Genomic DNA, 57,671 nt, shown 5'->3' on the forward strand with positions numbered 1-57,671 from the left:
GGCTCTTGTGGCTTGTATGCGCAAACTGCTGACCATCTTAAATGCGATGATTAGAAAAGATGAAGAATGGAATGATTCGTATCATCAGATAACGCCATAAAAATCGTGTTCAAGACAGTTGCTTCTGATAAGGTATATGAGTCCTTAGAGCGGAGCCAACTCCATGTATTGTACCAGTATATGGGTGTTTAACAGGGATTAAATTCCACCATTCATTTGTTCCACCATTTTTCAGTGGTATCACATGATGTGGAGTCGCACGTTTACCATTGGCTAATGTTGGCCAGCTATTTTCTGTTTGTTTTTCCCACTCTTTAATAAGAGATTTTTCATTATCGCTAAAGTGCTCCCTCATTTTTCTATTGTTGGATTTAATACATAACCGTACGGGTTTCCATCTCCTAATAAATCCAATGGAATCAAGTACAGGACAGGAATAAGCGAGAAATATCTGTACCGATTATAAACCAGTCCGTTTTTCTGATAGAGCCACTACCCAGAAAACCAGAATAAATGCCCGGTAACATAAATTACCGGACATTTAATTTTTTAATTCCAAGGTTGGTTAATAGTACGTTCTCTTGCTGACATCATATTTTTTAGCCTATCTATTGTGATCTCGTAATATATACCTTCGTTTACATATTTTTGCTCACCAACTAATTCATAAATAGAATAATTTACGTTTAATTGATCCAATTCCTTCATCATTAGCATTAATTTTTTTGGGAACTCTGGTTCATGTATATCATCAAATAATTCCTTGATAAAAACAGGTGTATTGTCACCTACTTTAGATAAGATTGAATTTATGCTTATATTCACACAGTTACGAATAGTGTTAACTAAACGTGATTTATTATCCCCATGATTTCTAATAATTAATGCAATTGCCATATTTTATTCCTCTAAAAAGAGTCTGGAATATTCGGATTCAAAGGAACACCATGTGAAGGTTTCCACCAAGCTCCGCCATGCCATTTGAAGAAATGTTCATAGAATGTGACAGGAGCTATATTATTTGGATCGTTAGCTAACTGAGGGTATTTCGATACACTATATTTGTGATGGGAGAATATTCCTTTAATTAACGGAGGCCGCAGGCCGACCTGCCTACAGGGTTGTTTGCCTCAGCAAGGCAAGGCGGCTAAAGCAGAACACGGATTGCCGGGGACTGGCTGAGAAGCTGACAGCAGAAGGCGCAGCCTTGTGCGCCACACCCTGCGATGCTGACCAGCGGGGGCGCCAGACATAATGTTAATTAGGCGATGTGAGCCGCTGCACGATGTTTAGGTGGATTGCGTGGCCGGACGGCGAATTTCGCCTAATTCCCTCGCATTATGTTGAATAGGCGTTGGGCGGCCTGCACCGGCTTAACGGGGACCCCCTGGTTCAGGCCGCCCATGGCCTATTTACCCCCGCTATCACCGACGCCGACGGGCAGTCCGGCCACGGTCTGCCCCCGCACCGCCCCCGGCGAACTTAACCGGGATGATCGGGCTGTCCCGTGCGGTCGCCGTCACTGCCTGGCGCGGCCGTCTCCGCCTGCGCTGTGCCGCTTTCTGTCTTATCCGCCCGCTCGGCCGGATGGGTCTGCTGGTGCACTTTCTTTAAGTGCCCGATAGCCACCTGTGTGTAAATTTGCGTGGTACTCAGTTGTTCGTGCCCCAGCATCGACTGGATATGCCGGATATCCGCCCCGTTATCCAGCATTTGGGTCGCCATGGAATGCCGGAACACATGACAGGCCCCCGGTTTATCCAGCCCCGCCCGTTCGCGGAGGGCGCTGCCCGCTATCTCGGTCAGCCGCGCCAGACTCAGGGGCTGCCCCTGTTGCGTGACAAACAGGTAGCCACTGTCGTGCTGACGCAGCAGGTGTGGGCGTACCGTCTGCTGGTAGCGTGCCAGCCAGTCCAGCGCCCGCTTACCGATGGGCACCACCCGGTCTTTGCGTCCCTTGCCCTGCCGGACAGCCAGCGTGCCGCGTTCCCGGTCAATATCACCGGGACGCAGGTTGCGCAGCTCACTGCGCCGGATACCGGTACTCCACAGCACTTCCAGCATCACCCGGTTGCGGAAGTCGGTCGGCGTGCCGCTATCCAGGCTCGCCAGTACCTGCGCGGTTTCGTGTTCATTAAGCAGCTGCACGGGCAGGCGCTTTGCTGTCCGGGGCAGTATCAGGGCTTCCGCCGGATTGTAGAGAATATGATGGCGGCTTAATAACCAGATAAACCAGCGTTTTAAGGTACCCAGCCGCTGGATTTGCCCGTTGTGGCTGTAAGGCTGGCCATCCGCCCGGCGGCAGGTACGCAGGTCACGTTGCCAGCTTTCCAGCAACGCCAGCGAGACCTGCGGGGCATGGGTCACGCCCCGCTGTTCGCACCAGTCAATAAACGGCCGCAACTGGCCGCGGGTATTGCTGAGGGTGTGCAGGGTGTATCCCCGCGCCCGCAGCGTATCCAGATAACCGGCCAGCTGCTGGCGTAAGGTATCCGGGGCGAAGTGAGTGGACAGTCTCATCGGGATGCTCCTGGTGTCTGGCATGAAAAAAGGGACGGTATGTGGCAGGACGGTATGATTTTCTTAAGGCCTGCCGGAACAGTGATGTTTGCGTTTCTCCCGCTTGCGGGGGGTAAACCCTTATCAATACTGGCTGGGGGGCGGTTTTGGCGACCCCAACTTAGCCCCAACTTGACCCCAACTTAGGGGCAACTTGCGCTCAGTTCAGTCCAACTTGCGCTTTTCGTAGGGGCAGATGATGGACGTGTCTGCGGTGTCTTTCGGGTCAATCAGCCCGCACAGGTGCGCAGGGTCAGCCGCGTCACCGTCCCATAACAGCTCGTATTGCAACAGATGCCCGCGACTGCCGCCGTGGACAAGCAGGTATTCCATCTCGGCCAGCCGCTGGCAGTGCACCTTAAGTTGGTTATCGCTCCACTGGGTGAAGTCACGGATATCCCGCCGGGTAAAGCGGGCTTCGCGTAACGTTTGCTGGCCTGCGGCGCACATGCCTTGCGCCATCTGCTGTATCAGCAACAACAGCTTGCGCGTCTGTGGCGGCATCTCGTCCAGCGTGCGGCCTAAAATCTCGTGGGCGAGCCGGTTCGCCAGCCGGATATCGTCTTGCGTCACTTCAATGTATTCAAGCGGCTGCCCGCGATGCTCAACCCCCTTCACTTCCCGTTGGTGTTGGTGCAGCAGCGCGATGCTCTGGATTAAGGTCAGGTATTTCATGTGGTCACGGCGGGTGCGGGTTTTGTCTGACATAAAGGTCAGCTGGCTGGCATAAGGATTGACCACATTGAGCGGCCTTAACAGGCGCTGGGCATTCTGGTGCAGCGCCGTCAGGTATTCCCGCTCGTTCTCAGCCAGCAAGCCTTCGAGCGTCTGCTTATGGCGCTGCACCGCATGGATAGCTTCGGTCTGTTCGCGGGATTCATTCACCGTCAGCACCAGACAGCGATTCAATAACTCTTCATCGACATCGATCGCCGTGGTCGTCAGCATCAGCATGACCGGGCCTTTCACCGTGTAGCTTTTGGTCACCAGATTGCCCGTGGTTTCGTCCTTGCCCGTGCTCGCCATGGTCAGCTCGCCGTCACTCTGCAACAGCTTGAGCGCATAGGCCGCCTGCCGTACCCCTTCTTCTTCGGCGATAGCCAGTATCTTGTGCTGGAGATTGGTTTCACCGAGGTAGAACAGGCTTTGCCCGGTCATGGCGCTGTACTGGATGCGTTCTTCTTCGGGGATCAGGTTAAGCACCGCCTCCATCAGCGAGGATTTGCCCGCCGCGCTGCTGCTTTGGATCAGGACGGCTAACGGTTTGGGCAGTTTGCGGCTCACGGCCGCCAGATAGCCCGCTAACAAGTTAGTTGACTCGCCGACCACACCACAGGCGGCTAAGTCCGCGGTGATACGCGCCGTCAGGGTCGGATCTTGCAGTAACGCCAGTGCCGCTGCCCGTTCGGCTTCGTTCAGTTCAGGCGATACCGCCGTGGTGCTTTCTCCCTGCTGTTGCCACTGTTCGACCGCCAGTAACACTTGCCCCAGCGCCCGACGGAGTTCCCCTTCAGCCAGCCCCAGCTCAGCGGCGGCCAGCCGCGCATAGCCCTGACGGCTGCGGGCGCTCAGCAAGTCCAGACTGTCAACGAACATCACCCCGCTTTGCGTCTCAGTAACCTGTGCATTGAGCTTCAGGGCCACCGCACCCGCTTTCACGCCCGACAGTCCCCGGAGGCACCAGCGCAGCGAACCCAGCGAGATAAGCAGCTCCCCGGCAGCGCGGGTTTCCCATACCACACCGGGCACGGGCGGCGGCAGTGCGGCCACCTCAGCGGCTAAGGCAGAAAGCGGCACAGGCGCTGGGGCAACCGCCAATGACCGGCTTGCAGTCACGTCTGCCACGTCAACCTCGCGGGCCGCCTGCATCGGCACGGCGCCTTCAATCAGCAACGAGAAGGCGGTTTCCGGTTCGGCCAGCTGGCACAGGTACGCGTTCGCATCTTTCTCCGGCGGGAACACCACACGCAGCGGGGTAATGCCTTTGACAAGCAGCGCCGCCGCCAGTTTGACCGCCGCGTCATTGCCGGCGGGGTCATTGTCGAAGGCAATCAGGATTTGCCTGATGCCGTGCTGTTCAAAGGCCCGCCAGTGATCCGCGGTGACCCCGTTCACGCCATAGGCGGCGGTGACATTGCGGTGCCCGGCGACCCAGAACGACAGGGCATCAATGAGCGATTCACACAGGATCAGGGATTTTGACGCCTTCAGGGCGGCGGCATTCCACACCCCGCCATGCTGGCCCCGCAGGTAGAGATGGCGCGGCGTCCCGGCCCGCAGGCGGTCGGTGATTTTGCGGCCATACAGGGCCTGTACCTGCCCGTGACCATCCAGCACCGGCACAACCAGCGACCCGCGCAGATGTTCCCCCCCGTTTTCCCGCAGTACCCCGGCCGCCTGCAACCGGCGGCGGATCTCCGCCCCCGCTTTCAGCTTTTTCGACGGCAGGCGGTACCCCAGCGTGCGGTTGGCAAAGCCCAGCTTAAACTGCGCCACTAACTCCGGATGGTTAAGCCGCCGCTTCGCCAGATAAGCCTGTGCTTCCGGCGCATGGAGCAGGGTCTGGTGATAGAACTCAACCACCCGTGACAGCAGCGCCTGCCTGCCCGCCTCGTTCTCAGCCAGCACTTCCGGCTCGGTGGGGGCAACCAGCGGTTCAACGGCCGGACGGCCGCCCAGCTCCCCGCGCAGCCGCTCAACCGCATGGCGCAGGCTCAAGCCCTCCGTTTTCATCACCCAGTCCAGCACCGACCCGCCGGCATTGCAGCCAAAGCAGTGATAGAGGTTTTTGGATGGTGTAATGACCATCGAGGGGGTTTTCTCCTGATGGAACGGGCACAGCACAGTCATGTCCTTGCCGCGCTTAAATAACTGCCGCCCCTGTTGCTCGATAACCGCAACTAAGGAGACGGCGGTTTTCAGGTGCTGTAATTCTGCGTCGGGAATGCGAGCCATATCATAATCCTTTAAAATCACGTCAAGGTCACTATTGACCTATATAATACAGGTCAATATAATACTTTCAAGACTTAGATTAAAAAAGGACACCTATCATGATGAACAAACACATTAACTGGCTTTGTTCATTTATGACTGATTTTGGTAAACGGCTTGCTGGATTACGCAAGGAAAGACAGCTTACACAACTGGAACTGGCTAATTTGCTGGATATTCAGCCCCGGATGGTTGGACGCTGGGAGCAAGGACAGGTTAAGCCACAGTTTGACTACATTATTAAATTGGCACAGTTACTTGAAGTCAGTATTGACCATTTGCTATTAGGCGACGAAGGCACAACCGCACCTGTTTTTGATATTAAAAACAAGCGGCTAAAAGAGTTGTGCAGACAGGTTGACGCGTTAGCCGTAGAAGATCAGGACGTCATTTGTCATTTTCTGGATATGGCTATCACGCAAGAGAAGATTAAACAGGCAATTAATATCACACGCTAAGAGTTAACGCGTTCTGATTGTGTTGGAGCACAACCAGAACGCTCACCACAACCAACTACGTAGGAGTTGAATGATGGCTAAGGCGCATTCTAAGCAAAACCGTGCTCAAAATAAAGCAGCTAAAACAGAACGTTATTACACCGTGGGATACGTCCCGCAAAACGATAAGGCCAAAGCACCGCCCGCAATTCACCTGAAAGGGCAGTGGCTTAAACAGGCAGGCTTTGAGATTGGCGGCTCGGTGACGGTGAAGATCATGGACGGCTGTCTGGTGCTGATCCCCGACAGTGACGAGACCCACAGCCTCAAGCAGCAATACCAGCGCCAGCGCGAGCAAATCAGTGAAATTAAGCTGCGGATGCGCGAGCTGATTGGTGACTACAAAAGCCGCTAAGGGCAGGGAGTGAGCGGCTCTAAAAAAAGAACAAAGCCGGAAGATCACAAGGATCTTTCCGGCTTATTTTTTAAATGCTGTTAAATTCTATACTATTCGGTGGAAAACCATCAGGAAATGACATGCTATTGATCTTTCTAGATAAAACACCTTCTAAAAAATCAGTGAAGTTTTCTTGTCTATATTCAACTTCTGGTGCCCTCGCAGCAATAATTGCTACCTTCCATAATTCACAGTCATCTGATGATGCAACCCAAAAGATATAGTCACCGTTATCAGTAACACCTATAGGAAGCAATCCATCTTTTTTAGGATAAAGAATAAACGGATAGTAATCCGGATCAGATTCAACAAGAGAATTAAAATCCTCAATAATCCATTCTTTCTGCCTAAAAAAATTCAGATCATCATCTTCGCTAAATGGGTTAAATATAGTGATAAAATCGGCAATTCTGCCTGTGCCATATTGAGTGATAAAATCAATATAATCTTTAGGAAAAGCGTGCCGCTCATCTATCAACGGCCATTTTCTGTTCTGACCATTTTCATTTGGATGTATAGGTAAGGGCAATATATTATTTAAACTCTCGATACTCATTATTTACATTCCTAGAGGGTTAAGAACAGTTACATACTCATAGAATCCGCCCGAACCTTCAGCTTTCATTGTAATACCAGCCGGTATTCTGGAAGGTCCCTTATAAATAGGAACAGAACTCATTTCGACAACTTGTCCTTGTTCTAAGACTTTTCTTATTCTACCCTCGATTCCACTCATGAAAGGAGTATTAGCAGGTCGTTGTTGAAGGGTGACTAAGTTCCTAACATCATCACCAGAACCACCTAATTGTCGTCCAAGTAAGTGCCCCCTAGCTCGATTAGAACCTTTCCCTGTAATAAATCCCGGAGGCTGTATGTTCGGGTTAGCATGTGTACCAGTATTAATATGGCCTTTATCTAAAGTAGCATGAACTCCGGTTGGTCGACCTAACTCATCTAATTCGCCATATTTAATATTATTCGGACAGCCCGTTAACCCTAGTGGGTCAACCCAATTTGACGGATTATGCACATAGCCATACGGATTAAACCCGCCTGCCAAGTTCAGGGGATCGGGCGAGATATATTGCGCGGTCTCCGGCGAGTAATACCGAAACCGGTTATAATACAACCCGCTCTCTTCATCCGCATACTGCCCTGCAAACCTGAAATTACAGTCCACATGGTAATCCGGATTGTTGGAAGCGATGACCTGCGATTTCTCGGCTTTACCCCATGTCGTCAGCCGCTGCGCCCAGACCAGCACCCCTTCCTCGGACAACATTTCCCGCGGCGTCCCCTGATGGTCACTGACAATATAGTGTAGCTTGCCTTTTTCAACGCGGGCTGACGGTGTTAATGAACCGGGTTCATATAACCAACGGATACGTTGACCTTCCACCGGCGTACCATCGGCGTAAACCGGTGTTTCCTCAATCAGCTGGTCGCCGCTCCACAGGTAATCCTGCCCCATGATGGCATCTGATCTCGGCGCTAAATCCGGTTTCCCGGCCAGCCATAACTGTAAATTAGCCGCGGCCAGTTTACCATCGTGAACCTTCAGTTTACGGACTCGTCGCCCAAAAGCATCGTAGCGATAATGCCAGCGCGAGCCATCCGGGGTTTCACAGTGGGTCAGCTGGTTTTGGGTATCCCAGCGGTAGCGCCAGATTTGCGGGCGGAAGCCATCACAGTGTTCGGTTTTTTCCACCAGACGGCCATTATCATCATAGCGATACTGGCTATCCCCCTGCTGCACCACCCGCCCGGCTTTCTGCCGCTGCGTCACTTGTTCCACCGCGCCCCGTGCATCGGTCGGCAGATGCTGGTTCAGGTTGCCGTTAGCATCATAGCTGAATTGTTCTTCATGTGGACGCGCACCCTCGAACAGGGTATGCAGAATCTGGTCGTTGGTATTGTAACGGTAGCGGGTTTGCCCCCAGCGGTTGTCATCAATCACGCGCACATTATGAGCACGGTCATATTGCCAGCTCCGGTTGACGGCAGAGGCTTGCGGTGGAAAATGTGGGTCATTTTGTGCCAGCGTTTCCCTGAAAAACTGGGTGGCCTGCCCTGCCGACTGATGTGCCAGCAAGCCAGTCGCGGTGTAGCGGCTGGCAAGAATAAACCCGTTGGCACTTTCTCGCACCGTTTCCCGCCCCAGAGCATCATGCTGGAAGGTCAGTGGCGCATGCTGGTTGAGCTGAAAGTGATTCAGACTCCCCGACAGGTTGTAACCGAAGTGCAGGGTATTGCCATCGACATTTTCGCTGACCGGACGTCCGGTCAGGTCATCCCATTTTCGCGTGATTTCACGCCCGTTAATGCGTTCACAGATGGGCAGCCCTGTGGTTTTGTCATACTCATACTCGACGATGGCATCGGCATTAGTGGCTTTCACTAATTGATACCGTTTATTGTATTCGTAAGTGGTGGTGTTTTTTAGCACCCATTGATTTTCTTCCGGCTGCCAGCTTTCCTGTTTGACCAACAACCCCGCAGCGGAATAGTGCCAGCGAAGTTGCTGACCATCAGGGTATTGAGTCAGTATCCGGCGTCCCAGTTTATCGTACTGATAGGTCAGCGTTCGCCCAGTAAAATCGGTTTCCCGAATGATTTGCCCCGCAGCATCCCGCTCATAACGGTAGGTTTCGCCAGTGGAAGCGGTGACCGAATTCAGTCGAGTCAGACGGTCGTAGCCAAAGTGTAGCGTCGTGCCATCCGGGCGGGTCATTTGGGTCAGCAGGTCAAACGCGCCATAGGTGTAACGGGTGGTGCGACCTTCACCATCGGTGACTGCCGCCACGCGGTGCTCGCTGTCATATTCCAGCTTTTGGGTGACGCCATCGGCGAGGGTGATTTCACTCAGGCTACCATTATTGAGGCTGGCATGGTCGGGGCTGTACTGATAACGGGTTTCCTGTTTCAGCGCGTCGGTCAGGCGGATCAAGCGACCCAGCGCATCCAGCTCCAGCCCGGTGGTTTCGCCGTCCGGTGTCATCACGGCGGCAAGGCGCTGGTGCTCGTCATAGGCATAGTGCCATGTTCTGCCGTCCGGCAGCAGACGCTCGCGTAATTCACCGTGGAGACCGTACTGGTATTCTTCTTTGTGCCCCAACGGATTGGTCAGTGCGATCAGATTGCCCTGTTCGTCATAATGCCATTGCCAGTGTTCGCCGGTCGGCAAGATACTTTCGATAAGCTGACCATGCTCGTCATAATCGTAAGAAAAGGTATCGCCCGTCGGCAGTTTCACTTCGGTCAGCGCCCCGTCAGGGTTGTAATCGAAGGTGGTCATCTGGCTCGCGGGATCGCTTTCCCAGACTATTTGGCTGTGATGCCACTGGCGGCGGGTAATGCGGCCCAGTGGGTCCACTTCCCGTATCACCAGCCCGTTCGAGTCATAATGGTAGTGGCTTTCACTGCCTTCACCGTCCAGATAGGTGGTGATGCGGGCGTTGTCATCATAGCGGAAGCGGTCATGCCAGTAACCACTAGGGGAATAAGTGCTGATGACACGCCCTCGTTCATCATAAGTGAGGTGAAAATCCGTCTGGTCAGTATCATGCCAGCGGGTCATCCGCCCCAGGGGATCGTACTCATGCCACAAATGGTTATGTTGGAAAACCTCACATTCGTTCAGGTAGCCGTGCGCGTCATAGCGGCACGACACCAGCCGCTGGGTCGTCTGCCCTTCCAGCAAATCCACCGTCCGCAGTTGGTTATTCTGATAACTGAGTGCCAGCCGTACGCCATCATTGCGGCTGACCTCAACCAATCGAGCGTGTTTGTCGTAAATAAAATCAATCCGGTTCTGGTGGCGATCTGTGATGGCAGATAACTTACGGCAGGTCTCCATTGTTTGATTGAAATGGTAGGTTAACTGGGATTGGCGGTCGGTCAGGCGCAGTTCTCCGTTGAGTTCACCGGTTAGTATGTAATGAGGAATGTGTTTATTGCGGGCCTGCACCGGATTGTCAGGGGTGGCGAAATCGTAAACTACGCCATCGACATCAGTAAACAGGACTTCATGGTTACCGATGACCAGTTGTCTCGACCAATCATCGGCCCATTTCGATCCAAACAGACCGTTGTATTTAGCGGTGGAGCGATAGGAACGGGTTAGGGTCATGGGCAACAGGCCGGGAATGGCGATAACGGGCCATTCCTGCAAAAAATCACCGGTCGCTACATCAACGGGCTCACTTTTCTTGGTACAGGTCCCATTGCAATTGCCGTCTTTGTTATTGGATGGGGTGGCATCATCCTTCGGTTGCTCTTTTTGGAGTTTTACTTCCTGGGTATCTTTCGGTTGGGTTTTGATTTTACCGCCCACTGGGGGTTTGGCGTTTTTAACCACCGTTTTCGCGCCTTGTTTGATTACGCCTCCTATTCCAGTGACCCAACTAACACCATCAGCGAACAATGCCCCACCTTGTTCCGCCTTATCCTTAATGTCGAACCGGATGGCATCCACATGGCTCAGCTCCACAGCCTTATCGATGGCCTTATGTATTCCATCAGCAGTGGCAAGGGCGGTATCGCCTATCGTGTCAGCCCCCACGTATTTTAATACTGTACCCGATGCGGACATCATGCCAGCGGGCATCCCAGCGACTCCTCGAAAGATGAATTCTCCCACATCAGGCACGGTATTCCACACCCCTTTTGCGGCCCCTATGGTGGCCTTGCCCGGATTATCCCAGGCGGCACTCAGTTTTTCGCCGGCTTCTTCCCCCCATTTTGTTACATCTTTTTTGGTCTCATCCCACCAGTCCTCGGCCTTGTCCAAAAATCCCTTTTCTTGCTCGGTTTCTGGTGTGACGGCAGCATTCGCTTCATGTGGCGGTATCGCCCCCTGTGATGCCTGTCCGACGATTTTACCGCGCGTGTTGCCCGTCCCGCTCGGGCTGTCATCGCGCGCTTTGGTTGGCAGCGCGTCATTGGGTTTGGGATGCGTATCTTCTTCTTTTTCCTCGTCCCACTCTTTCTTGGGAAACTCACCGCTTTTGAATTTTTCAACGGTATTTTGAGCTGTTTGCTTAAACTCCTGCGCGGCGAAGTCCGCATCCAATTGATTGTAGTAAACGTCTAATTCGGGGTCGGCACCGGAATCCCCGTAAAAACGCGAGCTTTGCCGGTATAACGTATCCACATTGTTGAGTGCTTTCTCCGCCTCAGCCTGTGTGCGGAGGTTAAATTCCTTACAATATTTTTCGGCTCTCACATCCGTGTTATCCGGGGTGACTATCATCTTGCTTGACATCCGTATCCCTCCTTATGCTCCGTTCATCCAGAATTCATCCCCGTGGCGCAGCACCAGCTTGTTACCGGCCCGGACAGTTTTTGTATGGGCTTTGGGATGGCACTTCGCACCCACGGTGCCACTTTTCACCCCGTTGGCCACGCCGGGTTCATCCCCGAGGGTTTGCGGCACAAAACTTTGGGCGAAGACTACCACCGGCTGACCATTGGCACGTACGGAAGGAATGGGGGCGTCACTGTCTGCCAGTTTCGCAATGACCGGATACGGGATCGGGGGGGTTGATGGACCCATCGGGGTTTTGCACACGTCCGGCAATATGCCGATGATCAGCCATTCACCCGCGGTGCGGGCAATGTAGTTATCAGCCATCCTTTTTCTCCTCTTCCAGTGGAGCCAGTTTGAGCAACGGGGCATCGGGGTCGGTTTCAAACCGCGCTTCGGCAACTCGTACAGGCAAGTCGGTTTTAAAATTCAGTCGGCAGGTGATATGCAGCGTCATGGCCTCGCTATCAAGGATCAGCGTATCGAGGCGCATTGGCACGGGGAGCAACGCCCCTGCCTCCATCCGCAGCAGAATAAACGGGCGGTGCCCCGGCAAGGTGACATGCAGGTGACCACTGGGGGTCATTCCCTGCAGGGTCAGCGAAATGTCGGGATCAGGCCAGTCTATCTGTTGGTCAGCGGGGGCACCGTTCCAATACCTGAAATCAAAGTCTTTGGGCAGGTAAGGGTGACGGTGGGTGAGCCAGTCATCATCGTACGTGCCGGCAAGCTGGCGGCGGGGCAGCCACGGTCGGCCGATAAAGCCCATGCTCTGCGGTTGGCAGGCGGGGGTATCGGGCGGCAAGGTGCCGTTTAGTTGCGCGGCAAAATGCTCAACGGTAAACGGTGCATCCAGTCGGGTGATACGCGGTGCCGGGTAGCGGGTGAGTTGTTTGGCCTCGGCATACCACGGCGTGATAAATCCACTACCGAGAGGATTGCTTTCACAAGTGGCGTGAGCGATCGGTGCTTTTTCTCCGTCAGGATGCTGCTGGTGTTGTTCGGGCGTGAGCCGGTCACTGTCTTTAAGACGCTGGCTCGCTTTATCCTCTGCCTGAATTTTGCATTCCCCCCCAAAGGCGTAGCGATAATCCAGTGGCAACATTGCAAACGGTTTAGGGTCGGTCAGTTGCCACTCGCCGGTGGCGGCACGAATAAACTCGCGCTCGCCGGTCACGGTCAGGGTTTTATCGAACAGGGTCTGCCCCTGCTTGCTCTTGACCTGCAACCGGACCGGAAACTCAGTACAGGGCTGGTTATCCGGTGCATACGCCGTGCCGTTGACAATCACATCACAGCGCGGTTTGAAAGGGGCGAGGTCGCTCTCCTGCAACACTTGAGAGGAATTCATCTGCCCGCGGTATTCATCCTGCACACACAAGGGAGGCGCGGGCAGCAATTCGGCGATGCAGTTTCCGGTACGTTCAGGCAGCAGCTGGTAGCCGATTTTCATCACAGCCACATGGTGCTCGACATCGTCCACATCGAGCATCGAGTAATTCATCACCGCAAACGGGGTGAGGTTACGAAATTCCATCGAAGTCACTCCTTAGTTCAGGTCAATGTCCTTGCCGGTGATTTGCACCGGGCCGCTGGCTTCGAACTTGAACTCCGTGCCCTGAATCGTGATTTTGCCGCTGCTGTCCATGCGCAGGGTGCTGGCACCGCATTGCAGCTCAATCACATCTCCGGCCTTGATGGACAGGGTGTTGCCGACTATTACAGACTTGTGGACTCCCACCTGTTCGCTCTGGCTGAGAGCCACTGCGGTATTCATCGCTGCCCCGACCGTCAGGGCGTAGCCGAGGCCGACGGTATCGGTGCGGGTGAGATTCACCGTGGCCATCTGATGCTCCTTGATATGAAGAGTCTGGTTTTTGTCCACGGTCTCCGTATGATTAGCCAGTACCTTAGTATCCCGGTTATTGAGTACCTTGGTGTTCATGTCTTTTTGTGCATGCAGGGATAACTGCTCACTCCCCTTGGCATCCTCAAACAGCAGTTCGTTGTAGCCCTGTCCCTTGTGGGTTTTGGAGCGGAACGCCATCTGGGTTTTGCTGCCCGGCAGGGCACCCGGCGGGATGTTGCTGGCATGGTAAGTCCGCCCGGTCACTATCGGCTGATCGGGGTCACCGTGCAGGAAATCCACCACTACTTCCTGTCCGATGCGTGGGATGGCGAGCATTCCCCAGCCCTGACCCGCCCACGGCTGGCTGACCCGTATCCAGCAGGAACTCTGGTCGTTGGATTTACCGTAGCGATCCCACGGGAATTGCAGACGCACGCGCCCGTACTGGTCACAGAAGATTTCTTCGCCGGCCGGGCCGACCACCTTAGCGATTTGTGGGCCATCCATCACCGGTTTGGGCAGTGGTGCCGGGCGCCAGTTCTGGTTCTGGCGGATAAAGTAGAAGTGGCTGTGCAGCGTGGTGCCGCTGTCGCCGGTTGTCGTCTCAAGGGCACCCGGCTGGCTGCCGCTGTGGCTGGTGGAAACGGTCTGCCATGACTGGTTCAGGTCTGCCCGTGGATGGTTATTGAGGATGAACAGTTTGCCCGGTTGCAGGGCTATCGCATTGCCGCTGCCCTGTCCGGTTACGGCGTCGCTGCGCAGCGCCTCCAGCCGGTAGCGGGTAAAATCCTTGCCATGCGCCTCGTCCTTGAAGCGGCCGGGGTAGTCGTAGTGCTCATAGTACAGCTGTTGCAGATTTTCATCCCGCATCTGCTGGTGAAATTCCGCCGGCCACGCCGGGTTCTTGAAGGTGTAATCCTTAAGCTGTACCTGAGCCGGTCGTATCTGTGCGCTGTAGGTCAGGCTGCTGATGGCAGGTTCACCCAATGCGCTGGCTTCACCGGTCTGATAAGGGATCATCATGCCCGGCGGCACAGAACCGCAGTCGTCGGCAAAGACCAGCGTGTTGCGCCCGTTGCTGCATTCAAAGAAGTAGAAAATGCCTTCTTCCGCCGTTAACCGTTGCAGGAAGGCAAAGTCACTTTCCTGATACTGCACGCAGAATTCGCGCGCCGGATGAGGATGGCGCAGACTGAAGATCACATCGCGGATGTTGTGTTCTTTCAGGATAGTCGTGATGATGGTGGCGATATCCTGCTGCTGGAAAATGCGCGAGTTCTGCCGCAGGGTCGTGCGCCACAGGTCAGGCCGGATAGTCATCTGGTAAGTGGTCTGGTGCAATCCGGTGTTACCCTGCTCAAAGCGGGCAACGATCCCCGTGATGCTGCGTTGTTCGAGACCGTTTTGCAGAATGGTCAGTGTGGCGGTGCGATCCAGTACGGCCGGAAAGTCGATAGCCGGATCGGCACTCGCCAGTCCCACACTCAGACTGAACGGCTGGGAAAAACTTTCGTTCAGGGTGAAATCGGTCACGACAAACGTCTGCGGCAGTAAGCCACCTGCGGTCAGGGTAAATTGCAGGCCACTCGGGTCACGCCCGCCCATCAGCATCTGCCCGACTTTTTCCAGCGCTTTGACGGCGGCATTCTGCCCCCCGGCTGAGCGTTCTGCCAGCCCCTTTCCACCGGTAAAACCGCCACCGTGGATTAAGCCTGTTGTGCCTGACATGCCGCTGCCTGAATTGCTGCCTATCCCGCCGGCATAACCTCCACCCGGAATTAAACCTGCTGCGCCTGACATTCCGCCGCCCAATTTACCTGCAACCTGTTTTACTTTCTGAACAGTTTCTTTCCCTTGCTTCAATTTATTGATGTTCTTCTTTATTGACATAGTGTGTCTCCCTGAGGTGATGGGACGTTATGTCATAGGCATCCCACCTGATAGCAACGCAGGCCATAACATTCGGGTACAAGATTTAAATCTAACTCACATGGTCTCCGACAAATTGGTTAATTCAGAACGCAATACGTTGTTTTTCGATAATTTGCTGGGACTCTGTGTCCGAATATATCGGCGGATTCGTGATAAATAAAATGGGGGCAATAATAAATAACACAGCAGTAAAGGCCAAATTAAATCAAGTGAAATAAAAAACGGCATTCGACAATGGCAGCGTAAAAAATTAAAATTATTGCCGTTTCAGAATAATATTCTTAGATAGAACATATAATTAGTGCATAAAACCGATTAATGTTTATCCATAAAAGGTGTTTTTTTGTAATATCATGAAATAAAAATAAAAAAATGGGTAACGGCTTTGGAAAAATCATGATCATTTTGATTTTATGCGCTCGATCACAAAAAAGACTATTTTCAGCAATGAGTTTTTTTATTTTCTGTCTTTTTGTTTAATAAAAAAGCGTAACAATGAATGATATATTCGCATTTAGTATATAAATGCCAGTTATTCCTTCAAATGAAAATAAATATTGCGATGTTCTAAACTCTAAATGGAAACAGACAAATTAATATTTGGCATATTCAGCAGTGAGTAAATGACCTTCTTTGAGTATTTCCGGGAAACAGGAATTCTGAGTCGGGATATTGTTTGGCTTGGTGCTCTAAGATTTCGGTGGCGGACTTACATAACGGGATCACGTGATAGTCACTATTTTTTGAAATATGAGATGGCTCTGTCTGTGTGTTATTCTTTTTATCTCAGTTATCTCTTGTATTGGTCATTATTTCCCAAGGACGCTGACCACCCGTGAAGATACAGAGTAATCGTAATCGAGCGTAATCTGGATGGATTGGAAATACTCCCGACGAAATACGAAACAGCTTTAGAATTGATTTCATCCCACGACAGGAATCGGTCCAGTGCGTTATCTACACCCTCTTGACGCGGAACGACAGTTACAGGGTTTTAATCAAGCCCATAAACAACCTTTTTAATTTTCTGAATAATTGCGATTTTACCATATACCATAAGCTGATACTTCAGCTGTTATGTGATTCAATGAAATTAATTTGTAGTTTAGAATAATCCTTTCATGCGGCATGGCATCGAAATTATTTATAGGAGGAAGAGATTTTATTAATTTCCATTCAGTCATTTTATGTCATGCTTAAATTCGTGAGAGAATCATCTATATATCTATCATTAAATTTCGGCATAAAGTGTAGGAAAATAATTTCTATAAGGTGAAGAAATCTATCTATTTTCACTTTTTATCTTAGGAGATGACATGTGTACTCGTATAGTTTATTTAGGTAAAGATGAACAAACCATCACAACAAGAACGATGGATTGGAAATTAGAAATAGAAACAAATTTATGGGTATTTCCACGAGGCATAAACAGGGATGGTATTGCAGGCCCTAATTCTATTAAATGGAAATCTAAATATGGTAGCGTGATTGCATCTGGCTACGATATTTCAACCACAGATGGTATTAACGAAAAAGGTCTTATGGCTAATTTATTATGGTTAGCTGAATCTAAATATCCACAACAAAGTGATAAGCGGCCTGCATTATCAATTTCATTGTGGGCGCAGTATATGCTAGATAATTACGCGACAGTAGCTGAAGCCGTTGAATCACTGGAAAAGTCACCTTTCGTAGTGATGACGGATAACGTGCCGGGTCAAGACCGTTTAGCGACGTTGCATTTATCATTATCAGATGCGAGTGGTGATAGTGCAATTATTGAATATATTGACGGTGAACAAGTGATTCATCATAGCCGTGAATATCAGGTGATGACGAATTCACCAATATATGAAGAGCAATTGGAATGGTACCCGACCCCAGAGGATCTTCCAGGCTTAGAGGATCTTCCAGGCTCCAATAGTTCTAAGGACAGATCTGTTCGCGCTCGAGTCTATATTAATGCTATCAAAAAACAAGAGAACCCCAATAAAGCCGTTGCTGGTGTGTTCAGTGTAATTCGTAACGTTTCGGTTCCTTACGGGTTACAGATAGGCGATTCTCCAGAAATTTCATCAACACGTTGGCGGACATTGGTTGATCATAAACGCCAACTCTATTTCTTTGAGTCTGTACTAACACCGAATATTTTCTGGACAGATCTAAAGAAAATCGATTTCTCAGCCGAAACCGGTAAAGTGAAGAAACTGGAATTAGGTGAGGAGCAAAGCAATATTTTCTCAGGTGATGCTACTAAAGATTATGTTGATAGCGAACCTTTTGAGTTTAGAGGGCTATCTGATGAGCAACTCGATCATTAAATTTTATGGGTACCTGTAGAAGAGCATAAATGCCCCACGGTCTTTAATGCTCTCGGAGTAAAGGCCAAATTAAATCAAGTGAAATAAAAAACGGCATCCGACAGTGGCAGCGTAAAAAGTCAAAATGATTGCTATTGCAGAATAATGCTCTGAGATAACATATATTATTAGTGTACAGAACCACTTAATGTTTATTCGTAAAAGTCCCCTTTCATAGAAGGGGGCATTGATTTCGCCCCAAAGAGGCGCTATGAGTTCAGACTCTGAGTACCTTCACTTCACATCCCTTCCAGCGATAATTGATTGTCCTCTTCTTTCTCAAATAGGGAAATTTATTAAATAGCCGAATAGCTGTTCTACCTTTTATCTTGCTATCGGTAAGGAGTAATCCAGCCATAATTACGGGTGATCTAATGGGTGTCTTAGTGGTGAAGTAGTATGATAGAGAATGAAACCATTTAATATGTAAAATTTATTTAAAATCAAAAAGATGAAATGTAATGAAATCGATAGAAATCACCTAAAATTACCCTTCTAAACCGTAAGTCACAGGTTCAAATTCCGTAGGGTTTTTTCATTAAGCGGTGCTCATTGCGCGGTATCGATGCTATTATGGGCATAATTCAGTCCGATGGGGAATTTTTTTGGTTTGGCGATTAATCAGATTGCTCAATTCGGATTGAGTTCCCTGCCCGTCATCTATTATTTGGAACAGCTATTTAGTATTTTATTTCTAACTATTCGAAATATTTTTAATCACTTTAAAACCATATAAAGGGAATTTATGAAAAGACATATTTTAACACTCACTACAGTTGCCGCTGCCTTGGTTTCTGCTTCAGCTAGCGCGGAATACCAAAGGGGGTTTGCCAATGCCAGCATGAACTACCTTGATTGGAACAACCACACTACACAAAAAACTGGGCAAACCTCCCATAAAGATGACTTTGCCTATTTGGAACTGGAAGGCGGTGCTGATTTCAGCTGGGGAGAGCTATATGGTTTCGCTGATTTAGAAAATCCATTTAACAGTAAAACTGCACAACCGGGTGATAACCAACGTTACACCTTTAAAACAACAAGCCGTTTCTATCTGGGTGATACTGGTTTCAACCTCTATGGTCATGTCTATGGAACCTATTCATTACCAGGCAAAGCAAACGGCGGAAACTTCCATGAAGTCAATACACTCTATGGATTGGGCTATAATACAACGCTTGCAGATTTATGGCTCAAACCGTTTGTCGCCCTGCACTATGTTGACCAAACTTTCTACTCAGGAAATAACGGGTATGTCGTAGGTTGGGTAGCAGGATACGATTTCAACCTGTGGGAACAAAAATTCAGTGTCACAAACTGGAATGAAATTGAGTTGAACCGCAATAAACGTTACGGTAACGGCGGACGCGAAGGCGTGAATGGTGCTATTGCATTATGGTGGACTCCACATTCCTCTTTCACAACCGGCATTCAATACCGCTATGCAGATAATAAATTGGGAGAAGATTTCTGGCAAGATGGCATTGTTTACAGTGTGAAATATAATTTCTAATAACTAATTTTTCACTGGGCAGCTTCTGGCTGCTCATTGTTCCCAAGAAATAATAGTTATCTTATCATTTACGACGCGTATGAAAGTTATTTTTTCTTTTATTTTAATAAAAATTACACTTTAAAAAATAGATAGTTAGACTTCAAAAAATGTCTATTTTGATTTTTTTGATTAGATAACCACTCAAAATTAACCTTTTATTAAATTTAGTATTACATGTGATCCCCCTAGCATAAAAAGCCTACAAGCTAACCTGCTTCCATTACAATTGTTTACACTCCGGTAACCTTACCGTAGAATGCCCCCACTGATGAAACGACAATAAAGCTTTTGTTATCTGGGGTCGCTCAATGAGACTTATGAAATACAAAAAAACTATTGGGTTATCGTCACTATTCGCAGCCATTTTAATGCTAAGTGGTTGCGATATGGTATTGATGAATCCCAAGGGGGCGATCGGCGTTGAGCAAAAAACGCTGATACTAACAGCGTTTGGCCTGATGCTGATCGTTGTTATTCCGGCAATTGTAATGGCAATCATTTTTGCCCTACGTTACCGGGAAGCCAACAAATCTGCCACTTATCGTCCAAACTGGGCACACTCAAATAAAATTGAGTTGGTTGTCTGGACTGTGCCTATTCTGATTATCATCACTTTGGCAACGATTACATGGAAAACGACTCATGAGCTCGATCCATATAAGCCATTGGACAGTGATGTGAAACCGGTAACGATTGAAGTTATTTCGCTTGACTGGAAATGGCTGTTTATCTATCCGGAGCAGGGTATTGCAACTGTAAATGAAATTGTATTCCCTAAAGACGTGCCAATTAACTTCAAAATCACTTCTGACTCTGTGATGAACTCTTTTTTCATCCCACAGTTAGGTGGGCAGATTTATGCAATGGCAGGTATGCAGACCAAACTGCACTTAATTGCTAACTCTGCAGGTAAATACGATGGTTTCTCAGCCAGTTACAGTGGTCATGGTTTCTCCGGCATGAAATTCACTGCAACGGCAGCTGAGGATCGTGCAGGTTTTGAAGAGTGGGTGCAAAAAGTTAAAGCCTCTCCTAAAACCCTGGATACCGTGCAAGCATTCAATGAGTTAGCTAAACCTAGCCAAAACAATCCAGTTGAATACTTCTCAAACGTGAAACCAAAACTGTTCCAAGAAACTATCGCCAAATTTATGGGTGATATGGGTCATACTGGTATGTTTGGTATGTCTGACCATGGTAAATCTGGTCACGAAAAAACAGAACATGGTGAAGCTGCGGGTCATAATATGAATATGAGTCAGCCGGCTCATGCAGGTGTTGAGGAATAAAGACATGTGGGGAAAATTAACACTGGATGCGATCCCATTACATGAACCCATTATTGTGGTGACATTGCTTGGGATCTTACTTGGGGGACTGGCAGTTGTTGGTACCTTAACTTATTTCCGTAAATGGAAATGGCTCTGGAGCGAATGGTTAACCAGCGTTGACCATAAAAAAATTGGTGTCATGTACATCGTCGTTGCCATGGTAATGATGGTTCGTGGTTTCGCTGACGCCATCATGATGCGCGGACAGCAAGCCCTCGCTTCCGCAGGCGAAGCAGGTTTTCTGCCCCCGCACCATTATGACCAGATCTTTACCGCTCACGGCGTTATCATGATCTTCTTTATGGCGATGCCTTTCGTTGTCGGCCTGATGAACATTGTTGTTCCTCTGCAAATCGGCGCACGTGACGTTGCATTCCCATTCTTGAACTCTTTGAGCTTCTGGTTGTTTGTTGTTGGTGTCGCACTCATCAACATCTCTCTGGGGATAGGTGAGTTCGCACAAACTGGTTGGCTGGCATACCCGCCTCTATCCGGTCTGGAATATAATCCTGGAGTTGGGGTTGATTACTGGATATGGAGTCTTCAGCTTTCCGGTGTGGGTACATTATTGACAGGTGTTAACTTCTTCGTGACCATCCTGCGCATGCGTGCCCCAGGTATGTCCATGATGAAACTCCCTGTATTTACCTGGGCTTCATTGTGCACCAACGTACTGATCATTGCTGCGTTCCCAATCCTGACAGTCACTATTGCGTTGTTAACTCTGGATCGTTATCTGGGCACCCATTTCTTTACCAATGATATGGGTGGCAACATGATGATGTACATCAACCTGATTTGGGCTTGGGGTCATCCTGAAGTTTACATTCTGGTTCTGCCAGTATTTGGTATCTTCTCTGAAGTTACTGCAACCTTCTCGAAAAAACGCCTGTTTGGTTACACCTCACTGGTATGGGCGACAATCGTTATTACCATCCTGTCGTTCATTGTATGGTTGCACCACTTCTTTACCATGGGTTCTGGCGCGAACGTTAACGCCTTCTTTGGTATCGCCACAATGATTATCTCGATCCCAACCGGGGTTAAGATCTTCAACTGGCTGTTCACCATGTACCGTGGTCGTATCGAATTCAAAACCCCAATGCTGTGGACTGTCGGCTTCTTGGTCACTTTCTCCATTGGTGGTATGACCGGCGTTCTGCTGGCAGTACCTGGTGCAAACTTCGTTCTGCACAACAGTTTGTTCCTGATTGCTCACTTCCATAACGTAATCATCGGTGGTGTTGTATTCGGTTGCTTCGCAGGTACTACTTACTGGTTCCCGAAAGCGTTTGGTTTCACACTGAATGAGAAATGGGGCGTCCGTGCATTCTGGTTCTGGATCTCTGGCTTCTTCGTTGCCTTCATGCCTCTGTACGCACTGGGCTTCATGGGTATGACCCGTCGTCTGAGCCAAGATATCAATCCAGAATTCCACTCTATGCTGGTTGTTGCAGCTGGCGGTGTAGTCTTAATCGCCTTGGGTATCCTGTGTCAGATTATCCAGTTCTATGTCAGTATCCGTGACCGTGATCAAAACCGCGATCTGACTGGTGACCCATGGGGTGCCCGTACTCTGGAATGGTCAACTTCATCCCCACCTCCGTTCTATAACTTTGCTGAAGTTCCACATATCCAGACTCGTGATGCATGGTGGGATATGAAAGAAAAAGGCACTGAATATAAGCGCCCTGCTAAATATGAAGAAATTCATATGCCTAAAAATACAGGCGCAGGTGTGATTATCAGTGGATTCTGTTTGGTATTAGGCTTTGCTTTGATCTGGCATATCTGGTGGATGGCTATCGCAAGTTTCGCTGGTATCATCATCAGTTGCATCGTGAAAAGCTTTGACGAAGACGTTGATTACTACGTCCCTGTAGCTGAAGTCGAGAAAGTTGAAAATCAGCGTTACGAAGAACTGAGAAAGGCAGGTGTGAAATAATGTCGACTCAAACCCTTAATAACACAGCCGCCCATGACGCTCATGGGCACCACGATACAGGAGCCAACAAAATATTTGGTTTCTGGGTCTACCTGATGAGTGACTTGGTTCTGTTTGCAAGTCTATTCGCTACCTATGCAGTGCTGGTTAATGGCACTGCTGGCGGCCCAACAGGTAAAGATATTTTTGAACTGGATTTTGTTCTAGTCGAGACCTTCTTACTGCTGTTCAGTAGCATCACCTATGGTTTTGCCATGCTGAGCATGAATAAAGGTAAAGTCGCTCAAGTTAACTTGTGGCTATTTGTTACCTTCCTGCTTGGCCTTGGCTTCGTTTCAATGGAAGTGTATGAATTCCATAAATTGATTACGGAAGGTGCTGGTCCTCAAACAAGTGCATTCTTATCCGCATTCTTTGCACTGGTTGCTACTCACGGTCTGCACGTCACTTTCGGCCTGATCTGGATTATCATCCTGATGATTCAAGTTTCACGCCGTGGCCTGACAGATGTGAACCGTATGCGCCTGAACTGCCTGAGCCTGTTCTGGCACTTCCTTGACGTTGTATGGATCTGTGTATTTACTGTCGTTTATCTGATGGGAGCTATGTAATGAGTCATCCAAATACTTCTCATTCCGGCGCCAGCCACGGTAGTTTCAAAACCTATATGATTGGTTTTGTACTGTCAGTCATACTGACCGTGATCCCATTTTGGATGGTGATGGAAGGCACAGCTTCCCACAGCTCAATCCTCGTGACAGTAGTTGCGATGGCTGTCATTCAGATTTTTGTTCATTTTATCTGCTTCCTGCATATGAATACATCGTCTGAAGAGCGTTGGAACCTCGTTGCTTTATCATTCACATTATTGGTCATCGCTATCGTTGTTGTTGGCTCTCTGTGGATTATGTACAACCTGAACATCAATATGATGGTTGATTAAGGGTTGATTTGAATGATTAAGCAATACCTGCAAGTGACCAAACCAGGAATTATTTTCGGGAATCTAATTTCTGTGATTGGTGGTTTTCTACTCGCTTCCAGGGGCGTCATAGATTACCCCTTATTCTTTGCAACGATGGTCGGGGTATCGCTGGTAGTTGCATCAGGTTGTGTATTCAACAACTATATCGACCGCGATATCGACCGTATAATGGAAAGAACAAAAGAAAGGGTCCTTGTGAAAGGGCTTATCGATCCGAAAATCAGCCTGATTTACGCCTCAGTGTTAGGTATTGCTGGCATGGTGCTGCTCTATGTAGCAGCCAATGCATTAGCAATGTGGTTAGCTTTTATCGGATTTGTCATTTATGTCGGGGTTTACAGCCTCTACATGAAACGGAAATCTGTTTATGGCACGCTGGTTGGTAGCTTATCAGGCGCAGCACCACCAGTGATCGGTTACTGTGCAGTAGCGGGTCATTTTGATACAGGCGCGCTGATCCTGTTGTTGATCTTCAGCTTGTGGCAGATGCCCCATTCTTATGCGATTGCTATTTTCAGATTCAAAGATTATCAAGCGGCTAACATTCCAGTATTACCTGTGATTAAAGGTATTTCCGTCGCGAAAAACCACATCACACTGTATATTCTGGCCTTTACCATTGCTACATTGATGCTGACCATTAGTGGCTATGCAGGTTATAAATACCTCATCGTTGCTACTGCGGTGAGCATCTGGTGGCTGGGGATGGCATTATCTGGTTATAAAACCTCTAATGACCGTCTTTGGGCCCGTAGGTTATTTATGTTTTCTATTATTGCTATCATGTCTTTAAGTGTCATGATGTCTGTAGACTCATCAGCATCTCCAGAAAACCTACTGACTTACGTCTGGTAATATCAAAGATGGCGGGCTGAAACCTGCCATCTTTTCCTTTCCTTTATCTCTATTCAATAACAACTGACAGTTACATACATATTTTTTTGTTTGTTGCCATCTAAGTTAAATGTCATATCAGATTTTTTGAGGTATCCATGAACGATAATAAAATGACTCCGCTTGAACTTCGAGCGACATGGGGCTTAGGTTCTGTTTTCTCTCTGCGCATGTTAGGCATGTTCATGGTCTTACCTGTTTTGACGACCTATGGCTTAGAATTACATGGTGCAACTGAAGCACTGATAGGCATTGCCATTGGTATCTACGGCCTGACACAGGCAATTTTTCAAATTCCATTTGGACTTCTTTCAGACAAAATTGGCCGTAAGCCTTTAATCATCGGTGGACTGCTCATTTTTGTATTAGGCAGTATTATTGCCGCATTAAGTGACTCTATCTGGGGTATTATCATCGGACGCGCCCTACAGGGCACAGGGGCAATATCTGCTGCAATCATGGCATTGCTTTCTGACTTAACCCGGGAACAAAACCGAACAAAAGCCATGGCATTTATCGGCATTAGCTTTGGCATAACATTTGCTTTTGCTATCGTTGTCGGCCCGATTATCACTCATCAAATCGGCTTAAATGGGCTGTTTAGTGCAATCGCCGTGCTTGCTGGCTGTGGAATATTTATCACACTATTTGCCGTTCCAAATACACATGAACACTCGCTAAATCGCGAATCAGGGATTGCCCGAGGTAGTTTTAAACGAGTACTCTCTGATCCTCAACTGTTAAAACTTAATTTTGGTATCCTTAGCTTACATACCTTATTGATGTCCAGCTTTGTTGCTCTGCCCCTCATCATGGGAAAAGCAGGTTTTCCAGCAGAACAACACTGGAAAGTGTATTTGGTCACTACGCTTATCTCCTTCGTTGCTGTTTTACCTTTCATTATCTATGCAGAAGTAAAACGCCGAATGAAGCAGGTATTTGTACTTTGCATTGGTATGTTGTTCATTGCTGAAGTTGTTTTATGGTCGCAGAGATCACATCTTTGGGGGATTTTTGTGGGTATTCAAATTTTCTTCCTTGCGTTTAATATTATGGAAGCCATATTACCTTCACTTATCAGCAAAGAAGCACCTGCCGGCTATAAAGGTACAGCAATGGGGGTTTATTCCACTAGCCAATTCCTTGGTGTCGCTTTGGGCGGCACTCTTGGTGGAATGTTGTATGAACTGCAAGGAGCGTCACTGGTATTTATGGGAGGCATTGCACTGACCGCATTTTGGTTCATTATCAGTCTCACATTGCGACAGCCTCCGTATGTCAGCAGCATCAGACTTATTTTACCCAATAAACTCAGCAACCCTGATATCTTAGAACAAAATATATTGGCACAGGCTGGTGTAAAAGATATTGTCATCGTTCCAGAAGAGCTTAGTGCTTATATCAAAGTCGATACAAAACTGACTAATCGAGAGCAATTAGAACAGCTTGTTTTGTCCCATAAATAATTAGCTGTGTTTGTAACGAAGCAAAATTTTCACTGAAAAGGTACGGTGTAGAATAAGCAGTATTAAACACCGTACTCTTCCAGCACTCGTGCGGTGCTTAGTCGCGGAAGTTAGTGAATTGGAAAGGTTGGCCTAATTCAGCACCACGAACCAATGCGATGACACCTTGCAGATCATCGCGAGCTTTACCTGTTACCCGAACTTGCTCGCCCTGAATCTGAGCCTGCACTTTCAGCTTACTGTCTTTAATCAGCTTCACAATCTTCTTCGCCAGCGGTGTATCAATGCCTTGCAACAAGGAGGCTTCTACACTGTATGTTTTGCCGCTGTGAACCATATTTTCAGGAATGTTGAGCACAGAACCATCAATTCCGCGCTTAGAAAATTTTTCACGCAGAATATCAATTAATTGATTCACCTGAAAATCAGATTCACTTGCAATTTTGACTGATTCGCTCTTTTCGTTTAATTCAAAACTCGCATTGATATTGCGGAAATCCCAACGATTGGTTAATTCCCTTTGTGCGTTCTCTACCGCGTTACGCACTTCCTGCATATCAACTTCTGAAACAATATCAAATGATGGCATTGCCCGTCACCTCCTGCTAATCAACAAATCGGCATGATAACTGCTTTCCATTATCGGCAAAAGCTCTATACTCGGGAGGCTTGCGATCTTTTAGAATTTATTCTGTTTTGGGGTCATTTAGCATGAAATTACGATTCGAGGCTTCCATAAAAGTGCTCCTCGAGGAAGAAATATGAAAATAACTGTTCTTGGCTGTGGTTCTATAGGCAAACTATGGCTTGCCGCTTTATCTGAGCAAAAACACGACGTACAAGCATGGCTAAGAGTTCCACAACCATTTATTTCCATTCAGATCGAAAACGCCAACGGGGAGATTTTTCATGAGAAATTTCCGGCCAATAACGAACGACATCTTGCTGAAAGTGAGTTACTCCTGGTTTGTTTAAAATCATGGCGAGTTTCTGACGCTATTAATAACCTTGCCAGCAAGCTTTCTCCTCATTGCCCAATCTTGTTATTACATAATGGAATGGGTTCACAAGAAGAACTTTTGCCTTTACCCAATCCTATTTTACTTGGCGTGACCACTCATGGAGCCTATCAGAAAAATGGCATTGTTTATCACAAATCACAAGGTATCACTCACATTGGTTCAATGACCAATAGTTCAAATAAACTCAGTGAGTTGGCTAATATCATGCATCACGCTCTACCCGATGTGGCCTGGCATAATGAAATATACACCATCTGTTGGATGAAACTTGCCATCAACTGTGTCATTAATCCACTCACAGTCATGTATGATTGCAGAAATGGTGAATTACAGTATCACCGAGCACAAATTCAGTTATTGTGTGATGAAATCCAACAAGTTATGGAGCACGATGATATCCATACGACTAAACAGACACTCATCGATCACGTCATGAATGTGATTGAACAAACATCAGAAAACTACTCATCCATGCTGCAAGATATACGATCACAGCGGCACACAGAAATAGACTACATTACCGGTTTTTTACTGCGTCGAGCACGTATACACGGCCTTCAAATTGCAGAAAATACAGCGATTTATCATTACATTAAGCGTAAGGAGGAAGAATATGAGCGTATCAGCACTCATTTGTCTGGCACACGGTAGTGAAGAAACTGAAGCAGTCACGACTATTGATTTACTTGTTCGAGCCGGAATTAATGTCACCGTCGCCAGTACCGAAACAGATGGTTCCCTCATATTAACCTGCTCACGCGGTGTCAAAATCATGGCTGATGTACCTTTGGTTAACGTGGTTGACGAAGATTTCGATGCCATTATCCTTCCCGGAGGGATAAAAGGTGCAGCATGTTTTCGTGACAGCTTATTAGTAGTAGAAAAAATTCGAATCGCACAAAGTCAGGGAAAAATCATTGCCGCAATCTGTGCATCTCCAGCCATTGTGCTAGAACATCATCAACTTTTCCCCGTCGGGAACATGACTGGCTATCCCGGTATGAAGGATAAAATTGCGCCCGAAAAGTGGATTGATAAACGGGTTTACTTCGATGAAAGAGTTAATTTGCTGACCAGCCAAGGGCCTGCGACTGCTTTTGACTTTGCCTTAAAGCTGATTGAATTATTGAAAGGAAAAGAGAAAGCTGCGGAAGTTGCAGCTCAACTCATATTGCCGCCTGGTGTTAATAATTACCAAAACCTTCAGTAATCATACCGGGTTACTTATATACCCAATAAGCAACCCGATATCTTTAACGACAAATTAAGGCCGATATACCTTCACATTTTCAAAACCTTGTTCACGCAGGTATAGTGCCTGTAAACGGCTCATCATACCTCGCTCGCAATAAAGCAAATACGTTTTCTCTTTTGGCAGATCACCAAACTGAGTGCTCAGTTTATAGAAAGGCAATGATTGGACTTCAATCCCTCCCATACTCAACGGGCGTTCATCCTGTTCATCAGGAGAACGAATATCCAGTAGCACATCATCAGTAGAAAATTCCGTTACCATTTCTACTTCAACAACCTGCTCGCTGCTCTGTTCCGCTATCTGACGAATATCCAGATTCTGAGCTTCACTTATCACCCGCTCTAAGATTTCTAAATCAAAATTATCTTCTTCCGCTTCAATTTTAGCCTTAACGGCTTTCACTGTCGGACTTTTTGAGATCACACCACAAAACTCCGGCATGGTACGAGCGAAATCTTCCGTGCCAATCTCACGAGCCAATTTAATAATGTGCTCTTTATCATGAGAAATCAGAGGACGAAGAATCAACGTATCTGAGGCATTATCAATCAGTCTTAAATTCGTCAAAGTCTGGCTGGAAACCTGCCCTAATGCCTCACCAGTGACAATTGCCTGCACACCGTAGCGCTCTGCAATTTTAGATGCCGCTCTGACCATCATTCTTTTCAGCACGACCCCCATTTGGCCGTCATCCACTTTTTCCAGAATTTCGGCCACAACCGGCTCAAAATTGACGGCAACAAAGCGGACTTTATGTGAACTACCAAAGCGGTTCCACAAATAATGGGCAACCTGTTTCACACCAATCTCATGGGCTGAGCCACCAAGATTGAAGAAACAATAGTGCACCCGGCAACCACGGCGCATCAGCATATAGCTGGAAACGCCGGAGTCAAAGCCACCAGAGATCAGAGACAGTACATCTTCCTGTGTACCAATTGGGAAACCGCCGATCCCTTCATGGCGAGCTTTAACCAGAATCAATGTGTCCTGATCAATCTCCAGATTCACAGTCACATCAGGGTGAGTCAGTTTCACCTTAGCAGATTCAATATGTTGATTCAGCCCGCCGCCGACATAACGTTCGACTTCATTAGAGGTAAAACTGTGTTTGCCACGACGCTTTGCGCGGACACAAAACGTTTTGCCGTGCAATAAATGGCCATATGTTTCATAAGCTTGTTCAAAGATATGATGCAAGTCACGAAAATTTCGTTCTTCCACTTGCAGGATATGGTGAATACCTGGAATACGTGTCAGTGCGTCACAAATTTCCGCACCGAGGTTATCATTTTTAACCCGAACTTCGATATTATCCCAATGGCGAACAACAGCAATGCCCTCTCCAAATGTTTTCAGCACATTACGGATATTGCTGGCAAGAATTTTAATAAAGCGTAACCGGACAGTTTGGCTTTTGATCGTAATTTCTGGGAATAATTTAATGATAAACTTCATAGTAAGATATAGTAGTCATTCAATGTTGAACTATCACAAACAATATCAATGATTGTTCTTAAGTGTTCAGTTAGATTGGGCGCAGAGTATAACATTATCTCACTACATAGCCTTAAGAAATATAGCTGTAAAAAAACAGCGGTAACGCATGATTTATTTTTCTTGGTGTAGTAGGGTACTCTACAATTCTGTAACGAACTTGCTTTGCTGTAATTCGTTAAATAACCATAAGTTAAGCCATTATGTCTAAAGCAAATCAAACATCAGAAACCGAACAGATTCCAACATTTGAAACCGCTCTGAAAGAGCTGGAAGAAATTGTTATTCGGCTGGAATCCGGGGAGCTTCCATTAGAAAATGCGTTAAATGAATTTGAACGCGGTATTCAACTTGCAAGACAAGGGCAGAAAACTCTCCAGCAGGCTGAGCAACGGGTGCAAATTTTATTGAATCATGATGCCCAATTGCCACTTGATGAATTTTCTTCCGATACTGAGTAAATTTATGTCCGTACAATATCAGATCCCTTTTGAAGAACAATTAAAAGATTGCCAGCAACACGTCAATGACAAGTTTCTGGCAATCTTTTCTTCATTACCTTTTTTGAACAGCCCATTAGGCATCGCTATGCAATATGGTGCTGTATTGGGTGGAAAACGACTGCGTCCATTCTTGGTTTACAGCGTGGGCGAGATGTTCGGATACGGCAAAAAGAGTCTTGATGCCGCTGCCCTCGCGATAGAATGTATCCATGCTTATTCTCTTATCCATGATGATTTACCCGCTATGGATAATGATGACTTACGGCGTGGTCAGCCTGCCTGTCATATCAAATTTGGTGAAAGTCAGGCTATTTTGGCAGGCGATGCATTACAGTCATTGGCCTTTGAAATTCTGTCCAAGCAAGAGATGCCAGATGTTGCCTTATCTGATCGTCTGGAAATGATCGCAGAACTGGCAAACGCCAGCGGTTTTGCCGGCATGTGCGGGGGGCAATCACTGGATCTGGAAGCTGAAGGTAAACAAATCGATTTAGCCTCACTGGAACAAATTCACAGACATAAAACGGGCGCATTAATACGCGCTGCTGTCCGGCTGGGAGCTTATAGCGCAGGACACCGTGGTCGTGAAGTACTGCCTTTGCTGGATCAATATGCCCAAGCTATTGGCCTGGCATTTCAGGTACACGATGATATTTTGGATGTCATTGGTAATACAGAGGTAATTGGCAAGCGTCAGGGTAATGACCAGCAACTCGATAAAAGCACCTATCCTGCCTTGTTGGGTCTGGAACAAGCCCAGCAAAAAGCCCGAGATCTGTATGAAGAAGCCATAGCCGCACTTGCTGAGCTGGAAAAACAGTCATATAACACCACAAGCTTAAAGAAACTGGCTAACTTTATCATTGAAAGAAATAACTAAGATATGGGTCATATTAATTACTCATTTAATATGACCCACAAATTATACATAAACATAATAATCACAAAAACGCCTTACGGGGTGAACCCAGCAATTACACACGGATAACATACCCAATGGATTTCAAGAAAGCTGTAATTTGAAGATGACGGGTGTAACAGGGTTCTTAATATTAAACTTCTAACGGGTATACCCAATAGATTCCAAGTTGAAGGGTATATAGCATTTTATACAGGCATAGCATGAGCATTGATATAGCGAAATATCCAACATTGGCTTTGGCTGAAACTCCAGAAGAGCTTCGCCTGCTACCCAAAGACACTTTGCCAAAGTTATGCGATGAACTGCGTCAATTTTTGCTAAATAGTGTCAGTCGTTCCAGTGGCCACTTTGCTTCCGGCCTTGGCTCTATAGAATTAACCGTCGCACTCCACTATGTTTATAAAACACCCTTTGACAATTTAGTTTGGGATGTTGGTCATCAGGCCTATCCACATAAAATTTTGACAGGGCGCCGTGATCGCATTGATACCATTCGCCAAAAAAATGGTCTGCATCCTTTTCCGTGGCGCGAGGAAAGCGAATATGACACTTTATGTGTCGGTCATTCATCCACCTCAATCAGCGCAGGTCTGGGTATGGCAATCGCGGCAAAACACGAAGACAAAGGACGCAAAACAGTTTGTGTTATTGGGGATGGTGCCATCACAGCCGGCATGGCGTTTGAAGCCATGAACCATGCGGGAGATATCGATCCTGATATGCTGGTTATTCTCAATGACAATGAAATGTCCATTTCTGAAAATGTCGGGGCATTGAACAACCATCTGGCACAACTGCTGTCAGGAAAACTGTATACAACCCTGCGTGAAAGTGGCAAAAAAGTCTTTTCCAATCTGCCTCCTATCAAAGAATTGCTGAAGAAAACCGAAGAACATCTCAAAGGCATGGTTGTACCGGGAACTCTGTTTGAAGAACTTGGCTTTAACTATATCGGGCCTGTTGATGGTCATGATGTACTCGCCCTGACCCAGACCCTGAAAAATATGCGTGATCTGAAAGGACCGCAATTCCTGCATATAATGACCAAAAAAGGTCGTGGTTATGCACCTGCGGAAAAAGATCCCATTAGTTGGCATGCAGTACCAAAATTCGATCCTGCTACTGGCTCCCTGCCTAAAAGCGCAGATACTCGCCCGACATTCTCCAAGATCTTCGGTGACTGGCTGTGTGAAGAAGCTGATCAGGATAAAAAACTGATGGCAATCACCCCAGCTATGCGAGAAGGTTCCGGCATGGTGCGTTTCTCCCGCGAATATCCTGAACAATATTTTGATGTTGCAATTGCTGAACAACATGCTGTTACCTTTGCTGCAGGTTTGGCTATCGGTGGTTACAAGCCGATTGTCGCCATCTATTCCACCTTCCTGCAACGTGCTTATGATCAGGTTATCCACGATATCGCCATCCAAAACCTGCCTGTATTGTTTGCCATTGACCGTGGCGGCATTGTTGGTGCAGATGGGCAGACCCACCAAGGCGCATTTGATCTCTCATTCCTGCGTTGTATCCCGAATATGGTGGTTATGGCTCCCAGCGATGAAAATGAATGTCGCCAAATGCTGCATACAGGGCATCACTATCAAGAAGGCCCAGCTGCCGTTCGTTATCCTCGCGGCACAGGAACAGGCGCTGAATTCCAGCCGTTGGAGGCATTACCCATTGGCAAAGGCATAATCCGCCGTCAGGGAGAGCGCATTGCAATCCTGAACTTTGGTACATTGCTACCCTATGCACTGCAAGCAGCCGAAAATCTGAATGCAACTGTTGTCGATATGCGTTTTGTTAAACCGCTGGATAAAGAACTGACGCTTGAGATGGCAGCCAGCCACAATTTACTGGTGACCCTGGAAGAAAACGCCATCATGGGCGGCGCGGGTAGTGGTGTTAACGAGCTTTTGATGCAGGAGAAACAGTCAGTTCCGGTATTAAATCTTGGTTTACCAGATTATTTTATCCCACAAGGAACACAACAAGAGCTGCACGCTGATTTAGGATTGGATGCAGCGGGCATTCAAAATAGCATCAAGAAGTATTTGGCTAAATAATCTCTAATATCGGATGAATGTTTCTATTAAATATTCATCCGTCTTTCTCCCCCATTTCAACATTTATCCCTGCCAAATTTTTCTATTCCAAATATCTTATTTGCCATATGTATCACGCTGGATACTTTCGAAAAAACAGTCATTAATATCAATATTTGATATATCAATTTCGTAAATACCCTCCGACCTCTCAAACTAAAAACATTAATTTGATTAAAAACAAATACGATGATAACCATAGCATTTAAATGGTTATTGGTTTATTTGGTTAAGCAATAAGAAACATTAAATAAAATTAATAAAAATTAAGGAACTATGATGAATAATATCAATGTCGTATCCCATTCTCAGGAACACCTTTCCAGATTTAATGGAAATTGGTCTGACTGGCGCTGGCAGCAAAAAAACGCATTACGTGATGAAAAGGCTTTACGTACCGCCTGTGGTGGATGGAATGATGAAGTAACTCAACGTATTCAGAAAAATTTGCAGGGTCAGAAAATGCAAATCACGCCCTACTATCTCAGCAGAATTCTAGCCACCAGCCAATCTGACGATATCACGATAAATCCACTCTGGCGGCAAGTGGTTCCATTCTGGAATGAAGAAAAACTCAATGGCTATGATGGTGAATCCGAGAACTGGGAACTCAATGAAGAGATGAAAACCCCCATCTGCCAGCATAAATATGACAATCGCGTAATTTTGCGAATGGTGAATGCCTGTAACTCTTACTGTCAATTCTGCTTTGAAGCATTACGGACATTAAAGGTCGATTCAGGTAAATCAAATGCAGGCCGTAGTTCCTTTCAACAATCCCTCGACTACATCAAAAATACACCTTCGGTGGAAGAAGTGATCTTAAGCGGCGGCGATCCCTTGATGCTGACAGATAACAAATTAGATGAATCGTTAGCCGCTATCAGGGAAATAAGGGAAGACTTGCTAATCCGCGTTCATTCCCGAGCACTGACATTTAATCCATACCGTATTACCGATGCCCTCATAGAGACATTAAAAAAGCATCACATCAATGCCTTTGGCGTCCATATCTGTCATCCACTTGAGCTAAGTGAAGAATTTCAAGCTGCCGTGCGCCGTATCCAAAGTGTCGTACCAATCGTATTTTCCAATATGCCCTTCCTGTGCGGTATCAATGATAGTGAAGAGACTCTCCATAAACTGTTTATCGATCTGTACCGTATGGGAGTGAAACCCTATTACCTCTACCATTTTATGCCTTTTTCTCCCGGTTCTTCAGAATATAAAGCCTCAATTAATGATGCCATCGCCATCATGAGCAAGCTCAAGCGTCGAGTTTCCAATATTGCCTTACCGGAATACGTCTTGCCACATATGAAAGGTAAATTCACCGTACCTTTATTCACGAATCCAGAAGAGATGCCTTATTTTGAAATCATCAATGACAAACGTTATTACCGCTTTACCAACTGGCGAAATGAACAATGCGAATGGCTGGATAACTAAGTTACCTATTAATTTTCAAATAATTATAAAACTTATTTATTTCAAGGAGTTCAAATGAAACCAAATGCAATTTTGTTTGTTGATATTGATGATGCCAAAATTCCTCACTATAACTATCGGGAAGCTCATTTTATCGCAGCAAAACAGATGGGAATGAAGTGCCTAACAGCAGCGCTCGAAAGCCGCCGACATACAGAGCGCCTTTTCGCTGACAGCGATGCTGTTTTCTATCTGGAATCGCTGACACAGGAAGCCTTACAAAGGCTAATCACCACATTACAACAAAGCTATACTCTGTCAGCTATTTTCTGCCATGCAGGTCATGCTTCCGCCAGTGGTCAAATTGGTTATACCGTCGCCAAAATATGCCAACAACTAAAATTACCTCACGCATCTCCAACTTCAGTTACAACCTGTAACAACAAATTCTTGATGCGTCAGGCTCTGCAAAAACATGGTATCAGATCAATACGTCATGCGCTGTGTCACACTAAAGAAGAGCTACGTTTACAAGCAGATAGAGTTGGCTATCCTCTGATTGCCAAACCACCGTTTGGGGCGGGTTCAGCCTTTATCAAAAAATGCCATGACTGGGCTGAACTTCAAACTCATTACGATACATTTACCGCTCACTATACCCACTCGATTTACATCGACTTTATGGGAGATACACAAGAATACACTACCTTAGAAGGTAAAAGGCATATTAGTATTCCAGGCCAAAGCCTGCTATTGGAAGAATATCTAGATGGCATTGAAGGCACTGTTGAATGTGTCATGAGCCAGCATAAAGTACATCCGGTATTGATTAATGAGAAACTGATTCTTACAGAGAAAGAAAACACCGTACTGGAAAACCTGCTGATTTGCCCGCCAGTCTCTTTTTCTCCTGCCGAGCAAGAACAAATCAGAGACTATGCCATAGCTTGTATAAAAGCGGTTGGTTTGAACAATGCGATTGCTCACCTTGAATTCCGTATGACCGGGGATGGCCCTATTGTCATTGAAATTAATCCACGCCTTGGTGGATTATTTGTCAATTCAGCCTTCCGTGATATTGCTAAGTTAGATCCATACCAGCTATATCTTTCTATCCTTTTACAAAAACAAGACATTGATACACAGATAAGCTTCGCTCAACAACAGGCTGCATCGATTAAACAACATTATTCAATGTTAGCTATATATCCGGAAAAAAGCGGGCATTTTCAAGGTATTGAAAATATCGAACACATGAAAAACCATCCTAATGTGATCGAATGCATTCCCCAACCCGCAGGCTACTACATCAATGCGAAAACCGAAGAACATTACCTGCTCAAATGCTGGGCAAAAGTCGACAATTCTTCGGGTGCTCATGCACTACACCAAGAAATGCTCGAGCACGTAAAACCCATTATCGTCCCTATTCCATAAGGTACCCAGAATATGCAAATTGCAGATATATCGGCACGTTTGATGAATGAGCATTATTGCCACATTCCTCATTTCAGCGAATTGATTTCCTTTGCTCCAAAGGCGATGAAAACGTTCAAAGATCATTGGAATAACCTGGCCTTAGACCAAAACTTTAAAGACTATACTCATAGGGAAAGGCGTATCCTGCGCTATTATTATCATCCTGCTCAAAAAAATCCGCTTCAACTCAATCTGGACACTGAATATCGCTCATCCATCACCTATGATATTCAATATAAACAAGGTGTTAATCAACTCAGTTATGCTGAAGAGGTATTCATCACTGATCCCATCATGCAGCACATACTTGCAACAGACATTACGATTTTAGGTGATCAATTAACGAGGGAAAACCTCTACGCAATTGATATTCACCAATTTCGCGTAAAAGCACAGGCCGGTAACGAAAGTCCGACAACCTCCGGTATTCACCAAGACGGTCAGGATTGGATCTTTATGCACTTTATCCAAAGCCACAATACCGAACCGGTGATTTCCGAAGTTCACGCAACAGAATATGAAGCTCCGCCCTTGTTACATTGCGCTATGGGACACTTTCTTGAAACACTCGCAATAAACGATAAACAACTTTATCATCAAGCAAGCAATGTTCGGCAAATATCTCCTACAAACGCGGCTTTTCGGGATCTATTGCTGGTGACTTTCCGGCAGCTTCCTGAACAACAAGAGAGCTAATAATAATGTCAAGCCAGGAAAATAGTTTGAATTTGCGTTGGTCTGGTCTTAATGCCTTATTTATCGTCAGTGCCCGATTCGTCTCCGATTTTGGCGCATTCCTGAATATGGTGGCGCTCTCCACCTATGTATATCTGCTCAGTAACAGCGTCATGCACGTCAGTATTTTTCTTGCCTGTCGCGTTGCGGGCGGCATTATTGCCAGCTTGATCGGAACCCCATTTTTCAGACGATTTGCGGGAAGATGGCCGCTGGTCTTTTTTGATCTCGTGCGCGTCATTTTACTATCCCTGTTATTGGTGATCCCTGTTTCGCAACAATTATCGATCTTACCAGTGATCGCCTTCGGGATTGGCTTAGGCAACTCCATGTTCGCTATCGGACTAAACAGCCAACTACCCTACTGGGTACATGCTTCCCAACGTATTTCAACAAACTCCTGGCTAACCTCCGTTGCTGCAACGGGGGCCGTATTTGGCAGTCTGGTTTCAGGGTTACTGGTCGCAAGCAGCGGTTATGAAATAGTATTTATCGTTAATATTATCACTTACCTGCTGGCTGCGATCCTGATAATGCCCCTGCGTTTCCTTTCCTTACCGGAGAAGAAAAACTCAAGAGAACTTGGTAATGAATGGAGAAATTTACGCCAAGGTTTACGTAGTGTGCCAATGCTGGCAGGAATGCTGTTCCTCAGTCTGGCTGACACACTGGGCAGCGCCGCCCATAACGTGGGTTTCCCCATTATCTCAAAACTCCTTACCCCCGATAACGCCAGTACCACAATGGGATTATTACTGGCGACATGGGCGATAGGGAAATTCAGTGGCGCGCGATTAGCGAGCTATTTACTGCGTAGCCGCGATCTACTAAAAATGGAGAAACTTTTCTTTATCGGCGTTGCCCTGATGTCGACAGGATTTATCCTTACCTTCCAGCAAAGCAGCATATTCTGGTTGCTACTATTTGCCATCTGGGCAGGAATTGGAGATGGAATTGCAGAGGTCAGCCTGATATCCCGAGCGCAAAGCGAACCGGAAAGTTTACGCCTGCCGATTTTTAGCTTGCTGACATTATTACAAATGACTGGCTTTGGAATAGGAATGCTACTGGTCGCACCATTCTACGTCTGGCTGCCACCTTCCATAGTAATCCTGATATTCCACGGCTTGCCACTGACAGTATTGGTACTGACTTTATTGTGGATGCGACGAGTTACTGCAAACAAAGTTTAAAGGTTGAAAGTTGAATAATCAGCACCAAAATCCTCTTTAACATATCTGGTTTCATCCTCAGGATATGTGACATTGACGATATATTAATAAATAATCATGGCTGAAATGTTTTGGTTTTCTAATAAATTGCTATACTCAGAAGATTACGTACAACTGAAACGGAGTTAATTATGTTAAGTAATAGAGCTGCAAGAAGGTTGTTGGGTTTGTCTTATAAAGTCAGTAACTCTAAATGCAGAGTAAAAATTTCTCTTCTTAATCCTGCTTCCAGTGATAGCACAGATCAACTACCTGAACATTTAATCAATTCTTCTTTTGTTGCCATGAAACGAGATAAAACGTCAGGGAAAACTACGTATCACACTGGAAGTGCTTTTTATCCTGCATATCTGAATGCTCATCGATAAATCTGCCTATTTTTATTCCGTCCACGTATTACAACTAAAAAAATCACTGTAAAAACGTAAACGCGATAAAAGCTGAACCGCCCATATTAAGGGCGGTTCGAGGGGTATTTCAAATTTCAGCTAAGTAAATAATCAGTCATTTGCGACGCCATGTTGTTCCCTGTGGGCCGTCTTCCAGTTCTATTCCCATTTCATTTAACTGGTCACGCGCCACATCTGCCAATGCCCACTCTTTATTTTTACGAGCATCATTACGCTGTTTGATCAGCGCTTCAATTTGAGCAATATCATCGTCCGCTTGTGCCCCGCCCTGCAAGAAGTGTTCTGGCTTTTGTTCCAAAAGGCCAAGAACTCCCGACAGCTTACGCAGTTCAGCCGCCAGACCATTTGCCGCAGCCATACTTTCTGTCTTCAAGCGGTTGATTTCACGAGCCATATCAAACAAGACTGAATATGCTTCCGGCGTGTTGAAATCATCATTCATTGCTTCAATGAAACGCGCTTCAAACGTTTCTCCACCAGCAGGCTGAACCGTTATATCTGTACCGCGCAGGGAGGTATAGAGACGCTCAAGGGCAGTACGTGCCTGTTTCAGGTTCTCTTCCGTGTAGTTCAACTGGCTGCGATAGTGACCGGACAGTAAGAAGTAACGCACCGTTTCAGCATCGTAATATTTCAGCACGTCACGGATAGTAAAAAAGTTATTCAGTGATTTGGACATTTTTTCTCTATCCACCATGACCATGCCAGAATGCATCCAGTAATTGACGTAAGGGCCGTCATAAGCACAAGTAGACTGCGCAATTTCATTTTCATGATGCGGGAACATCAAATCAGAACCACCACCGTGGATATCAAAATGGTGACCAAGCGCCTTACCGTTCATGGCAGAACATTCAATATGCCAACCCGGGCGGCCTGCACCCCACGGAGATTCCCAGCTAGGTTCACCCGGCTTGGACATTTTCCACAATACGAAATCCATTGGGTTACGTTTTACATCTGCGACTTCAACACGTGCCCCAGCTTGTAATTGTTCTAAATCCTGACGGGAAAGCAGGCCGTAAACAGGATTGGTATCAATGGAAAACATCACATCGCCATTAGTGGCAATATAAGCATGTCTGCGCTTAACCAGCTCTTCGGTGATTTCAATAATTTCGGATATATGATGTGTCGCACGAGGTTCTGAATCTGGGCGCAAGATATTCAGCGCATCAAAGTCACTGTGCATTTCTGCCAACATGCGTGTGGTCAAATCGTCGCAGCTTTCATTGTTTTCAATTGCACGCTTGATAATTTTGTCATCTACGTCAGTAACGTTACGAACATAGGTCAGATCGTACCCCAAGTAACGCAGATAACGGGTAATCACGTCAAATGCAACAAACGTTCTACCGTGACCAATATGACACAAGTCATAAATGGTGATGCCACACACGTACATGCCCACTTTTCCTTCATGGATCGGCTTAAATTCTTCTTTTTGGCGGCTGAGAGTATTGAAAATTTTTAGCATCAGTGGGTTTTCCGTAAAAATTGATGTACGTGTAATAAAATCAAATGAATTTGCTGATTATAGGCTTCTTTATCAGCGATATAAATTATACCCGTCGTCTTCGAGTTGCAGCTCTTTTGACCGCAATTTGAACCCCATGGGAGATAAACTAAGATATTAAAATCAGATAAGGTATTTCACCTTGATATGCAATACATTGCAAGTACCGTAAGCCAGCCCTTACCTGATACTGTTTCGAATACTGACTCACTATCTCAGATATGATATAACAACGTTTCTCCGAACCCCTAAAATACAGGGTCAACCAAAACTATTATCAGGATTTCTATTATGGTGATTTTCCACACCAATTTTGGCGATATTGCAATCAACACATTCGAAGAACAAGCACCTGTAACTGTTGAAAATTTCTTGAGTTATTGTTCCGAAGGTTTTTATGACAACACAATTTTCCACCGTATTATCAATGGATTCATGATTCAAGGCGGCGGCTTTGAGCCGGGCATGAAACAGAAAACAACTAACGCTCCTATCAAGAACGAAGCTAATAATGGTCTGAAAAACAATCGCGGCACTCTCGCAATGGCTCGTACTAATGATCCACACTCTGCAACTGCCCAATTCTTCATCAACGTCGTAGATAACGATTTTCTGAACTTCCGTTCAGAGCGTCCAGACGGCTGGGGTTACTGCGTATTTGCTGAAGTCGTTGAAGGCATGGATGTGGTTGATAAAATCAAAGCTGTTTCTACTGGTCGCAGCGGTATGCACCAAGATGTCCCACATGAAGATGTGATCATTGAACGTGTGACTGTCAGTGAATAACTGAGAGTTAATCGTTAGATGAGTACACTGTTTATTGCAGATTTGCATCTCAGTGAGCAAGAGCCGGCAATTACTGCCGGTTTTCTGCGTTTTTTACGTGAAGATGCGATTCAGGCTGAAAGTCTTTATATTCTCGGTGATTTTTTCGATTACTGGATTGGTGATGATGATCCCAACCCACTACACACCAAAATCGCGCAAGCACTCCATGAATTGAAGCTAAAAGGTATCTCCTGTTATTTTATTCATGGTAATCGAGACTTCCTGCTTGGGTCCCGCTTTGCCAGAGAAAGTGGTTTGATCTTGCTGCCACAGGAAAAAGTGCTCAAATTGTATGGCAAACGGGTTCTGATCCTGCATGGCGATACACTATGTACAGATGATATCGGTTATCAGCAGTATCGTAAACGGGTACATACTCCGTGGATTCAACGGTTGTTTTTACTACTGCCTTTATTTATCCGATTAAAAATCGCTGCCAAAATGCGTGCGGGTAGCCAATACGCCAATACCCGTAAATCCGAAGCCATTATGGATGTCAATCAACAAGCGGTTATCGAATACTTCAAACAATATCAAACAGATTGGATGATTCACGGGCATACCCATCGCGCGGCAATCCATGATATTAAAATGGGTGACAAAACCGTACATCGCGGTGTATTAGGCGCATGGCATGACCAAGGTTCAATGTTCAAGGTGACAGAAACTTCCATTGAATTGATATATTTTCCTTTTTAATCCCTGTTAATTTTTTGGAAAAAACTGATAAAGTAAACAACGCAAACGTTTTCCTTATGAAGTCAGCGTGATATGATCCCCCTTCTTAACCATCATCTTTGTTCTGGTAGACACCCAATACAGGAGCATCTGATTTATGACGACCGGCTCTGATCCCGCAAAAATGACTTCTACGGCTGTGATCTCTTTTACAACAATACCAACGCAGCCACACGCCAAAATCGCCATTGTCATGGGTTCAAAAAGTGACTGGGCGACAATGCAACACGCAGCCGATATTTTGACCGCCCTGACGATCCCTTTTCATGTTGAAATTGTTTCAGCACACCGGACACCTGATAAACTTTTTCATTTTGCTGAACAAGCTAAAGAAAACGGTTTTGAGGTGATTATCGCAGGTGCAGGTGGCGCAGCACATTTACCGGGCATGCTGGCTGCCAAAACTTTAGTGCCTGTGTTTGGTGTTCCAGTGCAAAGTGCCGCACTGAGTGGGGTTGATAGCCTATATTCGATTGTGCAAATGCCAAAGGGCATTCCGGTTGGTACGCTGGCTATCGGCAAGGCCGGCGCGGCAAATGCAGCACTGCTTGCAGCACAAGTGTTGGCTTTACATGATGATATGGTGTTTAAACGGCTCTCAGATTGGCGTCAGGCACAAACACAGGATGTTTTGGATAATCCCGATCCGCGGGAGGATGCATGAAACCTGTTTGTGTATTGGGAAGTGGTCAGTTAGGCCGAATGTTACGCCAGGCAGGTGAACCATTGGGGGTTACTGTGTATCCCGTTGGCTTGGACGCAGAACCGGAAGCCGTACCTTATCAGAGCAGCGTCATCACCGCAGAAATTGAACGTTGGCCGGAAACGCCGCTAACTCGTGAATTAGCGCACCACAAGGCTTTTATCAATCGCGATATTTTTCCACAGCTGGCAGATCGCCTGCCACAAAAACAGATTATGGATACTCTGGGCTTGGCGACAGCGCCGTGGAAACTTCTTTCCGACCCAAGCCAATGGCCACAACTGTTTGCTGCATTAGGTGACTTTATCATCGTTAAACGTCGGACGGGCGGTTATGATGGGCGTGGTCAATGGCGTATTCGACCGGGTGATGAATCGGAATTATCCCCTGAAATTTACGGTGAATGTATCGCAGAACAAGGGATTCCGTTTTCTGGGGAGGTGTCGCTGGTTGGAGCCCGTAATGCCCAAGGTAAATCTGTATTTTATACATTAACCCACAATCTGCATCAGGAAGGAATTCTGCGTACCAGTGTTGCCTTACCCAACACAGATCAAAAATTACAGCGGCGGGCAGAAAAAATGCTATCCGCTATCATGGATCATTTGAATTATGTCGGCGTTATGGCGATGGAGTGTTTTATTGTTGGCGATGACTTGTTGATCAACGAGCTGGCACCGCGGGTTCACAATAGCGGCCACTGGACACAGAACGGAGCTTCAATTAGTCAATTTGAACTTCATTTACGGGCTATTTTAGATCTGCCTATGCCTCAGCCAGAAATCTTTTTGCCATCCATTATGGTTAATCTGATTGGTACAGAGATAAATCCAGCATGGCTGAATTTGCCGCTGGTTCATTTACATTGGTATGAAAAGGAAGTTCGTCCTGTACGTAAGGTTGGGCATCTGAATCTGGTTCATTCCGACAGGGATGTATTGAAAACGACTTTGGAAAGTTTGATACCATTATTACCCGAAGAGTATCAAAGTGGGCTGAAATGGGCACAAAATAAATTAAGTTGAAGAAAACCGTAAGGAAGCGGTAACGCATTGAAATAGCTTACCGCTTACAACACTGAGTATATCAATAGTTTTTATTTTTTGATAATGCTCTGGAAAGAGTATCCACAATTGTTCTTGTTGTTTGATCTATTTCATAATTAAAAAAATCACCTACCGTGATTTTACTGAATAAGTTTCACCTGTTGTGGTGAAATTCACCACTTCATTAATACCTGCTACATGTCCATAGATAATTGATATGTAACATCATGCTAAAGTTAAAATATATAACCTCATCTTCTAAAAATTATGCATTTTATTTTTAATAAGACTCTTATATTAATATCAGCATCTTATTATATTATTTTTTAAATAATAAGAATCTATGGTATAAAATTGTTGAAGAAGATTGCAAAACTCCGGATAACCAAGTGCTGGTTTTAATACTGGTACTTTACTAAGTATAAAGTTAGTTTATGGGATAAAAGAGGGATTTACCTAAGTCCCTATAAAATAACGAGGAGAAACTCAGTGTCATTTCGAAGGAAGCAAGGAATAAACAATCTATTCACATCAATGACAACAATAAGTGCAATGTTACCTGTCGTTTCATTATGTTTTCTTTTTTCGTCACCGGTACAGGCCGATGATTTCGTTAATTTTCAATCAATCGATACCAGCCTTTACTTCCAATCCGGAAATAAAGTCGATCCTGAGAAAACGCTCTCCCCTATTGTCGAAGCCTTTGGTGATTATAAAATCGGCGATATGTATGTCTACAGTATTTGGCAAAATTCTCTGCAACATGACTATCAAGGCGATAAAAGCACTTATTACTATAAATTTGTGCCAAGACTCAGTGCCAGCAAAATCACGGGGTATGATTTTTCTTATGGCCCATTAAAAGATGTGCTGTTTTCCCAGTGGATTGCCAAAACCAAAAACGTAAAATATGACTATTTCCCCGGCATCAGCCTTGATTGGCAAGTGAATGGATTCAGTTGGTTACGTACCATTTTTTATTTTGAAAATAATTCAAAAGGAAGCTGGAACGATCAACGTATCCACATTGATTATGGCATTCCTTTCACTAATCGGTTAGGGGATTTCCGCATCGTAGGGACTTTCGACTATACATTGGGGCTACACGATAACCCTGAAATGATAGATTTCAAGCCTGAATTACATTATGACTTAGGGAAACAACTGGGATATCAAGCTGGTCATCTGTGGACTGGGGTTGTCGTAAATCCGGTCAAAAATAAGTACAAAATAAAAGATACGCCAAGCTTTCGCACGAATCAATTTAGCTATGGGGTGTTTATTCGATACAGCTTTTTCTAATAAGCACATAAAATAGTGCCGTTTTTAATGGTTTATATCCTTGATGGGGTCAAAATGTCCATTCAATACGACAAATTCGGACGTACTTATCAGTGGTTTTTGCTGATACTTTTAGGCATGGTCTATTTTTTATCCACCGCAACAACCTTTACGTCATTGGGTGTTGTCCTACCCAGCATGATTAATGAACTGGGGTGGAGCTGGACTAATGCCGGTTTGGGATTCACGCTGCTTGGCCTGACTTGCGGGCTATCCAGTTTTCTGCCAACTGTGTTCATTCGTAAGGTTGGTGTTCGTTTCACTCTGTCCATTGGGTTGCTGATTTTTCTGGTCGGTTTCTACAATCTTTACCACACATACGCTATTTCATCATATTTTATCGGTACTGCTTTAATTGGTGTCGGTTTTACCTTTTTGGCGACGGTTCCGGGCACTTATGTCATTTCACGCTTGTATGAAAAACAGTCCCTTGCTTTTGGCGTCTATTTCACGATCGGTGGATTAGGGGGCGTGATTGGCCCATGGATCTATTTTTTGGCAACCCGTGTCTGGGGAACCTGGCGGATGCACTGGATGATCTCCGCTATTGTGCTCACCATTTTCGTTATTCTGACCCTTATTACCCTTCAGGAAGGAAAACGGGAAATTGCCCATGCAAAGGCCGTGAACCAACAACATAACAATCAGGATACACTCAGCATTTATCGCACCAAGCAGCGCTGGACTGCGCACCAGGCACTGCGAACATGGCAATTCTATGCGATTGCAGCAACTTACACCGCATTTTTATGGTGTGGTATTACAGTCAATAGTTTTGCGGTTGCTCATATTATCGAAAATGGTTTCAGCGAAGCTATCGCAGTAGGGCTATTGAGCACGATGGCCTTTATCAATGCGTTTTCCAGATTGGCCGGAGGCGCAGCCGGGGAATGGGTTGATCCGAAAAAATTACTGATTGGCAGCCTGACTATTATCATTCTTGGCCTAATCGCGCTGAGTATCGCTTCTTCATGGCCATTCTTGATTGCGTTCTCACTATTTGTCGGCATGGGATATGGAATGACTTTCCTCGCATCCAGTGTGTTATTGGCTAACTATTTTGGCCGCAAACCTTATCTTGAGCTGTTTTCAATCATGAACCTGATTTCAACATTGGCTTCTCTGGCGCCTTTTTTTGCGGGTGCCATTAAAGATTACTCAGGTAGTTTTACTTTAGCGTTCCTGATTATTGCTATCCCCGTATTCATTGTTCTTGTCATAACATTAATGATGAAACCGCCTGCTCATAAAATGAGAAAGCATTCGGCAGAAAACACTCAATTTACTGAATAGGGCAAGAATGAGCTGAAATAACATACATACAAACAAGGAAAGAGTGATGTCAAAGAAAGAGTTTGGTGTATTTCTACCCATTGCCAAAGGTGGGTGGATCATCTCCAAAAACACGCCACCACTGGATGCGTCTTATAAACAAAACCGTGAGGCTGCTATTCTGGCTGACCAGATTGGCCTTGATTTCATTATGTCCATGGGTAAATGGCGCGGGTTTGGTGGCGAAACAGATCATTGGGGCTGCTCGCTCGAATCCGTCACGATGATGGCTGGTATTGCTGAAGTTACCCACCGCGCAAAATTAATCGCTACTGTTCACGCGGGGCTACATAATCCGGCTGTCACGGCTAAAATGATCGCTACTCTGGATCATATTAGTCAGGGGCGTGCTGGCCTGAATATTGTTTCCGGTTCATTCCGAGATGAGTTTGAACAAATGGGTGAATGGGATGGTAGTTTAGACCATGATCAGCGCTATGCCATGACCGAAGAGTGGACCCAGTTGATCAAACGACTTTGGCGTGAAAAACAGGTTGATTATGAAGGCACTTACTTTCATCTAAAACAGTGTGTTTCTGAGCCTAAACCTCTTTCACTGCCGCGCCCTTATCTGGTTTGTGCCGGTCAGTCCGAGCAAGGGCTGCGTTTTAGTGTACGTCATACCGATGTTTGTTTTATCGGTGGCAAGGATGAGGCTGAAACCCGCAACATCAGTTTAACCGCCAAACGTATTGCAGCTGAATACAATACAACAACGAAAACATTCTGCATGTGTACCGTCATATGCGCTGAAACAGATACCTATGCTGAAACCCTTGCCCAGTTCTACCGCCAAGGTTTGGATGTGGAAGCCGTCAAAAATATGATGCGTAGTTTCGGCGTCGATATGGATGGAAAAAGTAATGCGATGGTTGAACGCTCCCAAAATGCCTTTATGACCCATACCGCCATCGGTGCGCCAGATACCTGCTATAAGCAACTGGCAGATTTAATGCGCACCTGTGAATTGGATGGCGTGATGTTAATCTTCCCCGATTATATAAAGGGGTTAAAGGTTTTTGGGGATCAGATACTGCCCAGATTAAGAGAGGAATTTTCCTGATAAGATCAGATAATCACTTTAAAAATGGGGAGCGTTTTTTTCAAAACCTCCCCCTGTTTTATTCTACTTTTATTCTACTCTGGCAAGCGTCGATAATGCCCTTTGCCACGCAATAATCTAATCCCCAGCCAACTGCCACATAATGAAAGCAGTAAGCTGCTGATAATGGGAAGTAAAAACCACATCAGCCATTGTGGTTGCCACGGGAAATGAAAGACCTGAGTCTGCAATAACCATAGCGCAATTTCTGCGCCAAATGCAGCGGCTAATCCCGCCATAAATCCCAGTAATGCAAACTCACTCCACAATGTGCGACGCAGTAATTTCTTGCTCGCGCCCAATGTACGGTATACCACCAATTCAAGCTGACGCTGGCTCATACCGACCTGAATTTGTGCCAGTAAAAGCAAGGCACCGCAAATCATCACCAGAACAACCATAATTTCCAGTGCTTTACTGACTTGCTGCAAGATACCTTGTAACTGTTTAAGTATCGAGCCGATATCCAACATGCTGATAGTCGGGAAACGTCGGTTTATTTCCGTCAGCAACCGTCCATCGCCTTCATAATGGAAGCTGGTCAGCCACATTTTGGGCTGGTTTTCTAACGTTTCTTTAGTAAAGATAAAAAAGAAGTTTGGATTTACACTTTCCCAATCCACCTGACGAATACTGCTTACGGTGGCATGAAATGTTCGTGTATCACCCGTAAATGTAAGTTGATCGCCTAAATGAATTTGCAATCGCTCAGCAACACCTTGTTCCATGGATACTTCATTCGTTTTCGGCGGCCATGTTCCCTCTACAAGGGTATTAAAAGGGGGCAATTCTGATTTCCACGTTAAATTCAATTCACGGCGTACTGTTGTACTATTGGGGTGTTTTTCATCTGCCCATTCAACCGCCGATTGCCCGTTGATTTCTGTCAAGCGTGCCAGTATCACAGGATAAAAATCAGTCGGCTTTACCTGATATTTATCTAATAGTCCGTTAACTTGAGCAAGCTGCGGCTGAGTCATGTTGAGCAGGAAATAATTCGGACTATCAGGTGGCAATTGCTGTTGCCACTGATTTAATAAATCGCTCCTTGCCATGATCAACAGAGCCAACAACATGAATGACAGAGAAAATGCAGCCAATTGTGTCATGGTCTGGAATGGGCGACACAGTAGACGGTTGACAGCCAGACGCAGGCTCAACTGACGAAATGTCACTCGGCGCAACAGCCATAAACCACTCCATCCCAATAGCGCCAACAGCAGCGCAACCATCGGTACTCCTGCCAGCAACGACCATAACAACGGTTTGGTGCCTGCCAGCAAGACCAATCCTCCCGTGATAATCAATGCGACTGTCGGCAAATAATAACGTAATGGCCAGATAGCCGCAGTCATATCATTTCTTAATACCCGTGAAGGCTGGGTCGCCATTAATTGGCGATAAGGACGAACTCCCACCAGCACAGTAATACCCAATAAAGCACCAATCGACCATATCCACGGCCATATACCCGCCGCAGGTAGCATTTTAGGCAGCATTTCTGCCAGGATCCGAATCAATGCAGTTTCAAAAACTAAACCTAAAACAGACCCCACCACAATCGCGGCAAGCAATATGACTAACCACTGCCCAATTATCCACTGACGCAAAGCCCAACGCCCCGCCCCCAATGTTTTCAGAATGGCAATCAGATTATGCCGGCTGCGACAATAATGCGACATGGAAACCGCCATCGCAGCTACGGCAAGTAACAGTGTCAATAAAGCTGATAACAATAAAAATTGTTGTGCGCGTTCAATGGATTGTGCCAGTACACCGTTATCCTGTTTCAGTGTGAGCCAACGCTGGTCAGCTTTTAGTTGCGGATCAATCAGCTGCTGAAAAGACTGGAGTGCGGTTGGAGAGCCAGAGAACATATAACGATAAGTCAAACGGCTGCCCGGTTGAATAGCTCCTGTCGCTTCAGCATCATCAAGATTGATTAAAATCCGGGGGGAAATCTGGAATGGACTAAAGCCGCTATCAGGTTCTTGCAGCAATTCCCCACGAATTTTCAACCTTGTATCGCCAATCTCGATACTATCCCCAACCTTAACGCCCAATAATGCCAGCAACCGGGGAACCACCAACACAGACCCTTTTTCTGGTTTTAATCCTCTCGGTTTAGTTTCCAGCTCTCCGTACAGCGGATAACGATCATCTGCCGCTTTCACTTGGGCTAAATGCGGAATATCACCCGCATAAGTCATGGTCGAAAATGAGATCTGGCGGCTCAATGTCAACCCTTGCTTCTGAGCCTGTTTTAACCAAGCTTCATCAACGGGATACGAGGCCCTTAAGACAAGATCGCCAGCCAGAAAATCGCGGCTTTGATAATGCACACTTTGATCAATGCGATCACTAATACGCCCTAATGCCAAGACGCAAGCAACTGCCAATGTCAAAGATAACCAGACAATCAGGAGGGATGGTGTACGCCATTCACGCCAAAACCAGCGCCAGATCATGCTTCCTCCTGCAATTTTCCATCGACCAGACGTAAACGGCGTTGGCATCGGGAAGCCAACTGGCTGTCATGAGTGACTAAAATTAAGGTGGTGGCGTAATCGTGATTGAGGGAAAACAGCAAATCAGCAATGCGATCACCTGTTTGGCGATCAAGATTACCTGTAGGTTCATCTGCAAACAAGATTTTTGGGCGGGTACAAAACGCCCGGGCCAGAGCAACTCGCTGTTGTTCCCCACCAGAAAGTTGAGCTGGCATATGTTTCAAACGTTTTCCCAACCCTAGCTGTTCAAGTAATTCAATGGCCTGCTGGCGGCTTTGGTTTTCCGATTCGCCACGCAATAACGCCGGAAGCTGGACATTTTCCAATGCATTCAAGGTTGGAATCAACATAAACGACTGGAAAACAAACCCCACATTTTCTGCCCGTAACTGCGCCCTCTGTTCCTCATTCATACGACTGAGATTCTGCCCCAACAAATGAACATCTCCACTGCTGCCATCGTCCAAACCTGCAATAATGCCAAGAAGCGTTGACTTCCCTGATCCCGACTCACCAACCAATGCAATTGTCTGTGCTGACTCGACAACCAACCCAACACCTTGCAATATATTAATTACCTGTTCCCCTTGACCGACATGTTTAGTGAGATTATGAACTTCAAGAATACTTTCTACAGCCATGTATTTTTCCTTTTGTTGTTAGTGCTATGCAGTGCCAGAGCAACAGCAGCGGATACTCTGCTTATATTGGGTGATAGCCTCAGTGCAGGATATCGTCTGCCTGTTGAGCAATCATGGCCTTCGCTGATGGCAAAGCAATGGCAACAAACTGGCAAAAAAACAGTTATCGTAAACGCCAGTATCAGTGGTAATACTGCATTGCAAGGCCTTGAGCGTTTGCCTGAGTTATTGAAACAACACAATCCAAAATGGGTTCTGATAGAGCTTGGCGCAAATGATGGGCTACGTGGTTTTCCCATTCAAAACATAGAACAACATTTGCAACAGAGCATTACCTTGGTTAAACAGGCCAATGCTCAACCTTTATTAATGCAAATTCGAGTTTCACCCAATTATGGAAAGCGTTATACCGAAGCCTTTGCAAAAATTTATCCTACACTGTCTGAACTCAACCAAATTCCGCTACTGCCATTTTTCATGGAGCATGTTGCTATAAAACCAGAATGGATGCAGGATGACGGGTTGCACCCGAATCAATCAGCACAGCCCTTTATTGCTGATTGGATGTCCAATCAACTGTCGGCATATATCAACCATTTTTAAGTAAAGATATTGCTTAATAATAAATCATTTATTTCCATAATTAATGCAAATAAGCAGGTAAAGTTATGCAAAAATCGATTCTTATTACTGGATGTTCCAGCGGCATTGGATTAGCTGCGGCCAAAACACTTCATCAACGTGGTTACCGTGTACTCGCAGCTTGCCGCAAGTCCGCAGATTTAGAGCACATGAGTGAACTGGGATTTGAACCCATTGAGTTGAATTTAGATGATAAAGACAGTATTGAACACGCGGCAAAGAAGGTGATCGAATTAACCAACGGCCATTTGTTCGGATTATTCAATAATGGGGGATTTGGCCTATACGGTTCACTGGAAAGCATTACCCGCGAGCAAATGGAAAAGCAATTTTCCACCAATTTCTTTGGCACCCATCAACTGACATGTCTGTTATTGCCAGCCATCCGTGCCTATGGCGCAGGCCGAATTGTTCAAACCAGTTCTATTATGGGGTTAATCTCTTCACCAAACCGTGGAGCATATGCAGCCAGTAAGCATGCCCTTGAAGCATGGTCTGATGCTTTACGTGGAGAACTGGCAAATACGGACATTAAAGTAAGCCTGATAGAACCGGGTCCAATCAATACGCGTTTTACGGAAAATGTGAATCAAACCCAGCAAGATAATCCTGTCGAAAATACAAGCCTGGCACGCCGTCTTACATTAATGCCTGAGGATGTCGTGACTAAACTGATTCATGCTCTGGAAAGCCCCAACCCCAAATTACGTTATTCTGTTACATTATTGACTCACACAGTAAAAATAGCGCGTCGTATACTCCCGGAAAAATGGCTCGACAAAATTGTTCGCAGACTAAGTTAATGAACATTGAAAAAGGCACCAACGAGTCTTATTTATTCAATATGATCCCTTATTAACAAACCAGAGAGAAATGCCCATGGAACCTACAGTGAATACCAACAATAATACCGCCTATATCACCAATATTGATGAGTTGAATATTGCTCAAGTCGTTCAGCACTCACTTACTCAGCTTGTCGTATTCTACTTCTGGTCTCCACAGGATCTGCATTGCCATGAATTAGAATCAACGCTTGATAAAATAGCCCATGAATATGCCGGACAATTTACTCTGGCTAAAGTCAATTGTGACCAACTTCCTCATCTCGCAGCACAATTTGGTGTACGTAGTTTGCCTACTGTATTATTTGTAAAAGAGGCGCGCCCTGTCCAAGGCTTTGAAGGTATCCAAACTGATGAAGCCATCAGAAACATTTTTTCCCAACTTATTATTGAGGAAGAAAAATCACCGTTAGAAAAAGTGAATGCTCTGCTTACAGAAGGCAACAATCAGGAAGCACTGCCTTTGCTGAAAGAGATTCATCAGCAAAATCCAAAAGATACAGACATTACATTACTATTGGCTCAAGTTAACATTTCACTTAATCACCTTGAAGAAGCGCAAAAAATATTGAATATCGTCCCATTAGAAGAGCAGGACGAGCATTATCATGAGTTACTTGAGCACATTAAATCTCAGAAAGAAGCGGCTGATTCACCTGAAATTCGACAACTTCAGCAAGAACTGGCTGCTCAACCAGAAAATGCAGAGTTGGCTATTCAACTTGCTGCAAAGTTACACGAAGTTGGTCGTAATGAAGAAGCGCTAGAGTTACTGCTTGGTTTTCTGAAAAAAGATCTTGCTGCTGCTGATGGCGCGGTGAAAAAGACGATGATGGATATTCTATCGGCTCTGGGAAGCAGCGATGCACTAGCATCTAAATACCGTCGTCATGTATACTCTTTACTCTATTAAGTAAAAAAACTTATCTATTCCATAATTAGTGAATAAGGGAATTGTTATGGATTTACTCTCTTTTGGTGCTGTACCAATCTTTATCATTATTGCTGTCGTTATCGTTTTTACCTGTGTAAAAACCGTTTCACAAGGTTATCAGTGGACTGTTGAACGCTTTGGGCGCTATACCCGCACATTGACGCCCGGCCTGCACATCATTGTGCCATTTATTGATAAGATTGGACGTAAAATCAATATGATGGAGCAGGTTCTGGATATTCCATCGCAGGAAGTCATTTCCCGCGATAACGCCAACGTGACCATTGATGCCGTCTGCTTTATTCAGGTTGTCGATCCGGTACGTGCAGCCTATGAAGTCAGTAATCTGGAATTGTCCATCATTAACCTGACCATGACCAACTTCCGTACTGTGCTGGGTTCAATGGAACTGGATGAAATGCTTTCCCAGCGTGATTCCATCAATAGCCGCCTGCTGACAATTGTTGATGAAGCCACCAACCCGTGGGGTGTCAAGATCACGCGTATTGAGATCCGTGATGTGCGTCCACCCAAGGAGTTGATCTCTGCGATGAATGCCCAGATGAAAGCAGAGCGTACTAAGCGTGCTGATATTCTTGAAGCAGAAGGCATTCGTCAGGCCGCCATTCTGAAAGCGGAGGGAGAAAAGCAATCACAAATTCTGAAAGCAGAAGGTGAACGTCAGTCAGCTTTCCTTCAAGCAGAAGCGCGTGAGCGTGCCGCAGAAGCAGAAGCCCGTGCAACTAAAATGGTTTCAGATGCCATCGCTGATGGCGATATGCAGGCAATTAACTACTTCGTCGCCCAAAAATATACTGATGCCCTTACCAACATTGGTGCAGCAAATAACAGCAAAGTTATTATGATGCCACTGGAAGCCAGTAATTTAATGGGGGCAATAGGTGGTATTGCTGAGTTAATTGGTGAAAGTAAGAAGAGCAAACAGGATAAATAGCCATGATTGAACAGATCGCCGCTCAGCCAGCTTTGTTCTGGCTCTGTTTTGGTGGCCTGCTTTTGATTGCTGAATTGCTGGGAACGGGAGGATACCTTTTGTGGACAGGAACAGCAGCCGTTGTTGTTGCCCTGATCACATGGATTTTCCCTAATATGGGCTGGGAACTGCAAGGTGTTCTGTTCGCTGTTTTAACACTGGTTTCTGTTATTGCATGGCGTAGCTGGTTGCGCCATCGTCCACGCCAAATCAGCGATAAGACCCTCAATCAGAAAAATCACCAATTAATCGGGCTTCGCACCCGTTTGATCACGGGTACTGAAAACGGTTATGGCCGAGTCAAGCTGGCGGATGGTAGTTGGCGCATTCATTGTAACCAAGAACTTCCTGCCAATACCGAAGTTGAGGTCATCGCCGTTGACGGAATTACATTAAAGGTAAGGCCCATAAACCGCTAGCTATGATGTATACAACAACCCGATAGGTGCTCAATGATGGGGCAATCAGCCCCATCATCTCCCGGGCATTCAGCTGCCAGTGCCAGCAATGTTTCCTTTATTTTTTGTAATTCTGTGATTGTTTTTTCTATTTCTGCAACTTTTTGCAGGGTCGCCGTTTTTACATCCGCACTGTGGCGGCCAGGGTTACGAAATAAGCGCAACAACTCACGGCACTCTTCCAGAGTGAACCCCACCTCTTTCGCCTGACGCAGAAGTATCAGTTCATCAACATGCTTTTGTTGGTAATAACGATAACCGTTATCTCCCCGAATCGGAGCAGTGATCAGATCTTTCTCCTCATAAAATCGAATCGCTTTGCTGGTTAAACCTGTTTTCTGTGCAATCTCACTGATGTTCACCTTTCCCCCTTGACCTTCCCCTTGCAGGAAGGTTTAGCCTTAATGATAAGTATACCACTCTGTATCAGGAGATATTGCTATGTCCACAACTACCATTCTCGCACTTCAAGACTTAACTTGTATGCACTGTGTTGGCAGAGTTAAAAAAGCACTTGAAAATATATCCGGTGTTGAACAGGCAAGTGTAGGTCTGAATTATGCCAAAGTTATCGGTGAAGTTTCACCCGATGTGTTAATTGCTGCTATTGTTGCCATTGATTATCAAGCCACTGTCGCTACAAGGCCTGATATTGAATTGCAACTCTCAGGTCTAAACTGCATGAAGTGTGCAGGTAAAACACAAAAAGCCTTAGAAGCGGTGGAAGGTGTCATCGCTGCCGAGGTAAATACCCAAAGCGCAAAAATCTACGGTATAGCCGAAAGCCGTTCTTTAATTGATGCTGTTAAACAAGCAGGATACCACGCCGCGTTAGCTACCGGAGATGATTTCCCAAAAACTGAGCCGCTGACAATATCTATCCCACAAACACCGGAGTCTTTGGCAGCGGCAACCTTTTCCTCTTCAGTAAATACTTATTCAATAAAAGCATCTCCGGTAACAACAACTCAGACAAAAACTCATTTAATCGAATCAATTCAGGTTGTGAATAACCAAAATGACGCTATTGGTGATGAGAGTGTTCAGCTCTTATTGGATGGAATGACTTGTGCCAGTTGTGTCAGCAAAGTACAAAAAGCGCTGCAATCCGTTGATGGCGTGGAATATGCCAGAGTAAACCTTGCCGAAAGAAGCGCTTTGGTTACAGGTAGAGCATCACCAAATACTTTGGTTGAGGCAGTTATCAAGGCAGGTTATGGTGCGGAAATCATTCAGGATGAAACAGAACGCCGTGAGCGCCAGCAACAGGTTGCACAAGCGAATATGCACCGTTTTCGCTGGCAGTCTGCCTTTGCCTTAATGGTTGGTGTGCCAATCATGGTTTGGGGCATGATCGGCGATAATATGATACTCACACCTGCAAACCACACGATTTGGCTCACTATTGGCCTGATTACACTGGTCGTGATGATATTTGCTGGCGGGCATTTTTACCGCAATGCATGGCAAAGCCTGAAAAATGGCAGTGCAACGATGGACACACTCGTAGCTCTGGGGACGGGTGTGGCATGGCTCTATTCCATTAGCGTCAATCTATGGCCAGAGATTTTCCCATCTCAAGCCCGTCACCTTTATTACGAAGCCAGTGCGATGATCATTGGTTTAATCAACCTCGGTCATGCACTGGAACAACGCGCCCGTCAGCGCTCTTCTAAGGCCCTTGAGAGACTATTGGATTTAGCACCACCGACTGCACGGGTGATGACTGAAGAAGGCGAAAAAATACTGCCATTGAATGATGTTATTCCCAATATGACATTGCGCCTGACAACGGGAGATCGTGTTCCGGTTGATGGTGAAATTATTCAGGGTACAGTCTGGCTGGATGAAGCCATGCTGACAGGGGAAGCCATTCCCCAACAAAAATCAATCGCTGATACTGTTCATGCCGGTACTGTCGTTCAGGATGGAGCCGTGTTGTTTAAAGCTAATGCAGTCGGCAGCCAAACAACTCTGGCACGCATTATCAAATTGGTACGTCAGGCACAAAGCAGCAAACCCGAAATCGGCCAACTGGCAGACAAAATATCATCAATATTTGTGCCTGTTGTCGTTGCCATTGCCGTCATTTCTGGTGCAATCTGGTACTTTATCGGCCCTGCCCCACAAGTCATGTATGCACTGGTAATCATAACCACCGTACTGATTATCGCTTGCCCTTGCGCACTTGGGCTGGCAACGCCCATGTCTATCATTTCTGGCGTTGGGCGGGCGGCAGAATTGGGTATATTGGTTCGTGATGCTGATGCCCTGCAACAAGCCAGCCAACTGGACACCATTGTTTTTGACAAAACAGGTACGTTGACCGAAGGTATGCCACAACTCACTGAGATAAAAACCTTTAATGGCTTCACTGAAGAACAAGTCTTGATGTGGGCTGGTGCACTGGAAAATGGTTCAAACCACCCTCTGGCAAAAGCCATTTTGATGAAAGTTGAAGGGCAAAAATTACCAGAAATACAACAGTTCAGGACACTGGCAGGACTCGGCATTAGAGGTGAGATCGGGAATACTGCTCTGCTGCTGGGCAATCAAAACCTGCTTGAGCAAAATCAGGTTGAGACCACAGAATTAAAATCATTAGTTGCAGCACAAGCAGAAAAAGGTATAACACCCGTTACGCTTGCGGTAAACGGAAAGATCGCAGCTCTGTTTTCTATCCGCGATCCTCTGCGCCAAGATACTGTTTCTGCCCTAAAACGTTTGCATCATCTAGGATATCGTTTAGTTATGCTGACAGGTGATAACGCAGTAACTGCTAACGCCATCGCCAGGGAAGCAGGGATTGATCAGGTAATCGCCGGTGTTTTACCTGATGGCAAAGCAACTGCAATCCAATCACTCCAATCAAAAGGGCTGAAAGTGGCGATGATAGGCGATGGCATTAATGATGCTCCCGCATTGGCACAAGCAGATGTAGGCATCGCTATGGGAAATGGAAGTGATATTGCTATTGAAACTGCATCAATTACTCTTATGCGCTATAGTTTGCACGGGGTTGCTGATGCAGTTGAATTATCCAAAGGCACATTGCGCAATATGAAACAAAATCTATTTGGCGCATTTGTCTATAATACGCTAGGCATTCCGATTGCGGCAGGTATCTTATATCCTTTCACCGGAACGTTACTGAATCCTGTCGTTGCAGGCGCAGCAATGGCATTATCTTCCATTACTGTCGTCAGTAACGCCAATCGGTTATTGCGTTTCAAACCTAAATCCTAACGTATTCAAAAAATTATGTTAGAAAAGATTAATGTCAACTTTCGGAGTATGGGATATGGGGAAATTGATGACATATTTCAGCGATATATTAGGGTTTAATACTCAACAACATTATCCCTACCCTGCGTTTGATATTAA

General features: G+C 46.0%; 48 protein-coding genes (1 of these 48 running past the window's edge). 34 read left to right on the forward strand and 14 right to left on the reverse strand.

Going from position 1 to position 57,671, the window contains the following annotated elements; all coding sequences use genetic code 11:
- Positions 1-549 precede the first annotated feature (549 nt).
- The 3 genes from AACQ81_RS13115 to AACQ81_RS13125 all read right to left on the reverse strand — a co-directional run bounded on the left by AACQ81_RS13115 (position 550) and on the right by AACQ81_RS13125 (position 5,514).
- Complete coding sequence (locus AACQ81_RS13115; RefSeq protein WP_041983009.1) at positions 550-897, reverse strand: hypothetical protein; 348 nt, start codon at positions 895-897, stop codon at positions 550-552.
- 585 nt (positions 898-1,482) lie between these two features.
- Complete coding sequence (xerC, locus tag AACQ81_RS13120; RefSeq protein ID WP_237385462.1) at positions 1,483-2,520, reverse strand: site-specific tyrosine recombinase XerC; 1,038 nt, start codon at positions 2,518-2,520, stop codon at positions 1,483-1,485.
- Positions 2,521-2,724: 204 nt separating this feature from the next.
- The gene (locus tag AACQ81_RS13125; protein ID WP_237385463.1) at positions 2,725-5,514 is read right to left on the reverse strand and encodes a CHC2 zinc finger domain-containing protein; all 2,790 of its coding nucleotides are present in this window, start codon (positions 5,512-5,514) and stop codon (positions 2,725-2,727) included.
- 98 nt (positions 5,515-5,612) lie between these two features.
- Here AACQ81_RS13125 and AACQ81_RS13130 point away from each other — a divergent pair, with 98 nt between their 5' ends.
- Together AACQ81_RS13130 and AACQ81_RS13135 are read left to right on the forward strand one after the other, a co-directional pair.
- Positions 5,613-6,011 (forward strand): helix-turn-helix domain-containing protein, encoded by a 399-nt coding sequence (locus AACQ81_RS13130; RefSeq protein WP_237385464.1) that lies wholly within the window; start codon positions 5,613-5,615, stop codon positions 6,009-6,011.
- 73 nt (positions 6,012-6,084) lie between these two features.
- Complete coding sequence (locus AACQ81_RS13135) at positions 6,085-6,405, forward strand: SymE family type I addiction module toxin (RefSeq protein WP_237385465.1); 321 nt, start codon at positions 6,085-6,087, stop codon at positions 6,403-6,405.
- A 70-nt stretch (positions 6,406-6,475) separates the two neighbouring features.
- On the opposite strand, the gene AACQ81_RS13140 is transcribed toward AACQ81_RS13135, so the two are convergent.
- From AACQ81_RS13140 to AACQ81_RS13160, 5 genes are read right to left on the reverse strand one after another with little or no spacing between them, the layout of a single operon-like run.
- On the reverse strand, positions 6,476-7,003 hold the full coding sequence (locus AACQ81_RS13140; protein ID WP_237385466.1) for an SMI1/KNR4 family protein: 528 nt from the start codon (positions 7,001-7,003) through the stop codon (positions 6,476-6,478).
- 3 nt (positions 7,004-7,006) lie between these two features.
- Positions 7,007-11,710: an RHS repeat-associated core domain-containing protein gene (locus tag AACQ81_RS13145; protein ID WP_237385467.1), complete on the reverse strand. Its 4,704-nt coding sequence runs from the start codon at positions 11,708-11,710 to the stop codon at positions 7,007-7,009.
- 12 nt (positions 11,711-11,722) lie between these two features.
- The gene (locus AACQ81_RS13150; protein ID WP_237385468.1) at positions 11,723-12,079 is read right to left on the reverse strand and encodes a DUF4150 domain-containing protein; all 357 of its coding nucleotides are present in this window, start codon (positions 12,077-12,079) and stop codon (positions 11,723-11,725) included.
- Positions 12,072-13,289 carry a DUF2169 family type VI secretion system accessory protein gene (locus AACQ81_RS13155; protein ID WP_237385469.1) on the reverse strand — a complete coding sequence of 406 codons (1,218 nt, stop codon included), beginning with the start codon at positions 13,287-13,289 and terminating at the stop codon, positions 12,072-12,074. Before AACQ81_RS13155 ends, AACQ81_RS13150 begins: the two co-directional genes overlap by 8 nt.
- Before the next feature lie 12 nt (positions 13,290-13,301).
- Positions 13,302-15,491, reverse strand: a complete 2,190-nt coding sequence (locus AACQ81_RS13160; protein ID WP_443089513.1) for a type VI secretion system Vgr family protein — start codon at positions 15,489-15,491, stop codon at positions 13,302-13,304.
- 1,358 nt (positions 15,492-16,849) lie between these two features.
- Between AACQ81_RS13160 and AACQ81_RS13165 the strand changes: the two genes are divergently transcribed.
- From AACQ81_RS13165 to AACQ81_RS13200, 8 genes are all read left to right on the forward strand, one after another.
- The gene (locus AACQ81_RS13165) at positions 16,850-17,854 is read left to right on the forward strand and encodes a linear amide C-N hydrolase (protein WP_272902971.1); all 1,005 of its coding nucleotides are present in this window, start codon (positions 16,850-16,852) and stop codon (positions 17,852-17,854) included.
- Positions 17,855-18,638: 784 nt separating this feature from the next.
- The gene (locus AACQ81_RS13170; protein ID WP_237385470.1) at positions 18,639-19,406 is read left to right on the forward strand and encodes a nucleoside-specific channel-forming Tsx family protein; all 768 of its coding nucleotides are present in this window, start codon (positions 18,639-18,641) and stop codon (positions 19,404-19,406) included.
- Positions 19,407-19,756: 350 nt separating this feature from the next.
- Positions 19,757-20,737, forward strand: coding sequence for a cytochrome o ubiquinol oxidase subunit II (gene cyoA, locus AACQ81_RS13175; RefSeq protein WP_237385471.1), 981 nt, complete (start codon positions 19,757-19,759; stop codon positions 20,735-20,737).
- 4 nt (positions 20,738-20,741) lie between these two features.
- On the forward strand, positions 20,742-22,724 hold the full coding sequence (cyoB, locus tag AACQ81_RS13180) for a cytochrome o ubiquinol oxidase subunit I (protein ID WP_237385472.1): 1,983 nt from the start codon (positions 20,742-20,744) through the stop codon (positions 22,722-22,724).
- Positions 22,724-23,335 (forward strand): cytochrome o ubiquinol oxidase subunit III, encoded by a 612-nt coding sequence (locus AACQ81_RS13185; protein WP_237385473.1) that lies wholly within the window; start codon positions 22,724-22,726, stop codon positions 23,333-23,335. The genes cyoB and AACQ81_RS13185 overlap by 1 nt, the downstream gene beginning before the upstream one ends.
- Positions 23,335-23,667: a cytochrome o ubiquinol oxidase subunit IV gene (locus tag AACQ81_RS13190; protein WP_237385474.1), complete on the forward strand. Its 333-nt coding sequence runs from the start codon at positions 23,335-23,337 to the stop codon at positions 23,665-23,667. The genes AACQ81_RS13185 and AACQ81_RS13190 overlap by 1 nt, the downstream gene beginning before the upstream one ends.
- Positions 23,668-23,679: 12 nt before the next feature.
- Positions 23,680-24,564: a heme o synthase gene (cyoE, locus tag AACQ81_RS13195; protein WP_237385475.1), complete on the forward strand. Its 885-nt coding sequence runs from the start codon at positions 23,680-23,682 to the stop codon at positions 24,562-24,564.
- A 137-nt stretch (positions 24,565-24,701) separates the two neighbouring features.
- Positions 24,702-26,069, forward strand: a complete 1,368-nt coding sequence (locus AACQ81_RS13200) for an MFS transporter (RefSeq protein WP_237385476.1) — start codon at positions 24,702-24,704, stop codon at positions 26,067-26,069.
- A gap of 97 nt (positions 26,070-26,166) precedes the next feature.
- Here AACQ81_RS13200 and AACQ81_RS13205 read toward each other — a convergent pair whose 3' ends face one another.
- Positions 26,167-26,658 carry a YajQ family cyclic di-GMP-binding protein gene (locus AACQ81_RS13205; RefSeq protein WP_237385477.1) on the reverse strand — a complete coding sequence of 164 codons (492 nt, stop codon included), beginning with the start codon at positions 26,656-26,658 and terminating at the stop codon, positions 26,167-26,169.
- Between the two features lie 172 nt (positions 26,659-26,830).
- On the opposite strand from AACQ81_RS13205, the gene panE reads away from it, so the two are divergent.
- Together panE and yajL are read left to right on the forward strand one after the other, a co-directional pair.
- Entirely contained in the window at positions 26,831-27,742 is a 912-nt protein-coding gene (gene panE / locus AACQ81_RS13210; RefSeq protein WP_237385478.1) for a 2-dehydropantoate 2-reductase, read from the forward strand.
- Entirely contained in the window at positions 27,705-28,301 is a 597-nt protein-coding gene (gene yajL, locus AACQ81_RS13215) for a protein deglycase YajL (protein WP_237385479.1), read from the forward strand. Before panE ends, yajL begins: the two co-directional genes overlap by 38 nt.
- 54 nt (positions 28,302-28,355) lie before the next feature.
- Here the strand turns inward: yajL and thiI are convergent, their stop codons facing one another.
- Positions 28,356-29,804: a tRNA uracil 4-sulfurtransferase ThiI gene (gene thiI / locus AACQ81_RS13220; RefSeq protein ID WP_237385480.1), complete on the reverse strand. Its 1,449-nt coding sequence runs from the start codon at positions 29,802-29,804 to the stop codon at positions 28,356-28,358.
- Between the two features lie 242 nt (positions 29,805-30,046).
- On the opposite strand from thiI, the gene xseB reads away from it, so the two are divergent.
- From xseB to sra, 8 genes are all read left to right on the forward strand, one after another.
- On the forward strand, positions 30,047-30,304 hold the full coding sequence (xseB, locus tag AACQ81_RS13225) for an exodeoxyribonuclease VII small subunit (RefSeq protein WP_237385481.1): 258 nt from the start codon (positions 30,047-30,049) through the stop codon (positions 30,302-30,304).
- Between the two features lie 4 nt (positions 30,305-30,308).
- Positions 30,309-31,226, forward strand: coding sequence for a (2E,6E)-farnesyl diphosphate synthase (gene ispA / locus AACQ81_RS13230; RefSeq protein ID WP_237385482.1), 918 nt, complete (start codon positions 30,309-30,311; stop codon positions 31,224-31,226).
- A gap of 242 nt (positions 31,227-31,468) precedes the next feature.
- Positions 31,469-33,334 (forward strand): 1-deoxy-D-xylulose-5-phosphate synthase, encoded by a 1,866-nt coding sequence (gene dxs / locus AACQ81_RS13235; RefSeq protein WP_237385483.1) that lies wholly within the window; start codon positions 31,469-31,471, stop codon positions 33,332-33,334.
- 315 nt (positions 33,335-33,649) lie between these two features.
- Positions 33,650-34,822 carry a KamA family radical SAM protein gene (locus tag AACQ81_RS13240; protein WP_339353444.1) on the forward strand — a complete coding sequence of 391 codons (1,173 nt, stop codon included), beginning with the start codon at positions 33,650-33,652 and terminating at the stop codon, positions 34,820-34,822.
- Between the two features lie 54 nt (positions 34,823-34,876).
- Positions 34,877-36,238, forward strand: coding sequence for an ATP-grasp domain-containing protein (locus AACQ81_RS13245; protein WP_237385485.1), 1,362 nt, complete (start codon positions 34,877-34,879; stop codon positions 36,236-36,238).
- A 12-nt stretch (positions 36,239-36,250) separates the two neighbouring features.
- A complete protein-coding gene (locus AACQ81_RS13250; protein ID WP_237385486.1) occupies positions 36,251-36,976 on the forward strand; it encodes a 2OG-Fe dioxygenase family protein in 726 nt (241 codons plus the stop codon).
- Between the two features lie 5 nt (positions 36,977-36,981).
- On the forward strand, positions 36,982-38,208 hold the full coding sequence (locus tag AACQ81_RS13255) for an MFS transporter (RefSeq protein WP_237385487.1): 1,227 nt from the start codon (positions 36,982-36,984) through the stop codon (positions 38,206-38,208).
- A 170-nt stretch (positions 38,209-38,378) separates the two neighbouring features.
- Positions 38,379-38,615 (forward strand): stationary-phase-induced ribosome-associated protein, encoded by a 237-nt coding sequence (sra, locus tag AACQ81_RS13260; RefSeq protein WP_237385488.1) that lies wholly within the window; start codon positions 38,379-38,381, stop codon positions 38,613-38,615.
- Between the two features lie 136 nt (positions 38,616-38,751).
- On the opposite strand, the gene cysS is transcribed toward sra, so the two are convergent.
- Positions 38,752-40,134, reverse strand: coding sequence for a cysteine--tRNA ligase (gene cysS, locus AACQ81_RS13265; protein ID WP_237385489.1), 1,383 nt, complete (start codon positions 40,132-40,134; stop codon positions 38,752-38,754).
- A gap of 330 nt (positions 40,135-40,464) precedes the next feature.
- Here cysS and ppiB point away from each other — a divergent pair, with 330 nt between their 5' ends.
- From ppiB to AACQ81_RS13300, 7 genes are all read left to right on the forward strand, one after another.
- Complete coding sequence (gene ppiB, locus AACQ81_RS13270; protein WP_237385490.1) at positions 40,465-40,959, forward strand: peptidylprolyl isomerase B; 495 nt, start codon at positions 40,465-40,467, stop codon at positions 40,957-40,959.
- An 18-nt stretch (positions 40,960-40,977) separates the two neighbouring features.
- Entirely contained in the window at positions 40,978-41,700 is a 723-nt protein-coding gene (lpxH, locus tag AACQ81_RS13275) for a UDP-2,3-diacylglucosamine diphosphatase (protein WP_237385491.1), read from the forward strand.
- A gap of 163 nt (positions 41,701-41,863) precedes the next feature.
- Positions 41,864-42,403, forward strand: a complete 540-nt coding sequence (gene purE, locus AACQ81_RS13280; protein WP_237385553.1) for a 5-(carboxyamino)imidazole ribonucleotide mutase — start codon at positions 41,864-41,866, stop codon at positions 42,401-42,403.
- Complete coding sequence (purK, locus tag AACQ81_RS13285; protein ID WP_237385492.1) at positions 42,400-43,467, forward strand: 5-(carboxyamino)imidazole ribonucleotide synthase; 1,068 nt, start codon at positions 42,400-42,402, stop codon at positions 43,465-43,467. The genes purE and purK overlap by 4 nt, the downstream gene beginning before the upstream one ends.
- Before the next feature lie 510 nt (positions 43,468-43,977).
- A complete protein-coding gene (locus tag AACQ81_RS13290; RefSeq protein WP_237385493.1) occupies positions 43,978-44,790 on the forward strand; it encodes an outer membrane protein OmpK in 813 nt (270 codons plus the stop codon).
- 54 nt (positions 44,791-44,844) lie between these two features.
- Complete coding sequence (locus tag AACQ81_RS13295) at positions 44,845-46,122, forward strand: MFS transporter (RefSeq protein ID WP_237385494.1); 1,278 nt, start codon at positions 44,845-44,847, stop codon at positions 46,120-46,122.
- Between the two features lie 46 nt (positions 46,123-46,168).
- The gene (locus AACQ81_RS13300; RefSeq protein ID WP_237385495.1) at positions 46,169-47,224 is read left to right on the forward strand and encodes an LLM class flavin-dependent oxidoreductase; all 1,056 of its coding nucleotides are present in this window, start codon (positions 46,169-46,171) and stop codon (positions 47,222-47,224) included.
- Positions 47,225-47,298: 74 nt separating this feature from the next.
- Here the strand turns inward: AACQ81_RS13300 and ybbP are convergent, their stop codons facing one another.
- A complete protein-coding gene (ybbP, locus tag AACQ81_RS13305) occupies positions 47,299-49,731 on the reverse strand; it encodes a putative ABC transporter permease subunit YbbP (RefSeq protein WP_237385496.1) in 2,433 nt (810 codons plus the stop codon).
- A complete protein-coding gene (ybbA, locus tag AACQ81_RS13310; protein WP_237385497.1) occupies positions 49,728-50,414 on the reverse strand; it encodes a putative ABC transporter ATP-binding protein YbbA in 687 nt (228 codons plus the stop codon). Before ybbA ends, ybbP begins: the two co-directional genes overlap by 4 nt.
- Between ybbA and tesA the strand changes: the two genes are divergently transcribed.
- The 5 genes from tesA to AACQ81_RS13335 all read left to right on the forward strand — a co-directional run bounded on the left by tesA (position 50,385) and on the right by AACQ81_RS13335 (position 54,248).
- Positions 50,385-51,017 carry a multifunctional acyl-CoA thioesterase I/protease I/lysophospholipase L1 gene (gene tesA, locus AACQ81_RS13315; protein WP_237385498.1) on the forward strand — a complete coding sequence of 211 codons (633 nt, stop codon included), beginning with the start codon at positions 50,385-50,387 and terminating at the stop codon, positions 51,015-51,017. The two genes, ybbA and tesA, sit on opposite strands and share 30 nt — an antisense overlap.
- 65 nt (positions 51,018-51,082) lie before the next feature.
- Positions 51,083-51,859 carry an SDR family oxidoreductase gene (locus AACQ81_RS13320; protein WP_237385499.1) on the forward strand — a complete coding sequence of 259 codons (777 nt, stop codon included), beginning with the start codon at positions 51,083-51,085 and terminating at the stop codon, positions 51,857-51,859.
- Positions 51,860-51,893: 34 nt separating this feature from the next.
- Positions 51,894-52,814 carry a co-chaperone YbbN gene (locus AACQ81_RS13325; protein ID WP_336885662.1) on the forward strand — a complete coding sequence of 307 codons (921 nt, stop codon included), beginning with the start codon at positions 51,894-51,896 and terminating at the stop codon, positions 52,812-52,814.
- Between the two features lie 46 nt (positions 52,815-52,860).
- Positions 52,861-53,790 carry an SPFH domain-containing protein gene (locus tag AACQ81_RS13330; protein WP_237385501.1) on the forward strand — a complete coding sequence of 310 codons (930 nt, stop codon included), beginning with the start codon at positions 52,861-52,863 and terminating at the stop codon, positions 53,788-53,790.
- Positions 53,791-53,792: 2 nt separating this feature from the next.
- A complete protein-coding gene (locus tag AACQ81_RS13335) occupies positions 53,793-54,248 on the forward strand; it encodes an NfeD family protein (RefSeq protein WP_237385502.1) in 456 nt (151 codons plus the stop codon).
- Here AACQ81_RS13335 and cueR read toward each other — a convergent pair.
- Entirely contained in the window at positions 54,245-54,649 is a 405-nt protein-coding gene (cueR, locus tag AACQ81_RS13340) for a Cu(I)-responsive transcriptional regulator (protein WP_237385503.1), read from the reverse strand. The genes AACQ81_RS13335 and cueR overlap by 4 nt on opposite strands.
- Positions 54,650-54,728: 79 nt before the next feature.
- Between cueR and copA the strand changes: the two genes are divergently transcribed.
- On the forward strand, positions 54,729-57,533 hold the full coding sequence (gene copA / locus AACQ81_RS13345; RefSeq protein WP_237385504.1) for a copper-exporting P-type ATPase CopA: 2,805 nt from the start codon (positions 54,729-54,731) through the stop codon (positions 57,531-57,533).
- 55 nt (positions 57,534-57,588) lie between these two features.
- Positions 57,589-57,671 carry the start of a TraB/GumN family protein gene (locus AACQ81_RS13350; protein WP_237385554.1) on the forward strand. Its footprint extends 730 nt past the window's final position, so only the first 83 of its 813 coding nucleotides appear in the window; the start codon lies at positions 57,589-57,591; its stop codon lies off the right edge, out of view.

Origin of the sequence: Xenorhabdus sp. Sc-CR9 (assembly GCF_963897815.1) — a bacterium.
Classification (GTDB): Bacteria; Pseudomonadota; Gammaproteobacteria; order Enterobacterales; family Enterobacteriaceae; genus Xenorhabdus.

What these genes read in the sequence shown, in the direction of transcription:
- AACQ81_RS13115 (WP_041983009.1), bottom strand. Translation starts at nt 897, where the DNA reads ATGGCAATTGCATTAATTATTAGAAATCATGGGGATAATAAATCACGT.
- xerC (WP_237385462.1), bottom strand. Translation starts at nt 2,520, where the DNA reads ATGAGACTGTCCACTCACTTCGCCCCGGATACCTTACGCCAGCAGCTG.
- AACQ81_RS13125 (WP_237385463.1), bottom strand. Translation starts at nt 5,514, where the DNA reads ATGGCTCGCATTCCCGACGCAGAATTACAGCACCTGAAAACCGCCGTC.
- AACQ81_RS13130 (WP_237385464.1), top strand. Translation starts at nt 5,613, where the DNA reads ATGATGAACAAACACATTAACTGGCTTTGTTCATTTATGACTGATTTT.
- AACQ81_RS13135 (WP_237385465.1), top strand. Translation starts at nt 6,085, where the DNA reads ATGGCTAAGGCGCATTCTAAGCAAAACCGTGCTCAAAATAAAGCAGCT.
- AACQ81_RS13140 (WP_237385466.1), bottom strand. Translation starts at nt 7,003, where the DNA reads ATGAGTATCGAGAGTTTAAATAATATATTGCCCTTACCTATACATCCA.
- AACQ81_RS13145 (WP_237385467.1), bottom strand. Translation starts at nt 11,710, where the DNA reads ATGTCAAGCAAGATGATAGTCACCCCGGATAACACGGATGTGAGAGCC.
- AACQ81_RS13150 (WP_237385468.1), bottom strand. Translation starts at nt 12,079, where the DNA reads ATGGCTGATAACTACATTGCCCGCACCGCGGGTGAATGGCTGATCATC.
- AACQ81_RS13155 (WP_237385469.1), bottom strand. Translation starts at nt 13,289, where the DNA reads ATGGAATTTCGTAACCTCACCCCGTTTGCGGTGATGAATTACTCGATG.
- AACQ81_RS13160 (WP_443089513.1), bottom strand. Translation starts at nt 15,491, where the DNA reads ATGTCAATAAAGAAGAACATCAATAAATTGAAGCAAGGGAAAGAAACT.
- AACQ81_RS13165 (WP_272902971.1), top strand. Translation starts at nt 16,850, where the DNA reads ATGTGTACTCGTATAGTTTATTTAGGTAAAGATGAACAAACCATCACA.
- AACQ81_RS13170 (WP_237385470.1), top strand. Translation starts at nt 18,639, where the DNA reads ATGAAAAGACATATTTTAACACTCACTACAGTTGCCGCTGCCTTGGTT.
- cyoA (WP_237385471.1), top strand. Translation starts at nt 19,757, where the DNA reads ATGAGACTTATGAAATACAAAAAAACTATTGGGTTATCGTCACTATTC.
- cyoB (WP_237385472.1), top strand. Translation starts at nt 20,742, where the DNA reads ATGTGGGGAAAATTAACACTGGATGCGATCCCATTACATGAACCCATT.
- AACQ81_RS13185 (WP_237385473.1), top strand. Translation starts at nt 22,724, where the DNA reads ATGTCGACTCAAACCCTTAATAACACAGCCGCCCATGACGCTCATGGG.
- AACQ81_RS13190 (WP_237385474.1), top strand. Translation starts at nt 23,335, where the DNA reads ATGAGTCATCCAAATACTTCTCATTCCGGCGCCAGCCACGGTAGTTTC.
- cyoE (WP_237385475.1), top strand. Translation starts at nt 23,680, where the DNA reads ATGATTAAGCAATACCTGCAAGTGACCAAACCAGGAATTATTTTCGGG.
- AACQ81_RS13200 (WP_237385476.1), top strand. Translation starts at nt 24,702, where the DNA reads ATGAACGATAATAAAATGACTCCGCTTGAACTTCGAGCGACATGGGGC.
- AACQ81_RS13205 (WP_237385477.1), bottom strand. Translation starts at nt 26,658, where the DNA reads ATGCCATCATTTGATATTGTTTCAGAAGTTGATATGCAGGAAGTGCGT.
- panE (WP_237385478.1), top strand. Translation starts at nt 26,831, where the DNA reads ATGAAAATAACTGTTCTTGGCTGTGGTTCTATAGGCAAACTATGGCTT.
- yajL (WP_237385479.1), top strand. Translation starts at nt 27,705, where the DNA reads ATGAGCGTATCAGCACTCATTTGTCTGGCACACGGTAGTGAAGAAACT.
- thiI (WP_237385480.1), bottom strand. Translation starts at nt 29,804, where the DNA reads ATGAAGTTTATCATTAAATTATTCCCAGAAATTACGATCAAAAGCCAA.
- xseB (WP_237385481.1), top strand. Translation starts at nt 30,047, where the DNA reads ATGTCTAAAGCAAATCAAACATCAGAAACCGAACAGATTCCAACATTT.
- ispA (WP_237385482.1), top strand. Translation starts at nt 30,309, where the DNA reads ATGTCCGTACAATATCAGATCCCTTTTGAAGAACAATTAAAAGATTGC.
- dxs (WP_237385483.1), top strand. Translation starts at nt 31,469, where the DNA reads ATGAGCATTGATATAGCGAAATATCCAACATTGGCTTTGGCTGAAACT.
- AACQ81_RS13240 (WP_339353444.1), top strand. Translation starts at nt 33,650, where the DNA reads ATGATGAATAATATCAATGTCGTATCCCATTCTCAGGAACACCTTTCC.
- AACQ81_RS13245 (WP_237385485.1), top strand. Translation starts at nt 34,877, where the DNA reads ATGAAACCAAATGCAATTTTGTTTGTTGATATTGATGATGCCAAAATT.
- AACQ81_RS13250 (WP_237385486.1), top strand. Translation starts at nt 36,251, where the DNA reads ATGCAAATTGCAGATATATCGGCACGTTTGATGAATGAGCATTATTGC.
- AACQ81_RS13255 (WP_237385487.1), top strand. Translation starts at nt 36,982, where the DNA reads ATGTCAAGCCAGGAAAATAGTTTGAATTTGCGTTGGTCTGGTCTTAAT.
- sra (WP_237385488.1), top strand. Translation starts at nt 38,379, where the DNA reads ATGTTAAGTAATAGAGCTGCAAGAAGGTTGTTGGGTTTGTCTTATAAA.
- cysS (WP_237385489.1), bottom strand. Translation starts at nt 40,134, where the DNA reads ATGCTAAAAATTTTCAATACTCTCAGCCGCCAAAAAGAAGAATTTAAG.
- ppiB (WP_237385490.1), top strand. Translation starts at nt 40,465, where the DNA reads ATGGTGATTTTCCACACCAATTTTGGCGATATTGCAATCAACACATTC.
- lpxH (WP_237385491.1), top strand. Translation starts at nt 40,978, where the DNA reads ATGAGTACACTGTTTATTGCAGATTTGCATCTCAGTGAGCAAGAGCCG.
- purE (WP_237385553.1), top strand. Translation starts at nt 41,864, where the DNA reads ATGACTTCTACGGCTGTGATCTCTTTTACAACAATACCAACGCAGCCA.
- purK (WP_237385492.1), top strand. Translation starts at nt 42,400, where the DNA reads ATGAAACCTGTTTGTGTATTGGGAAGTGGTCAGTTAGGCCGAATGTTA.
- AACQ81_RS13295 (WP_237385494.1), top strand. Translation starts at nt 44,845, where the DNA reads ATGTCCATTCAATACGACAAATTCGGACGTACTTATCAGTGGTTTTTG.
- AACQ81_RS13300 (WP_237385495.1), top strand. Translation starts at nt 46,169, where the DNA reads ATGTCAAAGAAAGAGTTTGGTGTATTTCTACCCATTGCCAAAGGTGGG.
- ybbP (WP_237385496.1), bottom strand. Translation starts at nt 49,731, where the DNA reads ATGATCTGGCGCTGGTTTTGGCGTGAATGGCGTACACCATCCCTCCTG.
- tesA (WP_237385498.1), top strand. Translation starts at nt 50,385, where the DNA reads ATGAACTTCAAGAATACTTTCTACAGCCATGTATTTTTCCTTTTGTTG.
- ybbA (WP_237385497.1), bottom strand. Translation starts at nt 50,414, where the DNA reads ATGGCTGTAGAAAGTATTCTTGAAGTTCATAATCTCACTAAACATGTC.
- AACQ81_RS13320 (WP_237385499.1), top strand. Translation starts at nt 51,083, where the DNA reads ATGCAAAAATCGATTCTTATTACTGGATGTTCCAGCGGCATTGGATTA.
- AACQ81_RS13330 (WP_237385501.1), top strand. Translation starts at nt 52,861, where the DNA reads ATGGATTTACTCTCTTTTGGTGCTGTACCAATCTTTATCATTATTGCT.
- AACQ81_RS13335 (WP_237385502.1), top strand. Translation starts at nt 53,793, where the DNA reads ATGATTGAACAGATCGCCGCTCAGCCAGCTTTGTTCTGGCTCTGTTTT.
- copA (WP_237385504.1), top strand. Translation starts at nt 54,729, where the DNA reads ATGTCCACAACTACCATTCTCGCACTTCAAGACTTAACTTGTATGCAC.